The following is a 55818-nucleotide window of genomic DNA, read 5'->3' as shown; positions in this document are numbered from 1 at the left end:
CGATGATCAGCCGCGGCTCCACCGCCAGCGCCCGCGCAATGCCGACGCGCTGGCATTGCCCACCACTCAGGGAGCCGGGCTTGCGGCTGGCAAGCTCGGGGCGCAGGCCTACCAGGTCGAGTAATTCATTGACCCGGCGCGAGATATTGTCTGGCGGCACCTTGCGCTGCACACGCAGGACTTCAGCGATGGTCTCGCCGACCGTCAGGCGCGGGTTCAGGGCCGCGTAGGGATCCTGGAAGATCATCGCCGTCTCGTGCCGCAGACGCGCGATGTCGACCGGCCCGGCGTGAGCCATGTCGATACCGTCAAACACCACCTGCCCGGCGCTGATGGGGTTGAGGCGCAGGATCGCCCGGCCCAACGTGCTTTTGCCGCTGCCGGACTCGCCCACCAAACCGAGGGTTTCGCCGGCGGCCAGGGTCAGCGAAACACCATTGACTGCCCTCACCCACTGTTTATTCAGGCCCAGCAGGCCGCTGCCAGCGGCGGCAAACCGCACCTCAAGGTCATTCACCTGCAACAGCGTCATGGGCGAACTCCCAGGGGATAGTGGCAGGCAACTCGTGCGCCTTCCGGCAGCAGCTCGGTGCACAAGCTGCCGACCTGCGGGCAACGCGGGTTGAACCGGCAGCCCTTGGGCAATGCATCAAGCAACGGAGGCTGCCCGGCGATAGTGCGCAACAAGGCATGGCCGCTGCTGGTGGCGGGCTGGCACTCGATCAGGCCGGCGGTGTAAGGGTGTTGCGGGTGCGCCAACAGCTCGTATTTGCTGCCGTGCTCACACAGGCGACCGGCGTACATCACGGCGATGGAATCACAGGTTTGCGCCACCACGCCCAGGTCGTGGGTGATCATGATGATCGACAGGCCGCGCTGGTCTCGCAGGTCCAGCAGCAGGCGAAGGATCTGCGCCTGCACGGTGACGTCGAGGGCGGTGGTCGGCTCGTCGGCGATCAGCACGCTGGGATTGCAGCCCAGGGCCACGGCGATCATTGCCCGCTGGCGCATGCCGCCGGAAAACTCGTGAGGGTAATTGTCGATACGCGCCTGCGGATCAGGAATCCCGACCTGGCGCAGCACCTCGATGGCCTGCAAGCGCGCCTCCTTCTTCGACGCGCCCTGATGCAGGCGGATACCTTCGGCGATCTGCTCGCCGATGCGCATCAGCGGGTCGAGGTGACTGCTGGGGTTCTGGAAAATCATTCCCAGTTTTCCGCCGCGTACTGCGCGCATGCCGGCATCATTCAGTGCGAGCAAATCCTGGCCGGCGAGGCGCACCGAGCCGCCCTGCACCCGCAGGCTGGGGGACGGCAGCAAACGCATCAACCCGCGACAGGCCATGGTCTTGCCCGAACCGCTTTCGCCCACCAGGCCGAGGATTTCACCTTCGGCCAGGTCGAAGGACACCCGGTCCACCAACGTCACGTCGCGCCCGGTGTTATTGGCGATCACGCTCAGGTCGCGCACTTGTAGAAGACTCATGAGCGGTCCCCCAACACTTGCGCCACACCATCGGCCAGCAGGCTGAAGCCCATGGCCAATGTCACGATGGCCAGGCCCGGGAAAGTGCAAATCCACCAGGCGGTGGTGATAAACGCCTGGCCTTCGGCAACCATGGTGCCCCACTCGGCCGTCGGTGGTTGCACGCCCAAACCGAGGTAGCTGACCGCCGCACCGTTGAGCAGCACCAGCACCGCGTCAGACATCGAGAACACAATCGAGCCGAACATCGCGTTAGGCAACAAATGCCGGAACAGAATGCGCCCATGACCAAAACCCAGGCTCTTGGCGGCCAGGGCGAAGTCGCTTTCCTTGAGCACCAGGATCTGCGAGCGAATCAGCCGCGCGTAAGACACCCAGCCCACCAGCGCCATGGCGATATAAAAGCTCTTCAACCCCGGACCGAGGATCGCCATGATCGCCAGCATCAGCACCAGGAAGGGAAACGCGAGGATCACGTCGATCACCCGCATGCAGAAGCTGTCGAACCGCCCGCCGATATAACCGGACACCGCGCCGACAAACGTGCCGATCAGGAATGGAAAGATCACCCCGACCACCGCCAGTTGCAGGTCGATTCGCGCGCCCCAGATCACCCTCGAAAGAATATCTCGACCGTAGTTATCCGTACCAAATGGATGGGCCAGGCTGGGGCCCAGCAAACTGATGTCGGTGTTTTGCGCAATCGGATCGAAGGGTGCGATCCACGGTGCGAAAACGGCCAGCGCCAACCATGTCAGCAAAATCAACAGGCCCCAGGCCGCGGTCAGGCGGCCATTGCGAAAACCAAAGCGCAGGCGCAAGCGCCACGGGGCAATCAACGGGCGGCTGCTCATTGCATTTTCACTCGAGGGTCGAGCGCGACCGTCACCACGTCGGCGACAAAGTTGACCAGCACGGTCGCGCAGGCCAGCACCATCGCCACGCCCTGCACCACCATGTAGTCGCGGGTGAAGATCCCGCGCACCAGCAACTGGCCAATGCCGGGAATCGCGAACAGGCTTTCGATCACCACCGTGCCGCTGATCAACCAGCCGATGTTCACGGCCAGCAGGTTGACCGCCGGCACCAGGGAATTGGGCAGTACATGGCGACGAAACACCGCCGCCTCCGACAACCCTCGCGCCCGGGCGGCGGTGACGTGGTCGGCCTGCAGCTCCATCAACATGCTCGCCCGCAGGTTGCGCACCAGCACCGCCGACAACGCCAGGGCGATGGTCAGGCACGGCAGCACCATGTGGTGCGCCTTGTCCAGCCAGGTACGCCCATAACCGGAGACCGGGAACAATCCCCATTGCACGCTGAGCAACAGGATCAGCATCAAGCCCAGCCAGAACGCCGGCATGCCCAGGCCGACCGTGGTGAACAGCCGGATCAGGTTATCCGCCCAACCGCCTTTATTCCGTGCGGCCACGGTGGCCAGCGGCACGGCGATCAACAGCGCCAGCAGCACACTGCCGAGCACCAGGAACAGGGTCGGCTCGATGCGGGTGACGATCAGTTTCAGCGCGTCGACCTTGTACAGCAGCGACTGGCCAAGGTCGCCCTTGAGCAGGTTTTTCAGGAAGTAGAAATATTGCAGCCACAAGGGCTGGTCGAGGCCGTACTGGGCGCGAATCTTCAGCAAGGCGTCCGGCGTGCTGCGTGACCCCAGCAGGGCCCGCGCCGGGTCGCCGGGAATCGAGCGCACCAGCACAAAGGTGATCAGGCTGATGCCAAACAGCACCGGCAGCAATTGCAGCGGCCGGGACAGCACAAAACGGTAACGCGCCAGGTTCATCCGTCAGCCTCGGTGACGAGCAAGGAAGTCCAGCAGCACCGGGAAGTAAGCCTGGGGCTCTTCGTAAAACGGCATATGGCTGCTGTTGGGGAACACGTGCAGCTCGGCGTGCCTGGCCGCGCTTTTCATGCGCATGGCGCAGGCCGGGGTCAGCTCGTCGTGCTGGCCGGTGGTGATCAGTATCGGCATCTTGAATTCGGCCATCTCGGGGATGCGGTTCCAGTCCTTGAGGTTGCCGATGTAGAGGAATTCGTTGGGGCCCTGCATGGTTTCGTAGGGGCCCATGTTCCAGTCGCCAAGGGAGCGCTGGACCGGCGCCGGCCACTCGTCCAGCCGGCAGACGTGGCGGTAGTTGAGCAAGGTGATGGCAGCCTGGTACTGCGGGTGGTCAAGGGTGCCCATGGCTTCATGGCGTTGCATCATGGCCACGGTTTCGCTGCCCAGGGCTCCGCGCAAGCGTTCCAGTTCCAGAGACAGGTGCGGAATGTCGCCGACGGTGTTTTCCAGGATCAGGCTTTTCAGCGCGTCGGGGTAGTGAATGGCGTACTCGATGCCCAGCCATCCGCCCCAGGAATGCCCCAGCAAGTGAACGCGGCCCAGGCCGAGGGCCTGGCGCACGGTTTCAACTTCTTCGACATAACGGCCGATTTCCCACAGCGAAACATCGGTCGGTCTGGCTGAAGCGCCTGTGCCAAGCTGGTCGAATGCAATCACTCGCAGGCCGTTGTCCTTGAGCCAGCCATGAGCGTCGCGCAAGTAGTCGCAAGGCAGCCCCGGGCCGCCATTGAGACACAGCAACACCTCATCGCCTTCGCCAAAGCCATAGGCCACGAGGTTGTGGCCGTCGACTTGCACGTTGTACCGCTGGTCGGGGGCAATTTCACGCCACATGCATACATTCCTTGTTGTGTGTCGGCCCTGGGAATAGTGGCCGCTTAAAGGCCAACACTACCGAGGATGCCGCGCGTCCATAACCTGGTAATTCTTATAGGTTTGGTCTGGCAGTCCTTCGCCGGGGCGTGGCATTCTACTTGCAGCAAGACGAGATTCAAACGAATTCGGGAGCAGAACGGATGCTGGCCAGGCTAACCGCATTTAATGACCGTCTCATCCCCGGCAGGAGCCTGGATGAACAGATGGACAACACCCTCGTATTGGCCCAGAACCTGGGTTTTGATGCGCTGGTCTACGACTACACCCCCGTGCCCATTGACCATAATGGTGCACTGATCACCCCTTCTGTGCTGCAACTGCGCAATACGCCGCCCGACTGGTACAGCTTGTGGTGCAGCGCCGGCTTTTATCAGATCGATCCGGTGCAGCATCTGGCACTGTCGACGGTTTCACCGTTTGTCTGGTCCTACGAAGCCAAGGCCGACACTGCACTGCAAAAGATCATCGACCCGTGCCACGCCCCCGTATCCAGCTACCTGCACGACCGGCAGATGACCTGCGGCGTCAGCGTGCCGATCCACCTGCCCCGTGGCGGCTTCGCCTCACTGACCGGCCTGCGCACCGGCAAGGCCAGTACCGTGCTGCAGGATGCCCGCCAGACCCTGTCGGAATTCAGCCTGATTACCCACGCCTTGCAGGAAGCGGCCTACCCGCTATTCAGCAAGGAGCTGCGTTCATACCCGCATATCCGCCTGACCAAGCGTGAACGCGAATGCCTGAAATGGGCCGCCGACGGCCTGACCGCCGCCGAAATCGCCACGCAACTGAGCCGTTCGCTGGCCGTCGTCACCCTGCACCTGGCTTCGGCCATGCACAAGCTCGGGGCCAAGAACCGGGTGCAAGCGGTGGTACGGGCCACCCACTACCGGTTGCTGGAAGATTGATCCGAAGGAAAAACCTAGCTGTTTTGCTAGTTACTTAAACTTTCTGTGCCGACTATCGTGTACCTGATCACTTTTTCTCAGGGCAGGGCACGAAATGGAATTCATCGAAACAATCCGCGAAGGCTATGCGGCCTTTCGCGACTACCAAACCTGGTATCGGATCACCGGCGACCTGGACAGCGGCCTCACGCCGCTGGTCATCCTGCATGGTGGCCCGGGTTGTACCCATGATTATGTCGACGCCTACAAGGACGTGGCTGCCAGCGGCCACGCGGTCATTCACTACGACCAACTGGGCAACGGCCGCTCCACCCACCTGCCTGACAAAGACCCTTCGTTCTGGACCGTGAGTTTGTTCCTGGAAGAACTGGACAACCTGCTGGACCACCTGCAAATCAGCAACAACTACGCGATATTGGGGCAATCCTGGGGTGGCATGCTCGGCAGCGAACACGCCATCCTGCAACCCAAGGGCCTGCGGGCGTTCATCCCGGCCAACTCGCCGACCTGCATGCGTACCTGGGTCAGCGAAGCCAACCGCCTGCGCAAATTACTGCCTGAAGGCGTACACGAGACCCTGCTCAAGCACGAACAGGCCGGTACCTACCAAGACCCTGAATACCTCGCGGCTTCGCGGATTTTCTATGACCAGCATGTGTGCCGGGTCAATCCATGGCCGGAAGAAGTCGCCCGCACCTTCGCCCAGGTGGACGCCGACCCGACGGTGTATCACGCCATGAGCGGCCCGACGGAATTCCATGTGATTGGCAGTTTGAAAGACTGGAACGTGATTGGCCGGCTGTCGAAGGTCAATGTGCCGACCCTGGTGATTTCCGGTCGCCATGACGAGGCCACACCGTTGGTGGTCAAGCCGTTCCTGGATGAGATCGCCGATGTGCGCTGGGCGTTGTTTGAAGACTCCAGCCACATGCCGCATGTTGAAGAGCGGCAGGCGTGCATGGGGACGGTGGTGCAGTTTTTGGATGAGGCGTGCGCGGTGCCCCACAGAAAAGTCAGCTGATAACACCGTGTATGTGGCGAGGGAGCTTGCTCCCGCTCGACTGCGAAGCAGTCGCAAAAGCTGGGGCCGCTTCGCAGCCCAACGGGAGCAAGCGCCCTCGCCACAATGATTGGCTGTTACACCTCACTCGTCTGCGCCCTGCCGTGCACCGCCGCTTTCTTCGGCACTTCCTCCAGCAACGGAATCTCCTTGCCCTCGGCATCAAACAGCTTGCCGCCGCTGAAGTAATCCCCGTCCCGCAACGCCGCCACATCCTGGAAGCACAGGCTGCGCTCAGTCCCGGCGACAAACACCGACTGCTGGTCCGAGTTGCCGGCAGTGAAGTGGTTGAACGCCAGGTTCAACAGGATCGCCATGATCGCCGACGAGCTGATGCCCGAATGGAAAATGGTCGCGAACCAGCTCGGGAAGTGATCATAGAAGCTCGGTGCCGCAATCGGGATCATGCCAAAACCGATGGAAGTGGCGACGATGATCAGGTTCATGTTGTTGCGGTAATCGACCTTGGACAGGGTGCGAATCCCACTGGCGGCCACGGTGCCGAACAGCACAATCCCGGCCCCGCCCAGCACCGAAGTCGGCACCGCCGCAATCACCCGCCCCATGAACGGCAGCAGCCCGAGGATCACCAGGAATATCCCGCCGGTGGCGACCACGTAGCGACTCTTGACCCCGGTCACCGCCACCAGCCCGACGTTCTGGGCGAACGCACTTTGGGTGAATGAACCGAAGATCGGCGCAAACATGCTCGACAGCATATCGGCACGCAGGCCATTACCCAGGCGTTTGGAGTCGACCTTGGTGTCGATGATTTCGCCCACTGCGAGAATGTCCGCCGAGGTTTCCACCAGTGTCACCATCACCACGATGCACATGGAAATGATCGCCGCGAGGTGGAAGGTTGGCATGCCGAAATGGAAGGGTGTGGGAAAGCCGAACATCGGGCCCTGGGTCACGCTGGAGAAGTCCGCCATGCCGAGGAACACCGCGATGACCGTGCCGATCACCATCGCCAGCAGAATCGACAGCCGGGAGATGGTCGCGCTGCCGATTTTGCTCAGCAACAACACCAGCACCAGGGTCAGCGCCGCCAGGCCGATGTTGGGCATGCTGCCGAAATCGGCGGCGCGGCTGTTGCCGCCCATGGCCCAGCGGGCGGCGACGGGCATCAGGGTCAGGCCGATGGTGGTGATCACGATGCCGGTCACCAGCGGCGGGAAGAATTTGGTTATTCGCGAGAACACCGGGGTGATCAACAACCCGATCAACGACGCGGCCATCACCGCCCCGAGAATCGCCGGGATGCCGCCCGCGCCGTCGCTGCCGACAATCGCCACCATGGTCGCCACCCCGGCAAAGGACACCCCTTGCACCAGCGGCAACTGGCAGCCGAAGAACGGCAACCCGAGTGTTTGCAGCAGTGTGGCCAGGCCACCGGCAAACAGCGAAGCGGCGATCAGCAGGCCGATATCGGCCGGCGACAACCCGGCCGCCTGGCCGACGATCAACGGTACGGCCACGATGCCGCCGTACATGGTGAGCACATGCTGCAGGCCGTAAGCCATGTTGGCCGCGACGCCGAGATTCTCGTCTTCTGGCCGCTGCGGTGACGCCTTCGGGATAGTCATGGTGAGGGGTTCTCTGTTTTTGTTGTGCACTCACTGTATGCAATAGAAAGATTGGATGTCCATAGAGTTGTATACAATCATTTTCACAAAACCATCACCAACGGCGTTACAAAAATCCATTCAGCCGCCCTGCCCCGTGGCTCGAAGCGCTGCGCACAAGGACTCGAAAAAAATGCTCAACCGCAAGCTGCGCATTCACGCCCCGGCGATTTACTACTTCGACATGGTTCGCCGCTGCCACTCGATCCGCGAAGCCGCGCGGCGCCTGAACGTGGCGTCGTCGGCGGTGAACCGGCAGATCCTCAAGCTGGAAGACGAAGTAGGCGCGGCGCTGTTCGAACGGCTGCCCGGCGGGCTGCGCCTGACCGCAGCCGGCGAGATCCTCACGCGCCACGTGAGTTTTGTGCTGCAGGATGTGGAGCGCGTGCGGGGCGAGTTGGAGGGTTTGAACGAGGTACAGACCGGCCACGTGGAAATCGCCACGGTGGAAGGCGCCACCGTGGAACTGCTGCCCGCCGCCCTCAAGCGCATGCGGGAGCGCTATCCGAAAGTGACCATTGGCGTCACGGTGCAAGGTTCACAGTCGATTCCCGGCGCGGTGGTCAATGGCCAGGCTGATCTGGGGCTGGCTTTTGCATTACCGCGCAGCAGCGAAACCATCCAGGTGTGTGTCGGCCATTTCCGTCTCGGTGCGCTGATGGCCCCGGGGCATCCGCTGGCCGGCGAGGCCAGCGTGAGTTACGCCGTCTGCTGCGAGCACGGGGTGATCCAGGCCAAGAGCGAGCTGTCGGTTCATCACCTGATCGCACCGCTGCACAAGCGTTCGGCGGCAGCGAACAAGCCGTTGCTGCACAGTAACTCCATGGAACTGGCCCGGCAGTTGGCCCGCCAGCAATTGGGCATCGCGTTCCAGACGCGCATCGGCGTGGAAGTTGATTTGGCCCGGGGCGAACTCCTGCACATCCCACTGAGCGACCAGGGCGGGATCTTCAGCGACCTGGGCTTGTACGCCCGCAAAGACCGGGACTTGCCGATCGCGGTGCAAGCCATGGCCCATCTGCTCAGTGAAGAAATCAGCCTGCGCGAACATCAGGAAACGCCCTGGATGCCGCGCATTTCCTGACTCTCAGGCCAGCTTCAGTGCTGCCGTTTCGGCATCGGCCCAGGCGAGATTCTGTTCTTTGGAACCCACAACGGATGTGCGGATACTGCGCCCGGCGACCCTTGCACGGTTGCCATGAGCCAAAACGCCAAAGGAATTAAAACAATGAAAAAGGCACTGCACGGCGCAACCGTATTGCTCACACTGTTCGGCGGCGGGGAGGCTGTCGCGCTGGAATGGATGAACAACAGCCTGGGATTTCGCTACGGTCAGCAGTTCACCAACCCGAACAACCCGGATGAATTCAGCAAGCGTATTTACAGCTTCACCCACGCCAGCGGTTACCAGTACGGCAGCAATTACCTGAACCTCGACGTGTTCCTGTCCGACAGCCGCGACCCACGCAAGGGCACCGATCACGGCGGCAGCGAAGTGTATGCCGTGTACCGGCACCAGTTGTACGCCTCACGGGTGTTCGATGTGCCGCTGGGTACCGGGGTGATCAAGGATTACGCGCTGACCTTCGGCTTTGATGCCAACCGCAACAACAACCTGGCGTCGGCGAAAAAGCGCGCGCTGGTGATCGGCCCGACCTTGAAGTTCAACACCGTCGGCGTGCTGGACCTGAGCCTGATGTACTACAAGGAAAGGAACCATTCCGGCATCCCCGGCGCGAAAGAACCCGACCACACCTTCGACGATACCTACATGCTCAACCTGACCTGGATGCGACCTTTCGAGATCGGCAACCATGGGGCGAAGTTTCAGGGGTTTATCAATCACGTCGGGGAAAAGGGCGAAGACTTCCATGGCCGCGACACCGCGCCGGAAACCCTGATGCGCACCGCGCTGATGGTGGCGGTGCGCCCGGGTAAAAGCGTCAAGCCCAACCTGTACCTGGGCGTCGGGTATGAGTATTGGCATAACAAGTTCGGCGTGGACGGCGGCCGGGGCAGTCGCACCTCCACGCCGACGGTGAACCTGGAAGTGACGTTTTAAGGCGCACTCACCAGGTCGGCATCGGCATCATCAACCTTCGGCCGCGCCAGCCAGTAACCCAACACGGCCAATGGCGCGGTGGCCAGCATCACAATCGCGGTGATCAACAGCGGTTGATCAATCATCGACGACACGATCAGGCTCGCGAGGAAACACAGGCCCAACTGCAACGTGTTCTGCAAGGCGGCCGCCTTGCCGGAATTTTCTGCAAATGGCATCAGCGCATTCGCCACCACGATTGGGTAGCTGGCGCCGTTGACCAGCGCCATCAGGCAGAACGGAATCAGCAAGGTGCTGAGCGTCGGCACAGTCAAGGTGGCCACCAGGTACAGCGCGCCCATGCTGATGCAGTACGCCAGCAGCAACCACGGCAACAAGGTCTTGCCCTGGAAGCGCTGCAACGCACTGCGGCAACTGTAGCCACCGATCAAAAACGACAGCGTGGGCAATACGTAGCTCAAGCCGATGTCATTGGGGCTATAGCCCATGCCGCCGAGGATGAACGGCGAGGCGGTGAGCCAGGCGAAGAAACTGGCGGAGCACGCGGCGAAGATCATCACGTTGCCGGTGAATACCCGCGACTTGAGCAACTGCCCATAACCCAGCCGGGAAGGTTCGCCATCGGTTGTCAGGCGTTTCGGCAATGGTTTGAGAAACAGTGTCGGTAACAGCAGTAGCAGCGATACCACCAACAGCACGCCGAAGATCGCCTGCCAGCCCCAGTGATTCAGCATCAACGCCCCCAGCAGCGGCGCCAGGGCCGGTGACAGAGACATCAGCGGCATGATGCCAGCGAATACCCGATGGGCCTTGTCCGCCGGGTAGCGATCAATCACCAGCGCTTGCCAACTGACGGCGGCGGAACACACGCCAATCGCCTGCACAAAGCGCAGGGCCAACAACTGCGGTGCAGTCTCGACCCAGAACATGCCCAGGCAACCGAGCACAAACAGGGAAAGGCCGCTGAGCAACACCGGTTTGCGTCCCAGCCGGTCGGACAGCGGCCCCCACAACAACTGCCCGACGGCAAAGCCCGCGAGGAAGATGCTCAGGCTCGCGCCCACCGCGCCGGGGGAAATCTGCAGTTGCTCGCCCATGGCGCCAAACGCCGGCAAGTACATATCCATGGCCAGATAGCCGAGCATGCTCAGCCCCGCCAGGTACCAGGTGAATCCAAAAGAGTTTTTCATTGAAGCCTTGTATAACCTGCCATCAAACTATTTGCTGACTGGCGCCTATTATGAAGCTGGATGCTTCCCTGTGAAGCGATAATAATTGGACTCCCTTATCAATATTTTTGAAGGCAGCCTGCATGTGGTCTGAATATTCCCTGGATGTCGTGGATGCGGTGGCCCGCCACGGCAGCTTCAGCGCCGCCGCCCAGGAACTGCACCGGGTGCCGTCGGCCATCAGCTACACGGTGCGGCAAATCGAAGAATGGCTGGCGGTGCCGCTGTTTGTCCGACGTCATCGGGACGTGGAGCTGACGCCTGCCGGTAAATTGTTCGTCGACGAAGCCCGCGGCGTGATGAAAAAAATGCTTGGCACCCGAAGGCTGTGCCAGCAAGTGGCCAATGGCTGGAGCGGCCAGCTGAAAGTCGCGGTGGATTCCATCGTCAAACAGCAGCGCTGCCGGCAACTGGTGCTGGATTTCTATCGCCAGTTCCCGGAGGTGGAATTGCTGCTGGACTACGAGGTGTACAACGGCGTGTGGGATGCCCTGGCCGATGACCGCACCGACATCGTGATCGGCGCCACCAGCGCGGTGCCGGTGGCCAGCCAGTTCACCTTTCGCGACATGGGCCTGTTGAACTGGCTGTGCGTGGTCAGCAGTCGGCATCCGCTGGCGGCGGCAGAAGGCTTGCTCAGCGATGATCAATTGCGGCCCTTCGCCTCCCTGTGCATGACCGATACCTCACGCAACCTGCCCAAGCGCGATACCTGGACCCTGGACAACCAGCGCCGACTGGTGGTGCCGCACTGGGCGTCGGCGATTGATTGCCTGCGGGACGGCCTGTGCGTCGGCATGGCGCCGGCGCACCTGGTGCAACCGTGGATCGAGCGCGGCGAGCTGAGCGCCCTGCAACTGTCCCGGCCCTTCCCAGCCAGCCCGTCGTGCGTGGCGTGGGCGCAGAACAAACTGTCGCCGGCCATGGCCTGGTTGCTCGACTATCTGGGGGACACCGAAACCCTGAATCAGGAGTGGTTGAACGGGGTGCAGGTGGGCTCCGGCTACCCCGTTTGATCAATCCAATAACCGGGAAAGCGCCCGCACGATCATTTCCACTTCCTTACCGTCAATGGTCAACGGCGGCAGCAGGCGGATGATCTTGCCCCGTGTCACGTTGATCAGCAGGCCATGCTCGTGCGCCGCGCGCTGGGCCAGGTCGCGCTGAGGTGTCGCCAGTTCGATACCGATCATCAGCCCCTGCCCGCGAATCGCCAGCACCTGGGGATGTTCGCTCAATTCCACCCGCAGGCGCGCCAGCAACCGCTCGCCCTGTTGCGCCGCATTGTCGAGCAGACCTTGCTCTTCGATGATCTCCAACACCGTACAACCCACCCGACAGGCCAGCGGGTTGCCGCCGAAGGTGCTGCCGTGGCTGCCGGGGGTAAACAGTTGCGCCACGGCGGCCCGGGCCAGGCACGCGCCAATCGGCACGCCGTTGCCCAGGCCTTTGGCCAGCGTCATCACGTCGGGCACGATGCCCTCATGCTGGAAGGCAAACCAGCGACCGGTGCGGCCGATTCCGGTCTGGATCTCATCAAGCATCAGCAACCAGCCTTGCCGGGTGCAGTGCTCGCGCAAGGCTTTCAGATAACCCGGCGGCGCGACTTGCACGCCGCTCTCACCCTGGATCGGCTCCAGCAGCACCGCGACAATCCGCGGGCCGAATGCCTCGGTCACGGCCTCCAGCGCCTTCAAGTCGCCGAAGCCGACCTTGATAAAGTCCCCCGGCAGCTTTTGAAACCCCAGACGCACCGAAGGCCCGTCGCTGGCGGACAGGGTGCCCAGGGTGCGCCCGTGAAAGGCGTTCTCCATCACCACCACCAGCGGCTGTTCGATGCCCTTTTTCCAGCCATGCAGCCGGGCCAGCTTCAGCGCCGTCTCGTTGGCTTCGGCACCGGAGTTATTAAAGAAGGCCTGGTCCAGCCCGGAAAGCCGGGTGAGCCGCAGGGCCAGACGCTGTTGCCAGTCGATGCTGTAGAGGTTGGAGGTGTGCAGCAGCAAACCCGCCTGCTCACTGATGGCCGTCACCAACCGTGGGTGGGAATGGCCGACGTTGGTCACCGCCACACCCGCCACGGCATCCAGGTATTCGCGGCCCTGCTGGTCCCACAGGCGCGTGCCAAGGCCACGGGTAAAGCTCAGGGGCGACGGTTGATAAGTGGTCATCAGGCAGGCGGCGGTCATGGCGTCAGGCTCCAGTGCATCGTGGTGATGGCACCAGTATCGTTAGCCACCCGAGCTGGATAAACTGCACAACACTGCGATCACTTTAAATCAGGGCTTTACAATGGATCTGTTCCAGGCGATGACGGTGTACGTGAAAGTGGTGGAAGCTGGCAGCATGACGGCGGCGGCGCAGGCGTGCGGCATGTCCACCACCATGGTCGGCAATCACCTGCGCGCGCTGGAGCAACGCCTGGGGGTCAGCCTGCTCAAGCGCACCACGCGCAAGCAAAGCCTGACCGAGTTTGGCGGGATTTATTACCAGCGTTGCCTGGAGGTGCTGGGCCTGGTGGCCGACTCCGAGCAGATGGCCGAGCAAGCCAACAGCGACGTGCCCAAGGGGCTGCTGCGGATCACCGCACCGCCGGCCTTTGGCACCGAACGCCTGGCCCCGGCGCTCAGTGAATTTTCCCGGCGTTACCCACAGATCAAGCTGTACGTGGTGCTGAGCAACCAGCGGATGGACATGGTCGACAGCGGCTTCGACGTGGCCATCCGCCTGGGCGAACTGGACGCGCCAAGCCTGATTGCCCGACCGATGCAGGATTACACCATCACCCTCTGCGCCTCTGCGGCGTACCTGGCGCGCCGTGGCACGCCTCAATGTCCCGATGATCTACAGCAGCATGACTGCCTGGCGTTCGCTTACCCGGCGACCGACGATTGGCGCAACGCCGACAAGTTGTGGCGAATGCGCGGCGCCGAGGGCGAGGTGGAAATTCCCGTTTCCGGCTCGTTGACCATCAACAGTTCGCAGGCCTTGCGCCAGGCGGCGCTGGAAGGCATGGGCATCGTGATGCTGCCTGACGCACTGGTCGAGCCCGACCTGCGGGCCGGGAAACTGGTGGCATTGCTGACGTCCTACCAACTGCCCAGCCGGCCCATGCATTTGCTCTACGCCCAGGACCGCTATCGCCTGCCCAAACTCCGGGCGTTTGTGGATTTCGTCATGGAGAAGTGGGCGCGCTAGAGGTTCACCCCCAGCTCAATCAAGCGCTGACGTGTCTGCCCCGCAGACACGTGATGAATCCCCTGCCAACCCAGGGCAATGGCTGCCTCGATATTCCCGGCCACATCATCAATAAACACCACCTCAGCCGGTTTGATATCCGGCAGATAGGCGCGTACTTGCGCCAGGCTGGCGTGGTAGATCGCGGGATCGGGCTTGATCAGCTTGATTTCGCCGGACACGACGATGTCGCGAAAATACTGCAGGAAGGGATAGTGGGCGCGGGCATAGGGAAAGGTCTCGGCGGACCAGTTGGTCAGGCCGAACAGCGGCATTTTTGCTTCATGCAACGCTTCCAGAATCGCCACGCCCTCAGGCAATGAGCCACGCAACATCTCGTGCCAGCGGTCGTAGTACGCCTGGATCAAGGGCTCGTGCTGCGGGTGTTCGGCAATCAGCGTACGGGTCGCCTCGACCAGGCTGCGGCCGGCGTCCTGTTCGGTGTTCCAGGCCTGGGTGCAGACCGTGTCCAGGAACCGCTGGCGTTCCTGGTCGTCGGCAATCAACTGGCGGTAAAGATGGTGCGGGTTCCAGTCGAACAGAACACCGCCGAAATCAAAAACGACTGCACGAATCGTCATGAAGATCCTCCGTTAGTGGGCGTGATAACTGCCGCAGTCTGGCATGACGCGCATAAAAAAGCGGCCCCTGGAGGCCGCTTCTTCGTTACCCGAACCGCTTAGGCCTGAATCAGGCCCTGGATCTTCACGGTCGGATTGACGTCAGCGTCGTAGTCCACGCCGTCGATCTCGAAACCGAACAGGCGCAGGAACTCCGCCTTGTAGCCGGCAAAATCGCTGATCTCATTGACGTTGTCGTCAGAGACCTGATTCCACAGCGCCGCTACGGCGTCCTGAACCTTCGGCTCAAGTTCCGCGAGGTCGGCGCGCAGGCGGCCGTCGGCGTCGAGCTTGGGCTCTTTGCCATACAGGCTGTCCTTGAACAGGCCGTAGACCTGCTCGATGCAACCTTCGTGGGTGCCCTGCTCTTTCATCACTTTGAACAGCAGCGACAGGTACAGCGGCATGATCGGGATCGCCGAGCTGGCCTGGGTCACCACGGCCTTGAGCACCGACACACGGGCATCGCCCTTCAGTGCAGCGAGGTTTTCGCGCAGGGTCAGGACTTTCTTGTCCAGGTCCTTCTTGGCCTCGCCGATGGAACCGTTCCAGTAGATGTCCTGGGTCAGCTTCTCGCCAAGGTAGGTGAACGCAGTGGTCTTGGCGCCTTCAGCCAATACGTCGGCGTCACGCAGGGCGTCGATCCACAGCTGCCAGTCTTCGCCGCCCATGACTTTCACGGTGCCGTCGATTTCTTCCTGGGTGGCCGGCTCAAGGGTGGTGTCGACCACGACGCCCTTGTCGGTGTTGATACCGCGCAGGGTCACGGCCTTGCCGATCGGCTTCAGGGTGGAGTTGTGCACCACGCCTTGCGGGTCGGTACGGCGTGGCGCGGCCAGGCTGTAGACCACCAGGTCGATCTTGCCCAGGTCTTTCTTGATGGTTTCGATGGTCAGGCGCTTGATCTCGTCGGAGAACGCATCGCCGTTGATGCTCTTGGCGTACAGGCCTTTTTCCAGTGCAAACTTCTCGAAGGCGGCGCTGTTGTACCAGCCGGCAGAGCTCAGCTTGCCTTCTTCGCCTTCTTTCTCAAAAAACACGCCCAGGGTGTCGGCGCCGCAGCCGAAGGCGGCGCTGATGCGCGCGGCCAGACCGTAGCCGGTGGAAGCCCCGAGGACCAGCACCTTTTTCGGGCCGCCTTCAATGGCACCGTGTTCGGTCACGTAGTCGATCTGCTCTTTGACGTTCGCTTCACAGCCAACCGGGTGAGCGGTCACACAGATAAAGCCACGAACCCGCGGTTTGATGATCATAAAATTTCTGCCTCTTCCAAGGTGCCGAAGGCCAATGGTGGCCATTACAGCGTCAATCGTACGGTTCATAGACGTCCGGAAAACCGAAGCGTCACGATAGTCGCAAATCTTCTGTTCACAAAATGCTATCCGCAACACTGCTGATCCGGCTATTAGCCGAGGTGTTTTAAAGGGACAACGGTAAAAAACTGTGCAGTGACTTCACAAATTTCCAGCATTTAAAACGCCACCTCAGCGCGATAACACCCTATCATGACCATATTATTTCGATATGTTTCAGCTCGGGCATGATGCCCTGCGGGTTGACTGACTCCTTTGCCTGGCCTGCCAGTCGATCGCGGACGGTTTTGAAGCAATCGAAAACCGTCCGATGGAGCCCAGTTTCATGAGTAAGAGTGTCATCCGCAAACGCCTGGCGTCCGCCGCCTGGGTCCTTGGCGTATTGCTGTTCATCTATTGCTTCCCGAAAACCACCCTGGTGTTTCTGCTGCTGGTAGTGTTCTGCGGGCTGTATGACTTCCTGCGTAATGGCCTGTACGACGGCCCGACCATCAAGAAGTATTTCATCGGCAACGGCCGCAATACCTGGCTGCTGGCCCCCTTCAACACGCTGTTTGACCTGTTGAGCCAGCGCAATCGCCACGTGTACAAGATGAACGACTTGCCTGCGGCCTGGCGCGAAGACCTGCAAAAGGTGATAGACGACGCCATGGCCAACAAGGACGAAATCATCCAGTACCTGGATGAGCGCATGGCCGAGAAGAAGCGCGGCATGCTGTTCTTCCAGTGGTACGGTCGCCCGATCGAAACCACCCTGGATATCCCGCAACTGCGGGAAAAACTGCCCTATGTGAAAACCATCGGCGTGTCGGTATTCAATGAAAACCGCTCCACCTCGTTTCACTTCGGCCCGCTGCGCATGATGTTCCGGGTGCTCTACAACATGGCGCCGGCGCCGCACCACGACGGTGTCTACATTCAGGTCGGCAAGCACAAGCACTACTGGCACGATGACCCGCTGTTTATCTTCGATGACACGCTGATGCACGCCTCCTTCAACAAGAACGACGCCAAGCGCTACTGCCTGTTCATCGATATCGTGCGGCCAACCCTGGTGCCGTCCGTGCTGAACGGCCTGATCGCCGGCTTTGCCGCAGCGGTCTTTACCTTGCGGCGGTTTTTCTACAAAAACTGGAAGCTGATTCAGTAACTTCTGCGGCATGATGGTGCGCGACGGTGTTTGCGCTCGGCTCCAGTGCCGGGGAAAATGCCAGTCCAATGCGACCGAAAACGGCGCGCACTATCCTCAAGCCACTGGCCTTCCATGGTCCGGTGGCTGTGCTTTCAGGGAATCAGAATGCCCCAAAGACAAGTCATCAATGCCTCCGTAAGCCCTAAAGGCAGCCTTGAAACGCTGTCGCAACGTGAAGTCCAGCAACTGAGCGAAGCCGGTACCGGCAGCATCTACACCCTCTTCCGTCAATGCGCCCTGGCCATCCTCAACACCGGCGCGCATATCGACAACGCCAAGACCATCCTCGACGCCTACAAAGATTTCGAAGTACGCATCCACCAGCAGGACCGCGGCGTGCGCCTCGAACTGCTGAATGCCCCGGCCGACGCCTTCGTCGATGGCGAAATGATCGCCAGCACCCGGGAAATGCTGTTCAGCGCCCTGCGCGACATCGTCTACACCGAAAACGAACTGGACAGCCAGCGCATCGACCTGAGCAGCTCCCAGGGCATCACCGACTACGTGTTCCACCTGCTGCGCAACGCCCGCACCCTGCGCCCGGGCGTGGAGCCGAAGATCGTGGTGTGCTGGGGCGGGCACTCGATCAATACCGAAGAATACAAATACACCAAGAAAGTCGGCCACGAACTGGGCCTGCGCAGCCTCGACGTGTGCACCGGCTGCGGCCCCGGCGTGATGAAAGGCCCGATGAAGGGCGCGACCATTTCCCACGCCAAGCAACGCATTACCGGCGGGCGCTACCTGGGCCTGACCGAGCCGGGGATCATCGCCGCCGAGGCACCGAACCCGATCGTCAATGAGCTGGTGATTTTGCCGGACATCGAAAAACGCCTCGAAGCCTTCGTGCGTGTCGGCCACGGCATCATCATCTTCCCGGGCGGCGCTGGCACGGCTGAAGAGTTCCTGTACCTGCTGGGCATCCTGATGCACCCGGACAACCGCGACGTACCGTTCCCGGTGATCCTCACCGGGCCGAAACACGCCGCGCCGTACCTGCAACAGCTGCACGCGTTTGTCGGCGCCACCCTCGGCGAAGCGGCTCAAGCCCACTACCAGATCATCATCGACGACCCGGCTGAAGTGGCACGGCAGATGACCGTCGGCTTGAAAGCGGTCAAACAGTTCCGCCGCGAGCGCAACGACGCGTTCCACTTCAACTGGCTGCTGAAGATCGACGAAGGCTTCCAGCGTCCGTTCGACCCGACCCACGCCAACATGGCCAGCCTGCAACTGAGCCACGCCCTGCCGCCCCATGAACTGGCGGCCAACCTGCGCCGTGCGTTCTCCGGGATCGTGGCGGGCAACGTCAAGGACAAGGGCATCCGCCTGATCGAGCAAAACGGGCCGTATGAGATTCATGGCGACCCGGCGATCATGAAACCGCTGGATGAGTTGCTGAAAGCGTTTGTGGAGCAGCACCGGATGAAACTGCCGGGCGGCGCTGCCTACGTGCCGTGCTACCGCGTGGTGCAGTGAGTCAGCGCTGAACCGCGACGCACTTGATCTCCAGCAGCAAGCCTGGATTGGCCAGTTCTGATACGCCAATGACCGTCCAGGCGCACAACCCTCGGGGGAACAGGCGGTTTTTCACCTCACGGAAAACCGCCATGTGCTCGCTCAGGTTCACGTGGTAAGTGGTCATGTCGACCACGTCTTCGAAGGTACATCCACCCTCCTCCAATACCAGCCGCAGGCTCTCCCAGGCGGCGATGAATTGCGCCTCGGGGTCGGTGATGACTTCCAGGTTTTCCGTGCGGCCGACCTGGCCTGCGCAGTACAACGTCTTGCCGACTTTTACGGCCGGCACGTAGCCGGCGCGCTCGACGATGGGCTGCATGGAGGTGGGGATGATGAGGTGGCGGTCGGTCATATGTTGTATCTCTTTGAGCAGCAGTATTCGATGCCGGGAAGAACGCGGTTGGGCTATCTTTTTACCGCCTAGCGCCACTCAGCGCATCCAAAAATTTGCCCAAGGGACCTGACTCATGAACAACAAACCTGAGCCTCAACTAACAACAGTCAGCGTTCAAGCGCTGAAAGGTCTGATTCGTTGCCCCGACAAACCGATCAGCATTGATCAGATGACACAAGCCTGCGCCAAGCAGGCATCAAAATCCTCCTGGCTGGCTGGAACTCTCTTTCACGGTTCGCGTAACCTTTGGCCTATCCACGTCATAGGCATGACTACTGACCCAAATCTGGAAGAACCAAAATGCGCGAACTTCCGCTACTTTTCCTGACGCTGATGCCCTCCCTCGCCCTTGCCGAAGCCATCACCTGGCCCGACCTGCCCTCCACCTGCTTCGTCAGCGGCCGCTCCGCCACCAGCCAGGATGTGGATACCGGTTGTGCGGCGTTTCTGATCAATGTGAAAGGCCAGGCGGCAGGTACGCCGATCAAGCTGGATATCCCGCAATACGCGATGCATGTCGACGAAGGCACAGGCAAGGAAACACCGGTGATCCTCATCCAGGCGGAAGAGAACGGCGATGTAAAAGCGGTCGGTTACAAGGAGCTGGGCACCGGCCAGTTGGGCGCGGCGCTGCTCAGGGAAGTTCGGCTTCTGGGTACGAAGAAGCCGATTTAAGCCACGCAAATACGGTCAGCGAACCCAACCACCGCCCTGCCAGTGATAGCCATCACTGCGCTGTACCCAATGCGGGTGCACGTAGCGATAGCCTGGACGCTCCGGCTCCCAGTGACCATGCACCGCCACATAACGCCCGCCTTCCCAACGCCAGTAACCGCGCGACCACAGGTAGCCTGGCCGCCCTTCAGGCTCGACCTCGATGACCTGCACCGGTGGCGGTTGCGGCGCCACGACTTCTACATATTCACGCTGCACCGGTCGTCGATCATGCACGACCCGCTCCTCTACACACCCGGAAGCCGCGACGACCAGGGCCGCCAATGCCGCATAACGTAACAACATACAGAATCCTCGGGCGTCACCGCCCAGCGTTTACACCAGTAAAAAATGCCCCCTTGTTCCAGCCGCGCTCCTGCTTGGCTATAAGACTTTTTAACAGGTGCCAACTGTCAGGTTGCTGAACCCGCGGGCAGACGGCAGGTAAAGAAAAACTGACCTTTTCAAGAAGTACACGCTGCGGCCGGTTGTTTCAGACGCACCAGAATCAGCCCTGCCACCACCACGGCAATCCCTATATACGTGGATGCATAAATCACGTCGCCAAACATCAGCGCGGCCCATACCAATGTCACGGGTGGCTCCAGGTACACCAGCGCCGCCACGTGGGTGGCCGTCATCACCCGCAACAACATCCACAGGCTCAGGTATGCCAGGAAGGTAGAAAACACCGTCAGCCAAATGATGGAGATCAACACGTCGGGAGCCCGGGGAATGCTCAGCGTATCGGTGTATAGCACTGCGGCGGCAAAGCCGATCAAGGTCAATAACGACTGGATAAACAACGCCAGGGCAAGGTCGCCGGACTGGGCCTGGGCAGACCGTCGTTCATACAGCGTGGCCACAGTCAGCCCCAGCGCCGACACCAGGGGCAATAAGTACATGACCCACCCGACGTCGGCCCCGCTGTTGCGGTATTGCCCCGAGATCACAATCGATACGCCGGCAAAACCGATCATCAACCCCAGCCACTGCCAACCGCCACTGCGCTCGTTCACGCTGCCCGATGACAAAGCCGCCGTCATCAACGGTTGCAAGGCCGCGATGATCGCCGCAATCCCCGGCGGCAATCCGTTCTGGATCGCCACATAGACACAGGTCAAATAGAGAAACTGCGAGAGAAAACCGACCACCGCGTGATGGCGGATCCGGGCCCGGGAAACCTTCAGCAGCCGCACGTTCAAAAACAGCGCCAGGCACACAGACACCAGCAAAAAACGCCAGAACAGCACGTTGAACACCCCATCACTCCGGGCCGCCAATTTCGCGCCGATAAAGCCCGAACTCCACGACAGCACGAAGACTGTCTGTAACAGCAGCAGCCCTAAGGTCGATCGCTTCATTGAGCCTCCGGTTCGCGTGATTGACCGAAAGGCTAAGTGCCGCGCATGATTCTGTATATTTGAATAAGCTGCACTACTAATCCATAAAAGTGGAATTATGAGCAAGCAACTGAACATCGACCTGTTGCGCACCTTCCACGCGGTGGCCCGCTTCCAGCGATTCAACGAAGCCGCCAACCACGTACACCGCAGTGCCTCGACCGTGACCACCCAGATTCAAAAACTCGAAGACCAGGTCGGCCAACGCCTGTTCAACCGCAGCAACCAAGGGGTTGAGTTGACCATGTACGGCAGGAAACTCCTGGGTGAAACCACCGAATTCCTCAAGAGCCATGACCGCTTGCTGGCATCCCTCACGCCGCAACGCATGCAGGGCAAAATCCGCCTGGGTCTGCCTGACTCGTACGCGCCGGATTTCATGCAGGATTTCCTGCCCCGCCTGGTCGCCGACAACCCACTGCTGGAATTGGAGGTGGAAGCACGCTCCAGCGGCGAACTGTTGACCTTGTTCGGCAGCCAGCAGCTGGATCTGGCCCTGATTGTCAGCGCCCAGCCGTTGGAACAAGGCGAACGCCTGGGAGAGATCCAGCCGTTGTGGGTCGCCGCCGAACACTTCAGCTCTCCACCGCAGGCGCCTCTGCCGATTGCCGTGCAACTCACCGGCTGCCCTTATCGCGCCGCGGCGATTCGGGCGCTGAAGGAGCACGGCACTTACTATCGCGTGCTGTTGGAAAGCGCGAGCTCACCCGCCGTTGAAGCGTGCATCCGCAGTGGCATGGCGGTGGGGTTGGTAGAAGAAAGCCGGATGGGCAAGGGATTGACGCGGGAGATTGCGGGGGTTGAATTGCCGCCATTGCCGGTGCATCACCTCTACCTCCTTTGCGACAGCAGCAACCTTTTGGCGTTGCATGTGTATGAGCAGGTCAAAACCGGCTTCAGCGTCTAGGCCGGGCCGAAACGCAGCAGTACCGCCTCGATGAATTGCCGCAGCTTGGCGGTGCGCTGGCGGTTCGCGGTGTAAAGCAAATGCATCTGTCGGCTTGGCGCTTCAAATTCCGGCAGCACCCGCACCAGTTCGCCGCGTTTCAGGGCCGAGCGTAAAAAATCCTCAGGCCCCAGCACAATGCCAAAACCATCCAGCGCCGCAGTCATCAAGGCCCGACTCTCATTCACGTGCAGGCGGCTGGTGACCTGCGCCTTGTGCAAGACGGCGCCCTGGTAGAACGACCATTCGCGATCGACCGGGCGCGACCAGTAGGCGTATCCCAGGCATTCGTGGTGTTCAAGGTCTGCGGGAATCAGCGGCGTGCCGCGCTCGGCCAGGTATTTCGGTGCCGCGCAGACCACCAGGCGGTAGGGCTGCAGCGGCCGTGCGGTGAGGCTGCTGCTCGCCAGAGGGCCGATGCGGAACGCCACTTCGTAGCCCTCCTCCACCAGGTCGACAAACCGGTCGGTCAGGTGCAGGTCGATTTCCACCTCGGGGTTGTCCCGTAAAAACCCGGTCACCAGTGGCATCAGGCTGTAGGAGCCAAAGGTCACCGGGGCGCTGATCTTGAGCGTGCCCCGCGGCGTGTCATGCATGATCTGGGCGAGGGAGTCCGCCGCCTCAGCCTCTGTGAGGATGTGTTTGCAGCGCTCGTAGTACGCGCTTCCCAGCTCCGTCAGGCTTTGCCGACGGGTGGTGCGGTTGAGCAAGCGGGCACCCAGCCGCTGCTCCAGGGCCGTCACATGCTTGGCCACCATCTGCGGCGACATGCTCAAGCGCTCCGCCGCACGGGCGTAAGAACCCAGCTCGGCAGCCATCACAAAGGCACTCATGCTTGAAAGGCGGTCCATCATTCACCACTCCCAGTAACAACACCAAGCCCAGAACGGCCATTTATCCTCATCCAGTAGCCAATCATCATAACCACTCTCTCAATCCAGGAGCACCGACATGAACATTGGCATCATCGGAGCAGGCTTTATCGGACGTGCCGTTGCGCAATTGGCATTGGCAGCCGGCCATGAAGTGATGTTGAGCAACTCCCGTGGCCCCCAGACGATGAGCAGCGTGGTGAGCGGCATTCGTGGCGTTCAAGTGGGCACGGCGCAGGATGCGGCTGAATTTGGCGAGCTGGTGCTGCTGGCCATTCCGTTCGAGCATTACCCCAACGTGCCGGCGCAGTGGCTGGAAGGCAAAATCGTGATGGATGCCAACAACTACTACCCGGATCGCGATGGCCGCATTCCTGTGCTCGACCGTTTTGAAACCACCACCAGCCGGCTGGTGGCCGAGCATCTGTCGCAGTCGACAGTGGTGAAGGCGTTCAACGCCATCCGTGCGCCAGAGTTGACCCAGGATGCCCGCAGCCGCGGCGCACCCGACCGGCGTGCGCTCCCGGTGGCGGCGGATGATCCGGCCGCCAAGGCGCACGTGATCGCGTTGCTGGACGAGTTTGGCTTCGACGCGGTGGACGCCGGCGGGCTGGATGAAAGCTGGCGGTTTGAACGCGCCAAGCCTGCGTACTGTGTTGCGCTGGATAAAGAGGGGCTGAAAGCGGCCTTGGCGGCAGCAGAGCGGGAGGTCGAGTTGCCACCCGTGGCAACGCCCAAACGCTAAACCCTGGAAAAAGGCCGCCGGCCGTTCTCGGTTCGGCGGGCCTCCACGCACTCCTGGCCCCGCAAATACGACCTATAGTCACACGACGAGCAATTTCGAAGGGTTGCTGCAAAATGCCATCTCGTCGCGTTCCCCTTTACGTGCATATTTCCTACCTGTTCGTCGGGTTGCTGCTGCTCTTTGCACTGATCAACCTCAGCTATCAATTCCTCCAGACCAAGCGGTTCATGGCCGATGAAGCGCGCTCGCGCTTTGAGATCGCCGGGCAACTCACCCTCAAAGAGCTGCAAAGCCTGTATGGGCCCGCCGAACTCACCGTTGGCCTGCTGTCACAGCAACGGCTGATGAGCGCCACCACACTGGATGCACGCCTCGACAGCCTCCCGTTTCTGGTGACGATGCTGAAGGCGCAGCCGGCGGTCCGGGGTGTTTACATGGGGTATGGCAATGGCGACTTTTTCATGTTGTTCCGCGGGAACGAAAACCCGACACAGGACCCCACGCTTGCGCCGCCACCGGGTACCGCCTGGACCCTGCAGAACATACAGGCACAGGGTGGCAGACCCGTCGGCGAGTACCTGTATCTGAATGCCGACCTGTCCGTCATGGAGCGCCGGCCCGACCCCACCACTCAGTTCGATCCCCGTACACGCAGCTGGTACACAGGCGCGAAATCCGCAGGAACCTTATTTGTCACAGCACCCTACCCGTTTTTTGGAACCGAGGAGGTGGGCGTCAGTTTTGCTCAGCCTACGCAAAATGGTGCCGGGGTGGCTGGCATCGATATCAGCCTGCACTCGATCGACCAACTGTTGCTGTCGACCAAAATAACCCCGGGTTCACACCTGACCGTACTCAATACAAAAAACGAGGTGATCAGTTCTGAAAAAGGCTCGCGGCTGATCGCCACCGGGAAGGGTGAAAATCGCCTGGCGCATCTTGATGAGTTGAGCCTGCCAGTGACTCGACAATTTGTGGCAGCGGCCACCGCACAGCACAACGACCAATTGAGCCTCAGTACTGCCGATGGCGAATGGCAAGGCATGCGTGTTGAACTGCCGTTGGCGGGTACGCAAAACCTTTCGTTATGGATGACCACGCCGTATCGGGAGCTGATGGCCAGTGCCATTGCCACCCGCAATCACGGCTTGTTCATCTCCCTGGCGTTTCTGGCCGTGAGCATCCTTGTGGCCCTGGCAATGTCCCGGGCGGCATCCCGGCCGTTGGCGGCGTTGACCCGCCAAGCCACACAGATAGAACAATTCAACTTCGAGGCCTCGACCCCGGTTAAATCGAACATCGCCGAAGTCATCGACCTGGCGCACGCCATGGACAGTATGAAATCCACCATTCAGCACTTTCTGGAGCTCTCGAGAGTGCTGTCCAGCGAGACTAACTTCCAGAACCTGCTGGCGCGTTTGTTGATGGAAATGCAAGGGACCACCGGGGCTGAAGGCGGCCTGATCTATCTGGCTGATGCCAATGCCAGCCACTTGAAAGTGGCGCGAGTGCGTTGGGGCAATGAGTTACAGGAAACAGCCGGGGATAAGCCGATTGAACTGGACGATAACCCGAGCCACCCACTGGTACGGGCGCTCAATACGCCACAGGCGAAGCCTGAGCGGTTAAGCCGCGAACAACTGCAGACTCACTTTGGTTTTCTGGGGGATATCCAGACGTCACTGACGCTTTGGGCTTTACCGCTGCGGGACCGAAGCGGCCTGTTACTGGGCGCCCTCGTGTTGCTGGTAGACGAGAACGAACGCCGACTGACGCCCTCGCTCATGGCCTTCGTCGAAGCACTGTCGAGCACCGCCGCCATTGCCCTTAACACCCAACACCTGATCGACGAGCAGAAGACTTTACTGGAGTCGTTTATCCAACTGATTGCCGGCGCGATCGATGCCAAGAGTCCCTACACCGGCGGCCACTGCCAGCGCGTACCCGAGCTGACCAAGATGCTTGCGCACGCGGCCTGCAATGAAAAAGACGGGCCACTCAAGGATTTCGCACTCAATGAAGAGCAATGGGAGGCGTTGCATATCGCGGCGTGGCTGCACGACTGCGGCAAAGTCACCACGCCCGAATACGTGGTGGATAAAGCCACCAAACTTGAAACGCTGTACGACCGCATCCATGAAGTGCGGATGCGCTTCGAGGTGCTCAAGCGCGACGCCGAACTCGATTACTGGAAGGGTATCGCTGCCGGCGGCGCTGCCGAAACACTGCACACCGAACTGACTGAAAAACTCGCGCAACTGGATGACGATTTCGCCTTTGTTGCCCAATCCAATATCGGCGGAGAGTTCATGGCGCCGGACCGCGTCGAACGCATGCAGAAACTGGCCACCTGCACGTGGCGGCGGACACTGTCGGATCGTATCGGCATTTCCAACGATGAAACTGCCCGCAAACAACGCTCGGCCGAGGCAGCGCTTCCCGTGATGGAGCCCTTGCTGGCAGACCGTCCCGACCACTTGTTCCCGCGCAGCAGCCGCGACACCCTGGGTGACGACAATCCCTACGGCTTCAAGGTCAAGGTCCCGGAACACCTCTACAACCGCGGGGAGCTTTACAACCTGTGTATCGGCCGCGGCACCCTGACCGAAGAAGAGCGCTACAAGATCAACGAACACATCATCCAGACCATCAGCATGCTGGAAAAACTGCCGTTCCCGCGCCACCTCCAGGACGTCCCGGAAATAGCCGGCGGCCATCATGAAAAAATGGACGGCAACGGCTACCCGAAACGCCTCACCCGCGAGCAAATGAGCTGGCCGGCACGCATGATGGGGATCGCGGACATCTTCGAGGCATTGACCGCCGCCGACCGTCCCTACAAAAAGGGCAAGACGTTATCCGAGGCGATCAAGATCATGGTGGGCATGAAAAAAGACCAGCACATCGACCCGGAGATTTTCGACCTGTTCCTGCGCTCGGGCATCTACCTTGAGTACGCCAGGCGTTACTTGCCCGACGAGTTGATTGATGCCGTGGATATCCAGCCCTACCTCGACGTGAACCGGACTGAAGACGCTTGATCCGCAGCCAACAAAAAGCCCGCTGACCGTTACCGGTTCAGCGGGCTTTTCACATCGGCGGGGTCCTGAGTCAGGACCTCACCCACGTCTTACAGTGCGAGGTCAGAAGCGGGCTTGCTTGGCTCAGCCGCAGGCTTGGCAGCCTCGGTGGCTTTAGGCGCAGTCAGCTGCGGAATCGCTGGTGGAGGCGTCAGCTGCAGAATGTTGGCGGTGTAGGCCCATTCTTTAGCCACAGCTTCAGGGCTGTCGTTCAGCTTGGTGCCGTAGCTCGGCACGATCTGGTGCAGCTTTTCCTGCCAGGCCGGGGACGCAACCTGTTCCTTGAACACTTTCTGCAGCACGGTCAGCATGATCGGAGCCGCGGTGGACGCGCCTGGCGATGCACCCAACAGGCCTGCAATGGTGTTGTCGGCGGAGCTGACCACTTCGGTACCGAGTTTCAGTACGCCGCCCTGCTCTTCGTCACGCTTGATGATCTGCACGCGCTGACCGGCTTGCCACAGGCGCCAGTCTTCTTTCTTGGCGTTCGGGAAGTACTCTTGCAGTGCCTTGAAGCGGTCGTCATCCGACAGCATCAGTTGGCCGGCGAGGTACTCGACCAGTGGGTATTCGCGGATACCGACTTTGGTCATTGGCCAGATGTTGTGGGTGGTGGTGCTGGTCAGCAGGTCCAGGTACGAGCCTTCTTTCAGGAACTTGGTCGAGAAGGTGGCGAATGGGCCAAACAGAATCACGCGCTTGCCATCCAGCACGCGGGTGTCCAGGTGCGGAACCGACATCGGTGGTGCGCCAACGGAAGCTTTACCGTAGGCCTTGGCCAGGTGCTGCTCGGCAATCGTTGGGTTATCGGTGACCAGGAACGAACCGCCCACAGGGAAACCGGCGTATTCCTTGGCTTCAGGAATGCCCGACTTCTGCAGCAGGTGCAGTGCACCGCCGCCGGCGCCGATGAACACGAACTTGGCGTCGGTTTCAGTCTTGGTGCCGTCTTTCAGGTTTTTGTAGCTGACACGCCAGGTGCCATCGGCGTTCTTGGTGATGTCCTGCACTTCGCTCGACAGTTTCAGGTCGAACTTCGGCGTAGTTTGCAGGTGAGCGACGAACTGGCGGGTGATCTCGCCGAAGTTCACGTCGGTACCGATCGGGGTCCAGGTGGCCGCGATTTTCTGGTTCGGGTCACGCCCTTCCATCATCAGCGGGACCCATTTCTTGATCTGCACCGGGTCTTCGGAGTATTGCATGCCGGCGAACAGCGGGCTCGCCTGCAGCGCTTCATAACGCTTCTTCAGGAACTTGATGTTGTCATCGCCCCACACAAAGCTCATGTGCGGTGTGGAGTTGATGAACGAACGCGGGTTCTTCAAGACGCCCTGCTGAACCTGCCAGGACCAGAACTGACGGGAGATCTGGAACGCTTCGTTGATCTCGACCGCTTTCGGGATTTCAACGTTGCCGTTCTTGTCTTCCGGGGTGTAGTTCAGCTCAGCCAGGGCCGAGTGACCGGTACCGGCGTTGTTCCAGCCGTTGGAGCTTTCTTCGGCCACGCCATCCAGGCGCTCGACCATCTCCATCGACCAGTCCGGTTGGAGCTCGTTGAGCCACACACCCAGGGTCGCACTCATGATGCCGCCGCCGATCAGCAGCACATCGACTTTCTTTGCCTCTTCCGCGTGAACGGAGGTGATCCCCATCGACAAAGCCAGCCCCAGCAGGGCAGTGTTTACTTTTTTAAACATCAGTAGCACCTATGATAGAACGCCATCCGCCCCACTGCCCCTGATCATGGGCAACCCTCAATCACGCTGCGCCAGGCAACGCACCGCGGGGTTTGCACATTCATTCGGGGACCGCAGGGTGGGCACACAAGGCCGACGTATCGACCTCACTTTTATGTCCCTTCTGCGCTGACTTCTTATCATTATTGGCTTCAGCTACCTGGGCGACAGCCAACCGCCGGGACGTATACGGGTGTACGCACCGGAGAAAGACTAGACCAAGACGGCGCGCAGAATATCACGGCAAACCGCCGATATGCGCTGTTTGGCCAATTGACAGCTCTAAATCGCGGGTTTTAACGCGACAGTGTCAAGCCTGACAGGCGCGACGTGGCGTCACAGGCCGTTTGATGAAACTGAACTCTGCGGCAAAAGGCTGTTCTAGACACCTTCGCCGCTGCTTGCGTAGCATCGGCGACTGTCCTTCGTGCACTTCATCCAAACAGAGTTACCCATGACTATCCAGCAAACACCCGGGCACGTGCTGCCCGCGCGCAGCGCCGCCAAAATGGAAGCTGCCATGGCCGTGGGCGCCTTCGCGATCGGCACCGGCGAATTCGCCATCATGGGCCTGATGCCCGACATCGCCCACAATTTGAACTTGAGTGAACCCCAGGTCGGCCACGCCATCAGCGCCTACGCGTTGGGCGTGATGGTCGGCGCCCCGCTGCTGGCCATCCTCGGCGCCAAACTGCTGCGCAAACACATGCTGCTGTTGCTGATGGGCCTATATGCCCTGGGCAACCTCGCCACCGCCTTCACCCCGACTTTCGGTTCGCTGGTGGCCTTCCGCTTCATCAGCGGGCTGCCCCATGGCGCCTACTTCGGTATTGCCGCCGTGGTCGCCTCCAGCATGGTGCCCAACGACAAACGCGCCGGCGCCGTGGCCCGCGTGATGATGGGCCTGACCCTGGCCATGCTGCTCGGCAACCCCATCGCCACCTTCCTCGGCCAACACCTGGGCTGGCGCTCGGCGTTCGCGCTGGTCAGCGCCATCGCCGTGTGCACCATCGCGCTGGTCTGGCAATTCGTACCGGATCGCCACGACGAACCCCGCAGCGACCCGCGCAAAGAACTGCGCGCCTTCACCAAACCCCAGGTGTGGATGGCGCTGTCCATTGGCGCTATTGGTTTTGCCGGGATGTTCTGCGTGTTCAGCTACCTGGCGCCGACCATGCTCGAAGTGACCAAAGTCTCGCCGCAGTGGATTCCATTCGGTCTGGCCGCGTTTGGCGTAGGCGGCATCATCGGCAACATCGCCGGCGGCAAGCTGTTTGATCGCCTGCAATTTCGCGCCGTGGGCTGGATTATGGTGTGGTCGATGGCCGTGCTGATTTTCTTCACCTTCGCCGCCAGCTCGCTGTGGAGCGTCCTGCTGGGCATCGGCCTGGTCGGGACCATGATCGCCATGGCCGCGCCGCTGCAAATCCGCTTGATGGACATTGCTCATGAAGCGCCGAGCCTGGCGGCGGCGTCCAACCACGCGGCGTTCAACCTGGCGAATGCGCTAGGCCCGTGGTTGGGTGGGATGGCGATTACAGCGGGGTATGGGTGGACAAGCACGGGCTATATTGGCGCGGCTACGGCGCTGGTTGGGTTGGGTATTTACCTGATCGCACGGCGTATGAAGGGCGGGCACTAACGCCACACCTCTATAGCCCCTCCCACGATCCAATGTGGGAGCGGGCCCCTCGAAAGCAGGCGTCAGCCTCCAAATAAACCAACTGGCACCCAAATCACCGCCCCTCCAACAACTCCCCGGCCTTATCCAGCAACGCCAGCGGATCAGTGGCCTTATGAATATCCACCGACAGCAACTGCCGAAACTTCCGCGCCCCCGGGAAACCCGTCCCCAAGCCCAGTACGTGGCGCGTGATGTGATGCATCGATCCACCCGTTGCCAGGTGCTCTGCTATATAAGGACGCAACTGCGCCAATGCCTCTGCACGAGTGATCACAGACGCAGTGCTGCCGAACAACTGTTGATCCACCTCAGCCAACAGATATGGATTGTGATAAGCCTCGCGACCCAGCATCACGCCGTCGAACGTCTGTAGATGTTCTTGGCACTGTTCGAGCGTCTTGATCCCGCCATTGAGAATGATCTCAAGTTCAGGGAAATCCTGCTTCAACTGGGCGGCGACGTCGTAGCGCAATGGCGGGATATCCCGATTTTCCTTCGGTGACAGCCCCTCCAGAATCGCAATCCGCGCGTGCACGGTGAAACTGGTGCAGCCTGCGTCTTTCACCTGGCCGACGAAATCGCATAGCTCGGCATAACTGTCCCGGCCGTTGATGCCTATGCGGTGCTTTACCGTTACCGGGATCGAGACCACGTCCTGCATGGCCTTCACACAATCTGCCACCAGAGCAGGGTGGGCCATGAGGCACGCGCCGATCATGTTGTTCTGCACCCGGTCGCTGGGGCAGCCGACGTTGAGGTTCACCTCGTCATAGCCGGCGTCCTGGGCCATTCGGGCGCAGGCGGCCAGATCTGCCGGGACGCTACCGCCCAACTGCAAGGCAAGCGGGTGCTCGGCCTCGTTATGGCGCAGGAAGCGTTCGTGGTCGCCATGGAGGATTGCGCCGGTGGTGACCATTTCGGTGTAGAGGAGGGAGTTTTTGGAGAGCAGGCGCAGGAAGTACCTGCAGTGCCTATCAGTCCAATCCATCATGGGTGCAACGGAGAAGCGACGGGAAATTGAAGCTGTTTGCAGGAGCATGGGGGTCTGAATTTGAGAGGTGTAGGGTCGCAGTTTATCAGGGATGGAGTGGCTGTGTTGAGAGACAAGGTTGCCCCCCGAACATTCTTGCGGTTACTTGTCTGGGCCCTGTACCCGCAAAGGATCTATCCCGCTACTTGGGGGAGGCCGGGCGTTGAGCAACGACGATATGCTAGCATCACGACTCATGCTTTTAGGTCACTATTGATTCATTGTTAAACCTCGAGGGATTACGATGTTTTTTAAGAAGCGAAGCGCTGCTATTGACGCAGGCGAGAATTCGACGCACACACTTGACTCATTTCCTCTCAGGCCACCGCTTCCTCTTCCTGAGGGGGTATCGCGGCAAGAACTCTTCGATTGGCTAAAAACCGTACGGGTTTCCGATGCGCCTGAATCAATCGCCGGTTACTGCGTTCAGGATTTTGAACGTTTCGTCCAGACGTTTGGATTGGCTCAACGGGCCGCTGCAAATTACACCGGTGAGCTGACTGGCCTGGAGCTCGGTGGAAATCCGTATTTCGCAACGATGTTGCTGAAGAACTTCACCTCTATTGACTGGCGTTTGGGAAATTACTTTGGCGACCAAGTTCCTAAGGGCGAAGCACATCAGCGTGTATATATGAGTGAATTCCGGGCACTGAATAATAAGACACACGTTGATCTTACCTACTCACATTTCAATATTGAAGAGGATGTTTTCCCTTTCGAGTCGGGGTCGCTCGATATTGTCCTGTTTTGTGAAATAATCGAACACTTGTTGAACGATCCATGTGCAGTGCTTCGGCAGATAAAAAGGGTTCTCCGTGATAATGGTACGTTGGTTTTGACCACACCCAATGTAAACCGCTTAGAGAACGTTGCACGAATGATTGTAGGTACCAATATATACGATCCGTACAGTGGTCATGGTCCGTATGGACGTCATAATCGCGAGTACAACAAGCATGAACTCCATGAACTTTTGACTTATCTCGGATTTACAGTTGATGAGATTTTCAGTGCTGATGTACACCATAATGCAACTTCTACGTATCTCGATCCGAAAGAGTTCGGGCAGTTGATCAAATACCGCGAACATGATCTCGGGCAATATATTTTTATTCGAGCCAGGAAGACGGGTGTGGATAAAGGTAAAAAACCTGCGTGGTTGTACAGGTCTTACGACCCTGCTGAACTCGAGTAAGTTCTCGATTAGGGTTGAGTGAAGCAGGGGAACAGCCTTGTTTATTTCGAATCCCCCTTGATGCGCCTGTCAGTAACGCGTGCACCCTGTTGTGGTCAGTGCCAGGGCTTCAGCCACCCTGGCACCATTCTCGGACTATTTCTTCGTTTTGTCAGGGGCTTTGGTCAGTGCAGATCCCGCAACAGACTTCACTGGTTCTTCGTCTTTAGCCATCAGTTGAACTTTCCTGTACGTAGATCGCAGGATCATCTGAATTGATGCCTGGTCGGCTTTAATATCTAGGGGCTGACTGTTGGTATCGCCAATCAGAATATGTGCCGGGATAATTCGTCGCCAAAACGACATCTACCTGAACCAATCCTGTCGTCCGGTAAAATTTCATAATTCCTACTGACATTGAGGTCTACGCTCGCTCCATCAGCGTGTATGCCTACGCCTCCAGCCCAAGGGAACTGAAAAATGATCTCCACCCTCGTCAAAGTCGTGATGGTCGTTGGCGCGTTACTGTTGAGCGCTTGTTCCACGGGGTCGTCGGACGTGAGCAGCGACCCTTGTTTCACCGGGGGATGCCAGGCCTTTGGGGACCATAGCCCTGGCAGAGCCGCCAAGATGAATTTTGGAGGCAATGCGCTAGGGAATAGTTATGGGGAGTATGGTTCGGGGTTGTTGCATGATGACTGACTGATCGGGGTGGTCATCGGGCAGTCGGGTTGAACCTGCCGGCTGTTTTGGCCTCCTATTCAGCAGTGGCCGGTGATTCAAACGGCTGTTTTCAGGTTGTTGCCCTCGCAAACGATCGAATGCATTTGCGCCCTTGAGCGGCTGTCAGCGCTCGGGTAATGTCATCAGACCCACAGGACAGAGCACGCCCATGACTTCCAAGCTGGAACAACTCAAGCAATTCACCACTGTAGTAGCCGATACCGGCGATTTTTCTACCCTCGCCAAGCTCAAGCCGCAAGACGCCACTACCAACCCTTCCCTGCTGCTCAAGGCCGCGTCGATCCCAGGCTACGCCAAGCTGCTGGACGAGGCTGTTGCCGACTGCAACGGTGACGTAGGCCTGGCCAGCGACCGTTTCGCGGTCGCCGTCGGCCAGGAAATCCTCAAAGTGGTGCCCGGCCGTATTTCCACCGAGGTGGATGCCCGCCTGTCGTTCGACACCGACGCCGTACTCAAGCGCGCGCACCGTCTGATCGACCTGTACGACAAGGCCGGCATTGGCCGCGACCGTGTGCTGATCAAGATCGCTTCCACCTGGGAAGGCATCCGCGCTGCCGAGCAACTGGAAAAGGAAGGCATCCAGACCAACCTGACCCTGCTGTTCTCCTTCGCCCAGGCCGTGGCTTGCGCTGAAGCCGGCGTGTTCCTGATTTCGCCGTTCGTGGGCCGTATCTACGACTGGTACAAGAAGGCCAACGGCAACGACTACACCGGTTCCGATGATCCGGGCGTGCAGTCGGTGACGCGCATCTACAACTACTACAAGGCCAATGGCTACAAGACTGTGGTGATGGGTGCGAGCTTCCGTAACCTGAGCCAGATCGAGGAGCTGGCCGGTTGCGACCGCCTGACCATCAGCCCGGACTTGCTGGAAAAACTGGCCGCCGACGACGGCAAGCTGGAGCGCAAGCTGGCGCCGGGCCACGCGGGCGAAGCTCGTGTGCACTTGACCGAAGCGCAGTTCCGTTGGGAATCCAACGAAGATGCGATGGCCACCGAGAAACTGGCCGAGGGCATTCGTCAGTTCGCCCGCGACCAGGAAAAACTCGAAGCGCTGTTGACCGCCAAGCTCTAAAAACGGGCGACGGCAAAAAGGGCGGTACCCTCGCGGGTACCGCCCTTTTTCGTGCCTGGCTCTTTTTTAAAAGAGGCAGCTATAAACTCAATGCCGTTCCAGCGCATTCACCAGGTCGTGGAACGCCTCGCGGTTGGAGTCGTTCAAGCCCATCAGGATCTTGTGGGCTTCCAGCACCTTGACCCGTACCACTTCCTCGGACTGGTCCTGGGACGGCAGGTCGGTCAGGCATTCCGGGCACGGGATCGGGCGGTCAACGATGTTGAACACCTGATCGAAGCCCATGGACTGCAACAGACGGGTGATGTCTTCGTGGGTGGTGACGACGGTCGGCAGCAGTCCGACCTTCTGCCGAGACAGAATGGACAACTTGGCCAACAGTCCAAGGGTGGTGCTATCGATGCTGCGGGTTTCGGTCAGATCGATCACGATCGCCGAGAAATTCAAGGCTGTGAAAATCCGCTCAATCGTCGCATCCAGCGCCGAACACAAGGTCAGGCGCACTTCACCGACAAACTTCAGGACAAAAGTCCCGTCTTGCTCGGCGAACTGGATTCTTCCGGTACTCATCAAAGATTCCTGCTCAACACCAATAGGGCGATATCATCCGGCATCTCCCCTAGCGTGGCCAATCCAAAAACCTGCCGCAGGCCATCCAGGCTGCCGCCCGCCGACCTGACCCGTTGGGGTAAGGCGGCTTCTTTCTCTTTGAGTGTAGGCTCTGGCAAAAGGTCCAGGATACCGTCAGACATCAGCGTCAGGCTGAACGTCGGCGGCAGTTCCAGGATGTGGTCTTCGTAGGTGGCTTCATTGAACAAGCCCACTGGCAAACCACGCCCTTCCAGGTAGCGCACACTGTCTGGAGTGTATAAAACCGGCAATGGCAGGTGACCGCCAATGCTGTAGGTCAAAAGACCCGTTTCTTCATCAATCACGCCGCCGACCATCGTCACGTGCTTGCCCAGCTTGCAGCTGATCAGGCCCCGGTTGATGTGGCCCAGCACTTGCGAAGGGGTGAACTCCGGCAAGGTGCCATTGCGCTTGGATTCGAACAACAGCCGTGTGGTCATGAATTTCAACAACACGGTCACAAATGCCGAGGAGGCGCCGTGGCCGGAAACGTCGGCCAGGTAGAACGCGACACGCCGCTCGTCAACGCGGAAGTAGTCGACAAAATCACCCGACAGGTACAACGACGGGATGATCTGGTGGGCAAACTTGAATTCGTCGATGCTCCACGGGCTCACCGGCAACATGTTCATCTGCACCTGGCGACCGGCGTTCTGGTCTTCCTGGAGCAGGTTCAGGCTGGCTTCGAGCTCGCGGTTGGCGGTTTCGAGCTTTTCACGGTAACGCTGGTTTTCCAGCAGCAACCGTGCACGATCCAGGGCGCGGCGCACCGAGTGCTCCAGCACGGCCAGGTCTTCCAGGGGCTTGATCAGGTAGTCGGCAGCGCCCAGGCGCAAGGCCTCGACGGCATCGTTCATCACGCCGGCACCGGACACGACGATCACCGGCGTCTGCGGGGCAATGTCGGTCACCTGGCGGATCAGCTCAAGACCGCCGACCTGAGGCATGCGCAGGTCGCAGATAACCAGGTCGGGCTTGTCGCGCTCGAACACCTGGAGACCCTGGAGGCCGTTGCTGGCCTGCAGGACGCTGAAGCCACTGTCTTCCAAATAGGCCGCGAGACTCGCGCGCACTACTTCGTCGTCATCGATTATCAGCAGCGTGGCACTGGTTTTTTGCATGTGGGCAAACGGCGCCAGAATTAGGTTGGCGTAGGCAGCTCGACAATGGCCGGGCTTACTACTGGATTCGCTTTCTAGCCTCTCTGTCCTACAAAGTACCGGGATATTGCCCATGCACAAAGGTAAAGCAGAGGTGCCCTTCTAAGGCGCAGACGGTACTCCCATCCGCCAGGGGTTTCAAGCTCATGCCGATGGTCGCCGGGCGTCTTTACATCGCAAATCACCGGTAGTTATAAGAACGTATAAAACCGCGACTTAAAGTAAGGACGTAACCCACGGATAAACCTCGAATCCTGCCCACGAAAAAGGCGACCCGAGGGCCGCCTTTTTCATTTAAGCCCGAGGCTTAAAAGTCGTCTACAACCTTGCCATCCTTGACCTTGAACTCGCGATTCTGCAAGTAGGCGTTACGGATAAAGGTGTATTTGTCGCCGCTGATCAGCTTCTCGGAGGACAGCAGGCTGGCACGGGTGTCGACGATATTCAGGCCGAAGGTGCTGTTGCGCCAGCCGATGTCGTTCATGTAGCGGTAGGGCTGGGTGTAGCTGTCCACGTACTTGGACGGCGCATCACGCAGGGTGCTTGGGCCCAGCAGCGGCAGCATCACGTAAGGACCGCTGCCAACGCCCCAGTGGCCGAGGGTCTGGCCGAAATCTTCGTCATTGCGTTGCAGCCCCATTTTGGTGCCGACATCAATGAAGCCCAGCACGCCGAACGTGGTGTTCACCAGCAAGCGGGCAGTGTCGACACCGGCAGCGTGCGGCTTGAGTTGCAACACGTCGTTGGCAAAGTTGCCGACGTCGCCGATGTTGCGGAAGAAGTTGTGGACGCCGTCCTGCACAAATTGCGGGGTCACGAACTGATAGCCTTGAGCCAACGGCTTGAGGGCGTAGGTGTCAACGGTGTCGTTGAAGGTGAAGATCGGGCGGTTGACGCTTTCCCATGGATCATCTTCCGAGGCCGCCTGGGCCGCGAAAGGAACCAGCAATAAGCTGGCACATACGGATAGCTGAGCTAGACATTGGCTCCAGCGCATAGCTTGAACTCCTTGAATGGTCTGTCATGGGCGCTATGCCCTGAATGTGGCCGTCAGTATATGACGGAAGTGTCAGATTAGGCAGCCTTGCAGAAATGTCATTCCGGTAAATGCACAAAATTCCTACAAATAGAACCGATGTAACCTGCTTGTCATCGGCGTCCGCTAGCGTGACTGCTATTTCAGGGACGTCGAAATGCCCCACGCCGAAGTTGTTGTTGCCAGCGCCCCGTCCTTGACGGCCGTACTGTTCGGGCTGAGTGGCTGCCTGGTGGACTTTGGTTCCCAGGCCCGTGCCGACTCCGCCCCCTCAACCGACACACACGCCACTGTCGGCGCGCTGAAGATCCTGCGCAGCCTCGAAGAACAGCGCGTCCCGTGCGCCTGGCTGGACGAACTCCCCGTGGCGGTTTCCACGCCCCTGGCCGCCGGGCTGCCCCGCTGGGTCAAGGCCACCCAGCCCTCCTCCACCCGCTGGCCCGCGCCCCATGCGTGCTGGCAGGCATTGATGGAACTGAATATCGAACGCCTGGAGGGCTGCGTTCTGGTCAGTGGCGAGCCGCGCCTGCTGCAATCAGGGCTCAACGCCGGGCTGTGGACCATCGGCCTGGCTTCCTGCGGCTCGCTGTGCGGGCTTTCGCCGGCGCACTGGCAGGCACTCACCGAGAAGGAACGCGAACAGAAGCGCGCCAAGGCCACTGTCGCGCTCTATGGCCTGGGCGTGCATTCGGTAATTGACCACCTCGGCGAACTGCCCACCTGCCTGGCAGACATCAGCCTGCGCCAGCTCAAGGGCGAGAAGCCCTGATCGAGATCATGCACAGTCGGCGCCAGTGGATTAATCTACAGGTCAGCCCGTAGACCTTTCACGGCGTGCCGCGGTCTATGCCAGTGCCTATCGATAAAAGGAAGAACGCCATGCCTGCCCGCGAACAACTGCAAGAACAGGTCAAAATTTTGCGCGAGCAATTGGATCAGAATCCAGAAATGCCACTCGAAAAGCGCGAAGAGCTGCAAACATTGATTGCTGAACTGGAAGTTCAGGAGCCGTTGGAAGGCGCCATTCAGGATCCGAGTATCGCCGACGGTGTGAACCTGGCGGTGGAACGCTTTGAGTTGGACCACCCGGGGATTGCCGGGACCTTGCGCAATATTGTGGTGACCCTGGGTAACATCGGGATCTAATAGCCGGACACCTATCAAATGTGGGAGCGGGCTTGCTCGCGAATGCGGTCCGTCAGCTGATACATAGGCTGGCTGATACACCGCTTTCGCGAGCAAGCCCGCTCCCACATTTGTTTTGGGTTAAGGCTACTGACGCGCCAGACGCACGTTCTGGAACTGCACAGCTTCCGTACTGCGGTACGGGTTGATATCCAGCCCGCCCCGACGCACATACCGCGCATATACCGTCAATTTCTCCGGCTTGAGCAGGCGTTGCAGGTCGAGAAAGATCCGCTCCACGCATTGTTCATGGAAGTCCGAGTGCTGGCGGAAGCTCACCAGGTACTCCAGCAGACTGGCATGATCCAGTGCCGCACCGCGGTACTCCACCGCCACACTGCCCCAGTCGGGCTGGCTGGTCACCGGGCAGTTGGACTTGAGCAGATGGCTGTGGACGCTCTCCTCCACCACACGCGAATCGTCGCAACGCAGCAATTCCGGACGCGGGTGCTCGTAGTTGCTGACGGTGATGTCCAGGTCATCAATGCACACACCCGGCAACGCAGCTACGCCTTCGGCTTCAACCTCGCCCAGGCTGCGGATGCGCACGCCAACAGGCTTGCCGGCGGCGGCACTCAGGTCGGTGCGCAAGGTCGCCTCAAGGCTCTGCACATCGGCAAACGCGGTCTGGTTCAGCGAGTTGAGGTACAGCTTGAACGACTTCGACTCGATGATGTTCGGCGAGTCGGCCGGAATGCTGAATTCACCGATGGCCACCACCGGCTTGCCGGATGGCAGCAGCCAGGACAGTTCGAAGCAGTTCCAGAAATCCACGCCTGTATACGGCAGGGTCTCGGCGCTCAGGCCCAGCTCGGCCCACTTGGCGGCGCGAGGGATCGGGAACAGCAACGAAGGGGTGTATGTGGAGATATATTCACTGGACTTGCCCAGCGGCGAATGTTCGGCTGCGGGATGCATGGCGGAAACCTGGCTAAATAAACGCGGCCATTCTACCCGCCTTTGCACCCCAGTTGCTTACTGGCTGACCGTCAGCTTGCCCACCATGCCCGCCTGGTAGTGGCCGGGAATGTTGCAGGCGAACTCCAGGCCGGTAGCCTTGGCAAAGGTCCAGGTCAGTTCGGCGGTCTTGCCCGGCTCTACCAGCACGCTGTTGGGGTCGTCGTGTTTCATGCCGCCCATGTCGCCATGGCCCATGGCACTGTGGTCCATTTTGCCCATGCCTGTGGCCGTCAGCATGCCGCTGGCCTGCATTTGGAGCATTTCTTTCTGATGGGCCGCGTGCATGGCGGCGTCGCCAAGGTTGAACTCATGCAGCAACTGGCCTTTGTTGACCAACACAAAGCGCACGGTCTCACCGGCTTTTACATCGATGGCCTTGGGCGAAAAGGAAATGTCCTGCAGCACCACTTCCACAGTACGCGTGGCCTTGGCCGCCGGTGCAGCCTCACCGAAGGCGAAGGTTTCAGCCGGGGATGCCAGCACTGGAAAACTCAGCGCCATCAAGCAGCCAGCCAACAGCCAGGATTTACGCAAAAACATGCTCACACTCCAAGGGTTCGGAATCAGTCTGTGGGACACTTTACGAACGCACGGCTGCCAGGCACCTGTCTGTCAGATTACAACTTTGTCAGCTTGAGCCTACCGCCGGGTGTGCGCTGTATAAAGTCTGTGTTTACGTAACGCCATGAGCCGCCCATGAAACTGCTGATCGTCGAAGACCAACCGAAAACCGGCCACTACCTGCGCCAGGGCCTGGCCGAGGCCGGGTTCAACACCGAACTGGTGGCCGATGGCACCAGCGGTCAGCACCTTGCGCTGACCGGCGACTACGACCTGCTGATCCTCGACGTGATGCTGCCGGGCCGCGATGGCTGGCAAATCCTTCAGGCCGTGCGCGGGGCCGGGCTGGACATGCCGGTGCTGTTCCTCACCGCGCGGGACGCCGTGGAAGACCGGGTGCATGGCCTGGAACTGGGCGCCGACGACTATCTGGTCAAGCCCTTCGCGTTTTCCGAATTGCTGGCCCGGGTGCGCAGCCTGTTGCGCCGTGGCAGCAGCACACCCCAGGAAACCAGCCTGCAACTGGCCGACCTGCGCCTGGACCTCATCCGCCGCAGGGTAGAGCGCGACGGCCAGCGCCTCGACCTCACGGCCAAGGAGTTTTCCCTGCTGGAACTGCTGCTGCGCCGCCAGGGCGAAGTGTTGCCCAAGTCGCTGATTGCCTCCCAGGTATGGGACATGAACTTCGACAGCGACACCAACATCATCGAGGTCGCGATCCGCCGCTTGCGCTTGAAAGTCGACGATAACTTTCCCAACAAGTTGATCCACACGGTGCGCGGCATGGGCTACGTGCTTGAGGAGCGGTTCAGTTGATGAAACGGATTTCCCTGGCCAGCCGCCTGGCGCTGCTGTTTGCCGGCTGTACCGCCGTGGTTTCATTGCTGGCCGGCGTGCTGTTCAACCACGCCAGCGAGGCGCACTTTATCGAGCTGGACCAACAGTTGCTCGACGGCAAGCTGCTGGCACTGCGCAGTACGCTAAAGGGTGCCGACACGCCCGCCTTGTTTGCGCGGCAAGAACCAAAGCTGCGGGAAGAACTCAATCGTCAGCCCGATCTCGCGCTACGCATTACTGCAGGCGATCAGCGCTGGTTCGACAGCGCACCGGGCGTCACCCTGCCCCGGACACCTGGCCTGCACAGTGTGCAGAACGCCGGAACCCAGTACCGCGTGTACAACGCGCCGCTCGTTCCCGGGAACGCGGACGCCCCCCAACTGACGCTGATGCTCGACATCACCCACCACCAACACTTCCTGCAACGCATGCAGCATCTGATCTGGTTGACCGTCGGCCTATCCGCCCTGGCCACCGCCCTGCTCGGTGCCTGGGCCGCTCGCAGCGGGTTGCGACCACTGAGGCGCATGAGCGAAGTCGCCGGCAACGTGTCCGCCCATTCCCTGACCCAGCGCCTGCCCCAGGGCCAAATGCCCGCCGAGCTGGCAGAGCTGGCCCAATCCTTCAACGCGATGCTCGGCCGCCTGGACGATGCCTTTCAGCGCCTCTCGGCGTTCTCTGCCGACATCGCCCATGAACTGCGCACGCCACTGTCGAATCTGCTGACACAGACCCAGGTCATCCTCACGCAGCCACGGGCGCTGGAGGACTACCGCGAAGCCCTGCACAGCAATCTGGAAGAACTGCAATGGATGGCGCAGTTGGTCAATGACATGTTGTACCTGGCCAAGGCGGACCATGGGCTGCTGGTGCCCAAGCGTGAAACCCTGGCGCTGGCGGACGAAGTGGATGCCTTACTGGAGTTTTTTGCGCCGTTGGCGGAAGACGTCCAGGTGCGGCTGGTTCAGGAAGGCGGCGCCAATACCTCAGGTGACCGCAGCATGTTGCGCCGGGCGATTTCCAATCTGCTGGATAACGCATTGCGCTTCACCCCGCCGGGTGGCGAAGTCAGCGTGCGGATTGTCGAGGGTGTGCAAGGCGTGAGATTGAGCGTGGAAAACACCGGGGAAGGCATTCCAGAAGCGTTGTTGCCAAGGTTGTTTGACCGGTTTTACCGGGCAGATCCGGCGCGGCATGAAGGGAGTAGCGAGCATGCGGGGCTGGGGCTGGCGATTACCCAGTCAATTGTTCGGGCCCATGGCGGGCGGATTTTCTGTGAGTCGGCGGCGGGTTGGACGCGGTTTGTGATTGAGTTGCCGCAGGGGTATTGATGCAAGCTGTTCCGACCTCATCGCGGGCAAGCCCGGCTCCCACATTTCGATCGCATTCGTCCTGAATGCACTCGGTCAAAATGTGGGAGCGGGCTTGCTCGCGAAGGCGGCCTTAAGAACTACGAATACCTGAGGGCATGCGCCGGCTCGATCTTCGCCGCCCGATACGCCGGATAGATCGTCGCCAAAAAGCTCAACACAAACCCTGCCGAGCAAATCAGCAACACATCCCCGCCCTGCAATTCCGAAGGCAGGTTGCTGACGAAATACACGTCCGAACTGAAGATATGCTGCCCGGTCACCCGCTCCAGCCACCCCACCAGTTCACTGACGTTCAGCGCCGCGATCACGCCGAGGATGCCGCCGATCAACGTACCGACAATGCCGATCACCGTGCCCTGCACCATGAAGATCGCCATGATCTGCCGCGGCGTGGCGCCGATGGTGCGCAGGATCGCAATGTCCGCGCCCTTGTCGTTCACCACCATGATCAAGGTCGCGATGATGTTGAACGCCGCCACGGCAACGATCATCAGCAACAGCAGGCCGATCATGGTTTTTTCCATCTTCATCGCGCTGAACAGGCTGCCCTGGGTGTGAGTCCAGTCGTCCGCCTTGTAATCGGCGCCAAGGCTGGCGGCGATGTCCGCCGACACCTTGGGCGCCGCGTACAGGTCTTTCACCGCCAGGCGCACGCTTTGCACCTGGTTCGGCTCCCAATGCTGAATTTCTGCGGCGTCGGCCATGTGGATCAGGGCCATGGAGCCGTCCAGCTCAGCCCCCACCTTGAACACACCCACCACATTCAAGCGCTGCATGCGTGGGGTGATGCCACCGGGGGCGCTGCTGATTTCCGGCACGATCAGGGTCAGCTTGTCGCCCACGTTCAAGCGGAAACGCCGGGCCGTGATCTCGCCGATTACCACACCGAACTCGCCCGGTTTCAGGTCCTCCAGATGGCCCTGGACAATATGCTGGGCCACGATCGACACCTTGCCTTCCTGGGCCGGATCAACACCACTGATCTCGATCGGCTGCATCGCGCCCTTGTAGGAGAGCATGCCGTCCATCTGTGTGAACGGTACCGCAGCGGTGACTTCCGGATTCTTCATCGCCGCATCCGCCACCGGCTGCCAGTCGCTGATGGGCTTCACGCCAACGATGGTCGCGTGGGGCACCATGCCGAGGATGCGTGAGCTCATTTCCCGCTGGAAACCGTTCATCACCGACAACACCACGATCATCGCCAGCACGCCCAGGGCGAGGCCGATCATCGAGGTCATCGAGATAAACGAAACAAAACGGTTGCGGCGCTTGGCGCGGGTATAGCGCGTGCCGATGAAAATCGATAACGGTCTGAACATTCGCGGGCACCGTTGAAAAAATAGAAAACCCGGCGTCAGGCACCGGGCTTGAAACAGGTCAGATGGCGACCAGATGACCTTCCTGCAGGTGCAGCACGCGGTCCATCTGGCGGGCCATGCTCATGTCATGGGTCACCACCAGGAACGCGGTGCGCATCTGGGTGCTCAGCTCCAGCATCAAGTCCTTGATGCCCTGGGCGGTGTGGGAGTCGAGGTTGCCGGTAGGCTCGTCGAGCATCACCAGGCCCGGGTTGTTGACCAGGGCGCGGGCAATCGCCACACGCTGGCGCTCGCCGCCGGACAATTCAGCCGGTTTGTGCTCCAGGCGATGGCCCAGGCCGACCCGTTCCAGCAACGCCTTGGCACGTTGGCGTGCTTCCGGGATCGCCGTCTTGCCGATCAACAGAGGCATGCAGACGTTTTCCAGGGCGGTGAACTCGGGCAGCAAGTGGTGGAACTGGTACACAAAGCCCAACGAACGGTTGCGCAACTGGCCGCGGGCTTTCTCGCCCAGGGCCGACAGTTCTTCGCCGGCCAGCCAGACGCTGCCCTGGGACGGCGTATCAAGGCCGCCCAACAGGTTGAGCAAGGTACTTTTACCGGAACCGGAACTGCCGACGATCGCCACGCGCTCGCCCGGGTGCAGTTCCAGCTGCAGGTTGGACAGCACCACCACGGATTCCGGGCCTTCCTCGTAGGATTTGCCCAGGTTGCGGCAGCTCAGGATTGCTTTTTCACTCATGCCCGATTCACTCATAACGTAAAGCCTGCGCCGGCTGGGTACGTGCCGCGCGCCAGGCTGGATACAGGGTGGCAAGGAAACTCAGGACCAGCGCGGCGGCGCCGACCATCAACACGTCCTGGCTCTGCACCTGGGACGGCAAGTAGTCGATGAAGTAGACGTCGGAGTTCAGGAATTTGTGGCCGATCAACACTTCCAGCCCGGCGATGGCGGCGCTGACGTTCAGCGCGGCGAGAATCCCCACCACGGTGCCGATCAAGGTACCGACGACGCCGATCACCGTGCCCTGCACCATGAAGATCGCCATGATCTGCCCCGGCGTGGCGCCGAGGGTGCGCAGGATCGCGATATCGCCCTTCTTGTCGTTCACCACCATCACCAGCGTGGAGATGATGTTGAAGGCGGCCACGGCGACGATCAGCAGCAACAGCAGGCCGATCATGGCTTTTTCCATGCGGATGGCCTGGTACAGGTTGCCGTGGGTCCGGGTCCAGTCGCGGGCGTAGTACTGGTTTTCACCCAGGTGCTGGGCAATTTCCCACGAGGTACGCGGCGCGTCGAACAGGTCGTTGAACTTGAGGCGCAGGCCCTGGACCTGGTCCGGCTTCCAGCGATGCAGGCGGGCCAGGTCGGTCAGGTTGGTCAACCCCAGGTAGCCGTCGATCTCACCGGCGCCGACATGAAAGATGCCGACCACGGTAAAACGCTTCATGCGCGGGAACATGCCGGCCGGGGTCACGGTGACTTCCGGCGCAACGAAGGTTAGCTTGTCGCCGATGCCCACGCCGAGCTTGGCCGCGGCCTTGTCGCCGATAGCAATGCCAAAGCTGCCGGGCGACAAGTCGTCCAGTTTGCCCTGTTGCATGAAGTTATCGATGATCGAGACGTTGCGTTCCTGCGCCGGATCGATGGCATTGAGCAGGACTTTCTGCACCTTGCCGTCGTTGGTCAACAGGCCCTGCATCTGGGTGAAAGGCGCAACCGCCAGCACTTTGGGGTTCTGCTTGACCTTGGCGGCCAGGCTTTGCCAGTCGCTGATGGGCTCACCCGACTCGATGGTCGCGTGGGGCACCATGCCCAGCACGCGCGTGCGCATCTCATGATCGAAGCCGTTCATCACCGACAGCACCACGATCATCACGACAACGCCAAGGGCGAGCCCGATAATCGAGGTCAAGGAAATGAACGACACAAAATGATTGCGACGTTTTGCACGGGTATAACGCGTGCCAATAAATACGAAGAGAGGTCTGAACATGTCGGGGCTTGTTCGGAGGAAAAGAAGACGTCCTTGTGGCGGGGTCAGGTAAGCAGCTTTACACTCAGACCATCACCGCTGCCTTGGGTTCGCCATGTCGACATTAGATGAAGAAGATCGCCGCGAATACTACCGTATCGAGGACATGATCGCACTGGAAATTACCCCGCTGTCGGGCCCGGAAGCGCTGAGCAAGGAAGTGTTGCTGGATGATTCCCCGCTGTTCAATCTGCTCAGCGAATTGCACCTGAGTGAATTCGAATCCCAGCACCTGCTGCGTCAGATCGGCGAGCGGGACCGCACCCTCGCCGCCTTCCTCAAAGTGCAGAACAAACGCATCGACCTGCTCAGCCAGATCATGGCGCAAAGCCTGCTGGGCGAGATCGGCACCCCGCAGCCCGTGGTCATCTCCGAAGGCGGCATCGAGTTCCTGAACCCAACGGCAATCCAGCCCGACAGCCACCTGGCGGTCAAGCTGGTGCTGATGCCACAAGCCCTCGGCCTGCTGCTGCGGGCCAAGGTTACGCATTGCGATGCCAAGACGGGCGGCTTTGAAGTCGGCACTGAATTCGAAGCCATGACCGATGCCCAACGCCAGTTGCTGGCGCGCTATATCCTGCAGAAACAGGCTCAGGAACGGCGCCTGGCACGGGAAAAAAGCGAAGAGTCCGACACCTGAATACGAACACTGAATGGCGCGTCGCGCCATCCATCCAGCCAGGAACCCTGGCGTAAAGGAGCAACTGTGACCCTGATTTATGGCCACCGCGGTGCCAAAGGCGAAGCACCGGAAAACACCCTGACCAGCTTCCAGGAATGCCTCAAGCACGGCGTGCGCCGTTGCGAACTGGATTTGCACCTGTCCATGGACGGCGAGTTGATGGTCATTCACGACCCGACCCTCAAGCGCACCACCGACCGGCGCGGCAAGGTCGTCGAGTATTCGGCCGCCGACCTGGTGAAGATGGACGCACGCAAAGGCGGCCCGGGCTGGGTCAACCCCTGCCCGATCCCACGCCTGGAAGAGCTGTTCGAACAGTGCGACTTCGACCACTGGCAACTGGAAGTCAAAAGCGCATCGCGCACTCGTGCGGCAACCACCGTACTGGCCATCCGTGAAATGGCTCAGCGTTTCGGGCTGATGGACAAGGTCACCGTGACCTCAAGCTCGCGGGAAGTATTGAAAGCCGCGCTGGACCTCACTCCGGACCTGTCCCGTGGACTGGTAGCCGAATACGCCTGGCTCGACCCGTTGAAGGTGGCGGCCAACTATGGCTGTGAGATTCTGGCGTTGAACTGGACGTTGTGCACCCCTGAACGTCTGGAAAAAGCCCAGCGCCAGGGTTTGCACGTGTCCGTGTGGACAGTCAACGAACCCGCGCTGATGCGCAGGCTCGCCGACTTCGGCGTAGATAGCCTGATCACAGACTTTCCCGGTTTGGCCACTGCCACCCTCGGGAATTACTGAAATCGGTCTCCCCGGCCGGCTCAGGCCACCGGCCGGAGCCGCTCAAAAAAGCCGGTTGAGGCCGTCGTAGGCCGCTACCCGATAGGCTTCAGCCATGGTCGGGTAGTTGAAGGTGGTGTTGACGAAATACTTGAGGGTATTCAGCTCACCCGGCTGGTTCATGATCGCCTGGCCGATGTGCACGATCTCCGACGCCTGGTAACCGAAGCAATGCACGCCGAGGACTTCCAGGGTCTCACGGTGGAACAGGATCTTCAGCATGCCTTGCGGCTCGCCGGCGATCTGCGCACGCGCCATGCTCTTGAAGAACGCCTTGCCGACTTCGTAAGGCACCTTGGCCTTGGTCAGTTCGTGCTCGTTCTTGCCGATCGAACTGATCTCGGGAATGGTGTAGATCCCGGTCGGCACGTCGTTGACGTAGCGCCAGCTGCCGTTGTCGACAATGCTGCCGGCCGCCGAGCGGCCCTGGTCGTGGGCGGCACTGGCCAGGCTCGGCCAGCCGATCACGTCACCGGCACCGTAGATGTTGGTCACGCAGGTACGGTAGTTCTCGTCCACTTCGATCTGGCCACGGCTATTCACCTTGACCCCGATGTTTTCCATGCCCAGCTTGTCGGTGTTGCCGGTACGGCCGTTGCACCAGAGCAAGGCGTCGGCCTTGATTTTCTTGCCGGACTTGAGGTGCAGGATCACACCGTTGTCCAGGCCTTCGACCCGCTCGTACTCTTCGTTGTGGCGCACAGTGATGTTGTTGTTGCTGAAGTGGTAACTCAACGCCTGGGAAATTTCCGAGTCGAGGAAGCTCAGCAACTGGTCGCGGTTATCCACCAGCTCAACCAATACACCCAGGCCGCTGAAGATCGAGGCATATTCACAGCCGATCACACCGGCGCCGTAGATGATCAGTTTGCGCGGGGTGTGGCCCAGGCTGAGGATGGTGTCGCTATCGTAGATACGCGGGTGATGGAAATCGATATCCGCCGGGCGATACGGACGCGAGCCGGTGGCGATGATGATGTGCTTGGCCACCAGTTTCTCGACCACGCCGTTGGCGCAGACCACTTCGACGGTTTGCTCGTCGGCGAAGCTGCCGGTGCCGAAGAACAGGTCGACGCGGTTACGGGCATAGAAGCCGGTACGCGAGGCAACCTGTTTGGAAATGACTTTTTCAGCGCTCTTGAGCACGTCCGGGAACGAGAACCAGCGCGGCTCACCAATGGCCCGGAACATCGGGTTGGTGTTGAACTGCATGATCTGGCGCACCGAGTGACGCAAGGCCTTGGACGGGATGGTACCCAGGTGGGTGCAGTTACCGCCGACCTGGCGACGGCTATCGACCATCGCCACCTTGCGCCCTGCTTTGGCGGCATTCATCGCCGCACCTTCTCCAGCAGGGCCGGAACCCAGTACTACCACGTCGTAGTTGTAGACAGCCATGCGTACTCCTCAGAACAGGCCATGGCGCACGGTTGGGCGCCAGGCTAAATCATGCCGCGGCCAGCGGTCATGAAGGATCAAATAGGCTCAGTGTGTGAGCCGGGGCACAGTCTATAGAAGGCTTAACGCCGCGCACATTAACCCTTGGTCGCGTCGTAGGCCAGTTTTGCCTTTACTACACGGCGTTCGTTACGGCTTCACTGCCGTCAGTTGCTCGAATGCCTTGTTGCTCCGTGTGACGAAACCAGCGCCCTCACGCATCACAAAAAACGCGGCGACCTGGTGTTTTTCGGCGTATTCCCAACCCTGTTCGGGTCCGAGGATCAGCAGCAGCGTCGATAATCCATCGGCCATCAATGCCGAAGGGTGCAACACCGTCACCGATGCCAGTTGATGGGTGATCGGCGCGCCGGTCCGGGCATCCAGGGTGTGGGAATAACGCCGACCATCCTGCTGGAAATAATTGCGATAGTCACCCGATGTCGATACACCAACGCCATCCACGGCGATGATTTTTTCGGCCACCTGCTGATCGTCGCGCGGTTCTTCCAGGGCGATGCGCCAGGGCGAGCCGTCGGGCTTGACGCCAGCGGCCTTGAGTTCGCCGGTGGCTTCGGCGAGGTAGCGATGAATGCCAAGCTGAGTGAGTTGCGCGGCAATGCGGTCGACCGCGTAACCGGCGGCGATGCTGTTGAAGTCGACTGCGACGGCAGCGTCCTTGCACAGCTGGTTACCGTCGATGTGCAAATACTGATGGCCGACGCGCTGGCGGACCTGCTCAAGGGCTCTCGCGTCCGGGACTTTTATCTCACGGGCCTGCGGGCCGAAGCCCCACAGGTTCATCAGCGGTTCGACCGTCAGGTCAAAAGCGCCGCCACTGGCCTGGGACAACTGCTCGCCGGTACGCACCAGGTGCAGGATGGGCTCCGGCATCGGCTGGCAACTGCGGGCCGGCAGGTCGTTGAAACGTTCGATGTCAGAGTCGCTGCGGTAGGTCGACATCTGCCGGTCGACCTCGGCCAGAATGCCCTCCACCAAGCGCTGGACCTCGGCGGGGCCGGGCACGCCAGGCGCACGCACATACTGGATCGAATAGGTGCTGCCCATGGTCGGGCCACCGAAGCGCTCCAGCGAATCGCCGCCACATCCGGCCAGCGCTGCAAGTCCGCATAAAACCAAGATGTGCCGCACGCAGCCCATAAAACCTTTCGCTGTCGAAAATTGAATTAACCTGTAGGCAAGCACCTTTTCAGGACGGGGCATTATGCGGCATGTCGTTATCTGTTTATTGCTGATGTTTTCGGTGCCGGTGCTGGCGAATGAGGCGGATCGGCTCAAACAAGCCGGTTTTCCCGCGCAATCTCATCAGTTGCTGCTGAAAAACCAGGCTGTCCTGACCTACCTGTGGGCAGACGTATATGCGGCGGCGCTGTTCGCCCAGGCAAACCTGAACGCGAAACAGGCCCTGGATCAGCAAAAAGACCTGCGCCTGGAGCTGTATTACTTTCGCGACATCGACCGCAACGATGTGATCAAGGCCGCCACCGCCACCCTTGAACGCCAGCAAACACCCGCAGCCCTCGCCCGCCTGAAGCCTGAACTGGATCAACTGCACAAAAGTTTTCGCGATATCCGCAGTGGTGACCGTTATGCGCTGGATTTTCGGCCTCAGCGCGGCCTGAGCCTGGAAATCAACGGCACAGTGGTGTTCAGCAGTCGCAATGACGAGCTGGCCAAGGCGTATCTCGGCATCTGGCTGGCACCGAAAGGCCTGTCCGACAGCCTGCGCAATACCCTCCTGAATTAATCCCCGCACCCTGCGGCAATTCGCCAGCTTGCTATCGGTTTTTTGTTGCCTGTGGTGGCTTATACACATATGGTTACAAAACTGTTCAGCGCCAGCTTCGTGCCGAGGCTTTAACAGCAGGGACGGTTGCGACCAGGGATTACTAATAAGATAGCCAAAATGAGTGCATGACATGTCCACTACAACGGGCAAGGGCAAGGCGATCTTTCGCGTTGTCAGCGGTAACTTCCTCGAGATGTTCGACTTCATGGTCTACGGCTTCTACGCCACGGCCATTGCCAAGACTTTTTTCCCCACCGACAGCGCTTTTGCCTCCCTGATGCTGTCCCTGGCGACCTTTGGCGCCGGGTTCCTGATGCGTCCTTTGGGCGCGATTTTCCTCGGTGCCTACATCGACCGTCACGGCCGTAAAAAGGGCCTGGTGATCACCCTGGCGCTGATGGCTGCCGGCACCATCCTGATTGCCTGCGTTCCCGGGTATGCCACCCTGGGCGTCGCGGCACCGTTGCTGGTGCTGTTTGGCCGCTTGCTGCAAGGCTTCTCCGCCGGCGTGGAATTGGGCGGCGTGTCGGTGTACCTGGCGGAAATCGCCACCCCGGGCCGCAAAGGCTTCTTCGTCAGCTGGCAGTCCGCCAGCCAGCAAGCTGCGGTGGTATTCGCAGGATTGCTGGGTGTGGGCCTGAACCACTGGCTCAGCCCGGAAGAAATGGGTGACTGGGGCTGGCGCGTGCCGTTCCTGATCGGCTGCCTGATCGTGCCGGTGATCTTCGTGATTCGTCGCTCCCTGGAAGAAACCCCTGAATTCCAGGCGCGCAAACATCGCCCTACGCTGCAGGAAATCGTGCGCTCCATCGGTCAGAACTTCGGCATCGTGATCGCCGGCATGGCGCTGGTGGTGATGACCACTGTGTCGTTCTACCTGATCACCGCCTACACCCCGACTTTCGGCAAGGCCGAACTGCACCTGTCGGACTTCGACGCATTGCTGGTAACCGTATGCGTGGGCATCTCCAACTTCATCTGGCTGCCGGTGATGGGCGCAGTGTCCGACAAGATCGGCCGTAAACCCCTGCTGCTGGGGGCGACGATTCTGGCAATCCTCACGGCTTATCCGGCGCTGTCCTGGCTGGTGGCCAACCCGAGTTTCAGCCATCTGTTGATCGTGTTGCTCTGGCTGTCGTTCCTGTACGGCTCGTACAACGGTGCGATGGTGGTGGCGCTGACCGAAATCATGCCAGTAGAAGTGCGTACCACCGGTTTCTCCCTGGCCTACAGCCTGGCGACGGCGACCTTTGGTGGCTTTACTCCGGCGGCCTGTACCTACCTGATCCACGTGCTGGACAACAAGGCGGCGCCGGGGATCTGGCTTAGCGGTGCGGCGGTGTTGGGCCTGATTGCCACGTTGATTTTGTTTAAAGGCAACCGTCATGAGCTGCGGACTGCGCAGGCTTCGATAGTCGGCGGCGCTTGATGGATCGCTATCGCAGGCAAGCCAGCTCCCACATTTGAGTGGATTCACACATCAACATGTGGGAGCTGGCTTGCCTGCGATGAGGCCGGTACAAACAACATAAAACCCGCAGACATAAAAAAGCCCCGAACCAGTCGGGGCTTTTTTCATTTACCGCTGATGCTTAGCGCGGAAATGCTGGCGGGTTAACCCCGGCCATGTCTTCCATCACACGAACCACCTGGCAGCTGTAACCGAATTCGTTGTCGTACCAGACGTACAGAACAACGCGGTTATCCTGGGTGATGGTCGCTTCAGCGTCCACCACACCGGCGTGGCGCGAGCCAACGAAGTCGGTGGAAACCACTTCCTGGGAATTGACGAAGTCGATTTGCTTGTGCAGATCGGAGTGCAGCGCCATGTAGCGCAGGTACTCGTTCATCTCTTCACGGGTGGCGGCTTTCTCAAGGTTCAGGTTGAGAATGGCCATCGACACGTTCGGCGTCGGAACACGGATCGCGTTACCGGTCAGCTTGCCGGCCAGCTCAGGCAGGGCCTTGGCTGCAGCGGTGGCAGCACCGGTCTCGGTGATGACCATGTTCAGCGCGGCGCTACGGCCACGGCGATCGCCTTTGTGGAAGTTGTCGATCAGGTTCTGGTCGTTGGTGTACGAGTGAACCGTTTCAACGTGACCGTTAACGATGCCGAACTTGTCATTTACGGCTTTCAGCACCGGCACGATGGCGTTGGTGGTGCAGGAAGCGGCAGACACGATCTTGTCGTCAGCGGTGATTTCACCGTGGTTGATGCCGTGCACGATGTTCTTCAGCTTACCCTTGCCAGGCGCAGTCAGGACAACGCGGTCGATACCCGGGCACGCCAGGTGCTGGCCCAGGCCCTCGGCGTCACGCCACACACCGGTGTTGTCCACCAGCAGTGCGTCCTTGATGCCGTACTGGGTGTAGTCCACTTCAGCCGGGTTCTTCGCGTAGATCACCTGGATCAGGTTACCGTTGGCGGTGATGGTGTTGTTTTCTTCGTCGATGACGATGGTGCCGTTGAACGGACCGTGTACCGAGTCGCGGCGCAGCAGGCTGGCGCGTTTGGTCAGGTCGTTCTCGGCGCCCTTACGCACCACGATGGCACGCAGGCGCAGGCCGTCGCCACCACCGGTTTTTTCGATCAGGATGCGCGCCAGCAGGCGGCCGATACGACCGAAGCCGTAAAGCACAACGTCGGTGCCTTTGCGGGCTGCAGCGTTTTGCTGGCCAACCACATCGGCCATTTCTTCACGCACGAACTGCTCGGCGGTACGGCCAGCGCCTTCCTTGCGGAATTTGTAGGCCAGCTTGCCCAGGTCTACCGAGGCCGCGCCGAGCTTGAGCTCGCTCATGGCTTTAAGCAGAGGGAATGTTTCGTGGACGGAGAGTTCGCTGTCGTCGGCGGAACGATGGCGAGCAAAGCGATGAGCCTTGAGAATCGCGATGACTGATTGGTTGATCAGGCTGCGGCCATAGATCGAGCTCACCACGTTGTTATTGCGGTAGAGCTGACCGATAAGCGGAATCATCGCTTCAGCGAGTGCTTCACGGTCGATCCATTCACCAAGACACTGGTCGGGCTTCTGAGTCACGGGAACCTTCCACATGTAGGGGCAGAAAAAAGGGGCTACATTATGCCGCCCGACCGCCCTCGGAGCAATGCGCGGCCAGCAACAAAACTCCTTGCAAAAAAATAACGCCCCGCTGGAGCCCAGTAAACACGTGGCTTCCAGAGCACCCCCTTGTGGGCCGATGTGACAAAGTGTCCGTAACCCTCCGAAACATACGCCGATTTCGGCACTACATAATGAGTCAAAAGACGCCTTTGTTTGTCTTAGCCACTACATTTCCTACAAACCGTAATAGGCTCAGTCAGCAACTGACAGGCGGCACTCCGGGCCGTTACAATTACCGACTTTGTCGCAACGCTTGGAGCTCAACCTTCCGTGCCCGTTCTGCGTCTACCGCTTCTCCCTGCTGCGGCAGGTAAACAGCACTGGGGCAATCTGCCCGGTGCCGCCCTGAGCCTGGCCATCGCCGAGGCTGCCAGCGCTGCCAAGCGCTTTACCCTGCTGCTCACCGCCGACAGCCAAAGTGCCGAGCGGCTGGAACAGGAGCTGAGTTTCTTCGCCCCCGATTTGCCGGTGCTGCATTTCCCGGACTGGGAAACCCTGCCCTACGATCTGTTCTCGCCGCACCAGGACATCATTTCCCAGCGCATCGCGAGCCTGTACCGCTTGCCGGAACTGGCCCACGGCGTGCTGGTGGTGCCGATCACCACGGCCTTGCACCGCCTGGCACCGACCAAGTTCCTGCTGGGCAGCAGCCTGGTGCTGGATATCGGCCAGAAGCTCGACGTGGAGCAAATGCGCACCCGGCTTGAGGCCAGCGGCTATCGCTGCGTCGACACGGTGTACGAGCACGGCGAGTTCGCGGTACGCGGTGCGTTGATCGACCTGTTCCCGATGGGCAGCAAACTGCCGTACCGGATCGACCTGTTCGACGACGAAATCGAAACCCTGCGCACCTTCGACCCTGAGAATCAGCGCTCCATCGACAAGGTGGAATCGGTCAAGCTGCTGCCGGCCCGAGAATTCCCGCTGCAAAAAGATGCGGTCACGCGCTTCAAGGCACGTTTCCGCGAACGCTTTGACGTGGACTTCCGCCGCTGCCCGATCTTCCAGGACTTGAGCAGCGGGATTACCCCCGCCGGTATCGAGTACTACCTGCCGTTGTTCTTCGACGAAACCTCCACCCTCTTCGATTACCTGCCCCAGGACACCCAGGTGTTCTCGCTGCCGGGCATCGAACAAGCGGCAGAGAATTTCTGGAATGACGTGCGCAACCGTTATGAAGAGCGCCGCGTCGACCCGTCCCGTCCTTTATTGCCACCGGCCGAACTGTTCCTGCCGGTGGAAGACTGCTTCGCCCGCCTGAAAAACTGGCCGCGCGTGGTCGCCAGCCAACAGGACGTGGATGCAGGCGCCGGCCGCGAGCGCTTCCCGGCGCAAGCGCTGCCGAACCTGGCGATTGAAGCCAAGGCCAACCAGCCGCTGGAAGCGCTGTCGAATTTCCTCGGTGACTTCCCTGGCCGCGTGCTGTTTACCGCCGAGTCCGCCGGGCGCCGCGAGGTGCTGCTGGAGTTGCTGGAACGCCTGAAGCTGCGACCGAAAACCGTCGACAGCTGGCCGGATTTTGTCGCGAGCAAGGATCGCCTGGCGATCACCATCGCGCCGCTGGACGAAGGCCTGCTGCTGGACGACCCGGCCCTGGCATTGATTGCCGAAAGCCCGCTGTTCGGTCAGCGCGTGATGCAGCGTCGCCGCCGCGAAAAACGCGCCGATGCCAACAACGACGCGGTAATCAAGAACCTCACCGAGCTGCGCGAAGGCGCGCCGGTGGTGCATATCGACCACGGCGTGGGCCGTTACCTGGGCCTGCAAACTCTTGAGATCGATAACCAGGTCGCTGAATTCCTCACCATGGAATACGCCGAGGGCGCCAAGCTCTACGTGCCCGTGGCCAACCTGCACCTGATCGCCCGCTACACCGGCAGCGACGACGCCCTCGCGCCGTTGCACCGCCTGGGCTCCGAGACCTGGCAGAAAGCCAAGCGCAAGGCCGCCGAACAGGTGCGCGACGTGGCCGCTGAATTGCTCGACATTTATGCCCGCCGCGCCGCCCGCGAAGGTTATGCGTTTGCCGACCCAAAGGCCGACTACGCGACCTTCAGCGCCGGCTTTGCCTTCGAAGAAACCCCGGACCAGCAAACCACCATCGACGCCGTGCGCGCCGACATGCTGGCGCCCAAGCCAATGGACCGCCTGGTGTGCGGCGACGTGGGCTTCGGCAAGACCGAAGTCGCCATGCGCGCAGCCTTTATTGCGGTGCACGGCGGCCGCCAGGTGGCGATCCTCGTACCGACCACCCTGCTCGCCCAACAGCACTACAACAGCTTCCGCGACCGCTTTGCC

General features: G+C 60.3%; 52 protein-coding genes and 1 pseudogene (2 of these 53 only partly in view). 26 read left to right on the top strand and 27 right to left on the bottom strand.

Annotated elements, in window-relative coordinates:
- The 5 genes in view from P3C29_RS00730 to P3C29_RS00710 are tightly spaced (at most 3 nt apart) and all read right to left on the bottom strand, a layout consistent with a single transcriptional unit that may run on beyond the window.
- Positions 1–532, bottom strand: partial view of an ABC transporter ATP-binding protein gene (locus P3C29_RS00730; RefSeq protein WP_275963700.1) — the 5' portion only. Its footprint begins 470 nt before the window's first position; 532 of the gene's 1002 nt are visible here — the first part of the coding sequence; it begins with the start codon at positions 530–532; its stop codon lies off the left edge, out of view.
- Positions 529–1485, bottom strand: a complete 957-nt coding sequence (locus tag P3C29_RS00725; RefSeq protein ID WP_275963699.1) for an ABC transporter ATP-binding protein — start codon at positions 1483–1485, stop codon at positions 529–531. Before P3C29_RS00725 ends, P3C29_RS00730 begins: the two co-directional genes overlap by 4 nt.
- Positions 1482–2339, bottom strand: coding sequence for an ABC transporter permease (locus tag P3C29_RS00720; protein WP_010176242.1), 858 nt, complete (start codon positions 2337–2339; stop codon positions 1482–1484). Before P3C29_RS00720 ends, P3C29_RS00725 begins: the two co-directional genes overlap by 4 nt.
- The gene (locus P3C29_RS00715; RefSeq protein ID WP_010176243.1) at positions 2336–3283 is read right to left on the bottom strand and encodes an ABC transporter permease; all 948 of its coding nucleotides are present in this window, start codon (positions 3281–3283) and stop codon (positions 2336–2338) included. Before P3C29_RS00715 ends, P3C29_RS00720 begins: the two co-directional genes overlap by 4 nt.
- 3 nt (positions 3284–3286) lie before the next feature.
- Positions 3287–4174, bottom strand: coding sequence for a proline iminopeptidase-family hydrolase (locus tag P3C29_RS00710; protein WP_275963697.1), 888 nt, complete (start codon positions 4172–4174; stop codon positions 3287–3289).
- Positions 4175–4356: 182 nt separating this feature from the next.
- Here P3C29_RS00710 and P3C29_RS00705 point away from each other — a divergent pair, with 182 nt between their 5' ends.
- A complete protein-coding gene (locus P3C29_RS00705) occupies positions 4357–5121 on the top strand; it encodes a LuxR family transcriptional regulator (RefSeq protein ID WP_010176245.1) in 765 nt (254 codons plus the stop codon).
- A gap of 94 nt (positions 5122–5215) precedes the next feature.
- A complete protein-coding gene (locus P3C29_RS00700) occupies positions 5216–6142 on the top strand; it encodes a proline iminopeptidase-family hydrolase (protein ID WP_169387465.1) in 927 nt (308 codons plus the stop codon).
- Between the two features lie 116 nt (positions 6143–6258).
- On the opposite strand, the gene P3C29_RS00695 is transcribed toward P3C29_RS00700, so the two are convergent.
- Positions 6259–7770, bottom strand: a complete 1512-nt coding sequence (locus P3C29_RS00695; protein ID WP_010176247.1) for a nucleobase:cation symporter-2 family protein — start codon at positions 7768–7770, stop codon at positions 6259–6261.
- Between the two features lie 172 nt (positions 7771–7942).
- Between P3C29_RS00695 and P3C29_RS00690 the strand changes: the two genes are divergently transcribed.
- The gene (locus P3C29_RS00690; protein ID WP_010176249.1) at positions 7943–8893 is read left to right on the top strand and encodes a LysR substrate-binding domain-containing protein; all 951 of its coding nucleotides are present in this window, start codon (positions 7943–7945) and stop codon (positions 8891–8893) included.
- 144 nt (positions 8894–9037) lie between these two features.
- Positions 9038–9871: a hypothetical protein gene (locus tag P3C29_RS00685; protein WP_010176250.1), complete on the top strand. Its 834-nt coding sequence runs from the start codon at positions 9038–9040 to the stop codon at positions 9869–9871.
- Here the strand turns inward: P3C29_RS00685 and punC are convergent.
- Positions 9868–11061: a purine nucleoside transporter PunC gene (punC, locus tag P3C29_RS00680; RefSeq protein ID WP_201122368.1), complete on the bottom strand. Its 1194-nt coding sequence runs from the start codon at positions 11059–11061 to the stop codon at positions 9868–9870. The genes P3C29_RS00685 and punC overlap by 4 nt on opposite strands.
- A gap of 122 nt (positions 11062–11183) precedes the next feature.
- Here punC and punR point away from each other — a divergent pair, with 122 nt between their 5' ends.
- A complete protein-coding gene (gene punR / locus P3C29_RS00675) occupies positions 11184–12116 on the top strand; it encodes a DNA-binding transcriptional activator PunR (protein ID WP_010176252.1) in 933 nt (310 codons plus the stop codon).
- On the opposite strand, the gene P3C29_RS00670 is transcribed toward punR, so the two are convergent.
- Positions 12117–13286 (bottom strand): aspartate aminotransferase family protein, encoded by a 1170-nt coding sequence (locus P3C29_RS00670; protein ID WP_010176253.1) that lies wholly within the window; start codon positions 13284–13286, stop codon positions 12117–12119.
- Positions 13287–13389: 103 nt separating this feature from the next.
- Here P3C29_RS00670 and P3C29_RS00665 point away from each other — a divergent pair, with 103 nt between their 5' ends.
- On the top strand, positions 13390–14295 hold the full coding sequence (locus P3C29_RS00665) for a LysR family transcriptional regulator (protein WP_201122365.1): 906 nt from the start codon (positions 13390–13392) through the stop codon (positions 14293–14295).
- On the opposite strand, the gene P3C29_RS00660 is transcribed toward P3C29_RS00665, so the two are convergent.
- Both P3C29_RS00660 and fabV read right to left on the bottom strand, forming a co-directional pair.
- Positions 14292–14915, bottom strand: coding sequence for an HAD family phosphatase (locus tag P3C29_RS00660; RefSeq protein ID WP_275963696.1), 624 nt, complete (start codon positions 14913–14915; stop codon positions 14292–14294). The two genes, P3C29_RS00665 and P3C29_RS00660, sit on opposite strands and share 4 nt — an antisense overlap.
- Positions 14916–15013: 98 nt before the next feature.
- Positions 15014–16207 carry an enoyl-ACP reductase FabV gene (gene fabV, locus P3C29_RS00655; protein WP_010176257.1) on the bottom strand — a complete coding sequence of 398 codons (1194 nt, stop codon included), beginning with the start codon at positions 16205–16207 and terminating at the stop codon, positions 15014–15016.
- A 385-nt stretch (positions 16208–16592) separates the two neighbouring features.
- Between fabV and P3C29_RS00650 the strand changes: the two genes are divergently transcribed.
- Entirely contained in the window at positions 16593–17417 is an 825-nt protein-coding gene (locus P3C29_RS00650; RefSeq protein WP_201122361.1) for an aspartyl/asparaginyl beta-hydroxylase domain-containing protein, read from the top strand.
- Positions 17418–17564: 147 nt separating this feature from the next.
- Complete coding sequence (gene ppnN, locus P3C29_RS00645; protein WP_003218868.1) at positions 17565–18938, top strand: nucleotide 5'-monophosphate nucleosidase PpnN; 1374 nt, start codon at positions 17565–17567, stop codon at positions 18936–18938.
- A 1-nt stretch (position 18939) separates the two neighbouring features.
- On the opposite strand, the gene P3C29_RS00640 is transcribed toward ppnN, so the two are convergent.
- Complete coding sequence (locus P3C29_RS00640) at positions 18940–19332, bottom strand: RidA family protein (protein ID WP_010176260.1); 393 nt, start codon at positions 19330–19332, stop codon at positions 18940–18942.
- Positions 19333–19447: 115 nt separating this feature from the next.
- Between P3C29_RS00640 and P3C29_RS00635 the strand changes: the two genes are divergently transcribed.
- Together P3C29_RS00635 and P3C29_RS00630 are read left to right on the top strand one after the other, a co-directional pair.
- Entirely contained in the window at positions 19448–19702 is a 255-nt protein-coding gene (locus P3C29_RS00635; protein WP_201122358.1) for a hypothetical protein, read from the top strand.
- Positions 19675–20049, top strand: a complete 375-nt coding sequence (locus P3C29_RS00630) for a hypothetical protein (protein ID WP_201122356.1) — start codon at positions 19675–19677, stop codon at positions 20047–20049. The genes P3C29_RS00635 and P3C29_RS00630 overlap by 28 nt, the downstream gene beginning before the upstream one ends.
- Before the next feature lie 15 nt (positions 20050–20064).
- Here the strand turns inward: P3C29_RS00630 and P3C29_RS00625 are convergent, their stop codons facing one another.
- Both P3C29_RS00625 and P3C29_RS00620 read right to left on the bottom strand, forming a co-directional pair.
- Positions 20065–20394: a YXWGXW repeat-containing protein gene (locus tag P3C29_RS00625; RefSeq protein WP_169387457.1), complete on the bottom strand. Its 330-nt coding sequence runs from the start codon at positions 20392–20394 to the stop codon at positions 20065–20067.
- A 158-nt stretch (positions 20395–20552) separates the two neighbouring features.
- The gene (locus P3C29_RS00620; RefSeq protein ID WP_275963695.1) at positions 20553–21452 is read right to left on the bottom strand and encodes a DMT family transporter; all 900 of its coding nucleotides are present in this window, start codon (positions 21450–21452) and stop codon (positions 20553–20555) included.
- A 97-nt stretch (positions 21453–21549) separates the two neighbouring features.
- Between P3C29_RS00620 and P3C29_RS00615 the strand changes: the two genes are divergently transcribed.
- Entirely contained in the window at positions 21550–22398 is an 849-nt protein-coding gene (locus P3C29_RS00615; RefSeq protein ID WP_275963694.1) for a LysR family transcriptional regulator, read from the top strand.
- On the opposite strand, the gene P3C29_RS00610 is transcribed toward P3C29_RS00615, so the two are convergent.
- The gene (locus P3C29_RS00610) at positions 22395–23291 is read right to left on the bottom strand and encodes a LysR family transcriptional regulator (protein WP_275963693.1); all 897 of its coding nucleotides are present in this window, start codon (positions 23289–23291) and stop codon (positions 22395–22397) included. The genes P3C29_RS00615 and P3C29_RS00610 overlap by 4 nt on opposite strands.
- 85 nt (positions 23292–23376) lie before the next feature.
- On the opposite strand from P3C29_RS00610, the pseudogene P3C29_RS00605 reads away from it, so the two are divergent.
- Both P3C29_RS00605 and P3C29_RS00600 read left to right on the top strand, forming a co-directional pair.
- A pseudogene (locus tag P3C29_RS00605) lies at positions 23377–24054 on the top strand (NAD(P)-binding domain-containing protein); the annotation flags it as partial.
- 113 nt (positions 24055–24167) lie between these two features.
- Complete coding sequence (locus P3C29_RS00600) at positions 24168–27095, top strand: HD domain-containing phosphohydrolase (RefSeq protein WP_275963692.1); 2928 nt, start codon at positions 24168–24170, stop codon at positions 27093–27095.
- 89 nt (positions 27096–27184) lie between these two features.
- Here the strand turns inward: P3C29_RS00600 and mqo are convergent, their stop codons facing one another.
- On the bottom strand, positions 27185–28831 hold the full coding sequence (mqo, locus tag P3C29_RS00595; protein ID WP_201122345.1) for a malate dehydrogenase (quinone): 1647 nt from the start codon (positions 28829–28831) through the stop codon (positions 27185–27187).
- A 493-nt stretch (positions 28832–29324) separates the two neighbouring features.
- Here mqo and P3C29_RS00590 point away from each other — a divergent pair, with 493 nt between their 5' ends.
- Positions 29325–30512, top strand: a complete 1188-nt coding sequence (locus P3C29_RS00590) for an MFS transporter (RefSeq protein ID WP_201122343.1) — start codon at positions 29325–29327, stop codon at positions 30510–30512.
- Between the two features lie 94 nt (positions 30513–30606).
- On the opposite strand, the gene dusA is transcribed toward P3C29_RS00590, so the two are convergent.
- Positions 30607–31593: a tRNA dihydrouridine(20/20a) synthase DusA gene (gene dusA, locus P3C29_RS00585; RefSeq protein ID WP_275963691.1), complete on the bottom strand. Its 987-nt coding sequence runs from the start codon at positions 31591–31593 to the stop codon at positions 30607–30609.
- Between the two features lie 235 nt (positions 31594–31828).
- Here dusA and P3C29_RS00580 point away from each other — a divergent pair, with 235 nt between their 5' ends.
- From P3C29_RS00580 to tal, 3 genes are all read left to right on the top strand, one after another.
- Positions 31829–32779, top strand: coding sequence for a methyltransferase domain-containing protein (locus P3C29_RS00580; RefSeq protein WP_275963690.1), 951 nt, complete (start codon positions 31829–31831; stop codon positions 32777–32779).
- Between the two features lie 459 nt (positions 32780–33238).
- Entirely contained in the window at positions 33239–33460 is a 222-nt protein-coding gene (locus P3C29_RS00575) for a hypothetical protein (RefSeq protein ID WP_275963689.1), read from the top strand.
- Between the two features lie 190 nt (positions 33461–33650).
- Positions 33651–34577 carry a transaldolase gene (tal, locus tag P3C29_RS00570; RefSeq protein ID WP_201122332.1) on the top strand — a complete coding sequence of 309 codons (927 nt, stop codon included), beginning with the start codon at positions 33651–33653 and terminating at the stop codon, positions 34575–34577.
- Positions 34578–34664: 87 nt separating this feature from the next.
- On the opposite strand, the gene rssC is transcribed toward tal, so the two are convergent.
- The 3 genes from rssC to P3C29_RS00555 all read right to left on the bottom strand — a co-directional run bounded on the left by rssC (position 34665) and on the right by P3C29_RS00555 (position 37364).
- Positions 34665–35147, bottom strand: coding sequence for an anti-sigma factor antagonist RssC (rssC, locus tag P3C29_RS00565; RefSeq protein ID WP_003218919.1), 483 nt, complete (start codon positions 35145–35147; stop codon positions 34665–34667).
- Positions 35147–36328: a two-component system response regulator RssB gene (rssB, locus tag P3C29_RS00560; protein ID WP_003218921.1), complete on the bottom strand. Its 1182-nt coding sequence runs from the start codon at positions 36326–36328 to the stop codon at positions 35147–35149. Before rssB ends, rssC begins: the two co-directional genes overlap by 1 nt.
- 346 nt (positions 36329–36674) lie before the next feature.
- Positions 36675–37364, bottom strand: a complete 690-nt coding sequence (locus P3C29_RS00555; RefSeq protein ID WP_275963688.1) for a VacJ family lipoprotein — start codon at positions 37362–37364, stop codon at positions 36675–36677.
- A 196-nt stretch (positions 37365–37560) separates the two neighbouring features.
- On the opposite strand from P3C29_RS00555, the gene P3C29_RS00550 reads away from it, so the two are divergent.
- Together P3C29_RS00550 and P3C29_RS00545 are read left to right on the top strand one after the other, a co-directional pair.
- Positions 37561–38172, top strand: coding sequence for an HAD family phosphatase (locus P3C29_RS00550; protein ID WP_169387445.1), 612 nt, complete (start codon positions 37561–37563; stop codon positions 38170–38172).
- Positions 38173–38282: 110 nt separating this feature from the next.
- On the top strand, positions 38283–38549 hold the full coding sequence (locus P3C29_RS00545) for a DUF4404 family protein (RefSeq protein WP_003218929.1): 267 nt from the start codon (positions 38283–38285) through the stop codon (positions 38547–38549).
- 126 nt (positions 38550–38675) lie between these two features.
- Here the strand turns inward: P3C29_RS00545 and queF are convergent, their stop codons facing one another.
- The gene (gene queF, locus P3C29_RS00540; protein WP_275963687.1) at positions 38676–39506 is read right to left on the bottom strand and encodes an NADPH-dependent 7-cyano-7-deazaguanine reductase QueF; all 831 of its coding nucleotides are present in this window, start codon (positions 39504–39506) and stop codon (positions 38676–38678) included.
- Positions 39507–39563: 57 nt separating this feature from the next.
- Positions 39564–40088, bottom strand: a complete 525-nt coding sequence (locus P3C29_RS00535; RefSeq protein WP_275963686.1) for a cupredoxin family protein — start codon at positions 40086–40088, stop codon at positions 39564–39566.
- Between the two features lie 156 nt (positions 40089–40244).
- Here P3C29_RS00535 and P3C29_RS00530 point away from each other — a divergent pair, with 156 nt between their 5' ends.
- Both P3C29_RS00530 and P3C29_RS00525 read left to right on the top strand, forming a co-directional pair.
- Positions 40245–40925 (top strand): heavy metal response regulator transcription factor, encoded by a 681-nt coding sequence (locus P3C29_RS00530; protein ID WP_010176336.1) that lies wholly within the window; start codon positions 40245–40247, stop codon positions 40923–40925.
- Positions 40925–42277 (top strand): heavy metal sensor histidine kinase, encoded by a 1353-nt coding sequence (locus P3C29_RS00525; protein WP_275963685.1) that lies wholly within the window; start codon positions 40925–40927, stop codon positions 42275–42277. Before P3C29_RS00530 ends, P3C29_RS00525 begins: the two co-directional genes overlap by 1 nt.
- A 119-nt stretch (positions 42278–42396) precedes the next feature.
- On the opposite strand, the gene P3C29_RS00520 is transcribed toward P3C29_RS00525, so the two are convergent.
- The 3 genes from P3C29_RS00520 to P3C29_RS00510 are packed head-to-tail and all read right to left on the bottom strand — an operon-like array spanning position 42397 to position 45641.
- Positions 42397–43641, bottom strand: coding sequence for a lipoprotein-releasing ABC transporter permease subunit (locus P3C29_RS00520; RefSeq protein WP_010176339.1), 1245 nt, complete (start codon positions 43639–43641; stop codon positions 42397–42399).
- 58 nt (positions 43642–43699) lie between these two features.
- Positions 43700–44383 carry a lipoprotein-releasing ABC transporter ATP-binding protein LolD gene (lolD, locus tag P3C29_RS00515; protein ID WP_017477213.1) on the bottom strand — a complete coding sequence of 228 codons (684 nt, stop codon included), beginning with the start codon at positions 44381–44383 and terminating at the stop codon, positions 43700–43702.
- 7 nt (positions 44384–44390) lie between these two features.
- Complete coding sequence (locus tag P3C29_RS00510; protein WP_010176341.1) at positions 44391–45641, bottom strand: lipoprotein-releasing ABC transporter permease subunit; 1251 nt, start codon at positions 45639–45641, stop codon at positions 44391–44393.
- Positions 45642–45735: 94 nt separating this feature from the next.
- Between P3C29_RS00510 and P3C29_RS00505 the strand changes: the two genes are divergently transcribed.
- Both P3C29_RS00505 and P3C29_RS00500 read left to right on the top strand, forming a co-directional pair.
- On the top strand, positions 45736–46320 hold the full coding sequence (locus P3C29_RS00505) for a PilZ domain-containing protein (protein ID WP_010176342.1): 585 nt from the start codon (positions 45736–45738) through the stop codon (positions 46318–46320).
- Positions 46321–46386: 66 nt separating this feature from the next.
- Positions 46387–47109: a glycerophosphodiester phosphodiesterase family protein gene (locus tag P3C29_RS00500; RefSeq protein ID WP_003218946.1), complete on the top strand. Its 723-nt coding sequence runs from the start codon at positions 46387–46389 to the stop codon at positions 47107–47109.
- A 42-nt stretch (positions 47110–47151) separates the two neighbouring features.
- Here P3C29_RS00500 and sthA read toward each other — a convergent pair whose 3' ends face one another.
- Positions 47152–48546, bottom strand: a complete 1395-nt coding sequence (gene sthA / locus P3C29_RS00495) for a Si-specific NAD(P)(+) transhydrogenase (protein WP_010176344.1) — start codon at positions 48544–48546, stop codon at positions 47152–47154.
- A 189-nt stretch (positions 48547–48735) separates the two neighbouring features.
- Entirely contained in the window at positions 48736–49746 is a 1011-nt protein-coding gene (locus tag P3C29_RS00490) for an FAD:protein FMN transferase (RefSeq protein ID WP_275963684.1), read from the bottom strand.
- Between the two features lie 64 nt (positions 49747–49810).
- On the opposite strand from P3C29_RS00490, the gene P3C29_RS00485 reads away from it, so the two are divergent.
- Together P3C29_RS00485 and P3C29_RS00480 are read left to right on the top strand one after the other, a co-directional pair.
- Positions 49811–50353: a chalcone isomerase family protein gene (locus tag P3C29_RS00485; protein WP_275963683.1), complete on the top strand. Its 543-nt coding sequence runs from the start codon at positions 49811–49813 to the stop codon at positions 50351–50353.
- A gap of 172 nt (positions 50354–50525) precedes the next feature.
- A complete protein-coding gene (locus tag P3C29_RS00480; protein WP_201122311.1) occupies positions 50526–51824 on the top strand; it encodes an MFS transporter in 1299 nt (432 codons plus the stop codon).
- A gap of 163 nt (positions 51825–51987) precedes the next feature.
- Here P3C29_RS00480 and P3C29_RS00475 read toward each other — a convergent pair whose 3' ends face one another.
- A complete protein-coding gene (locus P3C29_RS00475) occupies positions 51988–53451 on the bottom strand; it encodes a glyceraldehyde-3-phosphate dehydrogenase (RefSeq protein ID WP_029616136.1) in 1464 nt (487 codons plus the stop codon).
- 339 nt (positions 53452–53790) lie between these two features.
- Here P3C29_RS00475 and mfd point away from each other — a divergent pair, with 339 nt between their 5' ends.
- A protein-coding gene (gene mfd / locus P3C29_RS00470; RefSeq protein ID WP_010176349.1) for a transcription-repair coupling factor crosses the window boundary here: on the top strand, positions 53791–55818 show its 5' portion. The gene runs 1422 nt beyond the window's last position; only the first 2028 of its 3450 coding nucleotides appear in the window; its start codon is at positions 53791–53793; its stop codon lies beyond the right edge, outside the window.

It is taken from the genome of Pseudomonas sp. 1912-s (assembly GCF_029269205.1).
Taxonomy (GTDB): domain Bacteria; phylum Pseudomonadota; class Gammaproteobacteria; order Pseudomonadales; family Pseudomonadaceae; genus Aquipseudomonas.
This window is presented reverse-complemented; position numbering and strand designations above follow the sequence as displayed.

What these genes read in the sequence shown, in the direction of transcription:
- P3C29_RS00725 (WP_275963699.1), bottom strand. Translation starts at nt 1,485, where the DNA reads ATGAGTCTTCTACAAGTGCGCGACCTGAGCGTGATCGCCAATAACACC.
- P3C29_RS00720 (WP_010176242.1), bottom strand. Translation starts at nt 2,339, where the DNA reads ATGAGCAGCCGCCCGTTGATTGCCCCGTGGCGCTTGCGCCTGCGCTTT.
- P3C29_RS00715 (WP_010176243.1), bottom strand. Translation starts at nt 3,283, where the DNA reads ATGAACCTGGCGCGTTACCGTTTTGTGCTGTCCCGGCCGCTGCAATTG.
- P3C29_RS00710 (WP_275963697.1), bottom strand. Translation starts at nt 4,174, where the DNA reads ATGTGGCGTGAAATTGCCCCCGACCAGCGGTACAACGTGCAAGTCGAC.
- P3C29_RS00705 (WP_010176245.1), top strand. Translation starts at nt 4,357, where the DNA reads ATGCTGGCCAGGCTAACCGCATTTAATGACCGTCTCATCCCCGGCAGG.
- P3C29_RS00700 (WP_169387465.1), top strand. Translation starts at nt 5,216, where the DNA reads ATGGAATTCATCGAAACAATCCGCGAAGGCTATGCGGCCTTTCGCGAC.
- P3C29_RS00695 (WP_010176247.1), bottom strand. Translation starts at nt 7,770, where the DNA reads ATGACTATCCCGAAGGCGTCACCGCAGCGGCCAGAAGACGAGAATCTC.
- P3C29_RS00690 (WP_010176249.1), top strand. Translation starts at nt 7,943, where the DNA reads ATGCTCAACCGCAAGCTGCGCATTCACGCCCCGGCGATTTACTACTTC.
- P3C29_RS00685 (WP_010176250.1), top strand. Translation starts at nt 9,038, where the DNA reads ATGAAAAAGGCACTGCACGGCGCAACCGTATTGCTCACACTGTTCGGC.
- punC (WP_201122368.1), bottom strand. Translation starts at nt 11,061, where the DNA reads ATGAAAAACTCTTTTGGATTCACCTGGTACCTGGCGGGGCTGAGCATG.
- punR (WP_010176252.1), top strand. Translation starts at nt 11,184, where the DNA reads ATGTGGTCTGAATATTCCCTGGATGTCGTGGATGCGGTGGCCCGCCAC.
- P3C29_RS00670 (WP_010176253.1), bottom strand. Translation starts at nt 13,286, where the DNA reads ATGACCGCCGCCTGCCTGATGACCACTTATCAACCGTCGCCCCTGAGC.
- P3C29_RS00665 (WP_201122365.1), top strand. Translation starts at nt 13,390, where the DNA reads ATGGATCTGTTCCAGGCGATGACGGTGTACGTGAAAGTGGTGGAAGCT.
- P3C29_RS00660 (WP_275963696.1), bottom strand. Translation starts at nt 14,915, where the DNA reads ATGACGATTCGTGCAGTCGTTTTTGATTTCGGCGGTGTTCTGTTCGAC.
- fabV (WP_010176257.1), bottom strand. Translation starts at nt 16,207, where the DNA reads ATGATCATCAAACCGCGGGTTCGTGGCTTTATCTGTGTGACCGCTCAC.
- P3C29_RS00650 (WP_201122361.1), top strand. Translation starts at nt 16,593, where the DNA reads ATGAGTAAGAGTGTCATCCGCAAACGCCTGGCGTCCGCCGCCTGGGTC.
- ppnN (WP_003218868.1), top strand. Translation starts at nt 17,565, where the DNA reads ATGCCCCAAAGACAAGTCATCAATGCCTCCGTAAGCCCTAAAGGCAGC.
- P3C29_RS00640 (WP_010176260.1), bottom strand. Translation starts at nt 19,332, where the DNA reads ATGACCGACCGCCACCTCATCATCCCCACCTCCATGCAGCCCATCGTC.
- P3C29_RS00635 (WP_201122358.1), top strand. Translation starts at nt 19,448, where the DNA reads ATGAACAACAAACCTGAGCCTCAACTAACAACAGTCAGCGTTCAAGCG.
- P3C29_RS00630 (WP_201122356.1), top strand. Translation starts at nt 19,675, where the DNA reads ATGCGCGAACTTCCGCTACTTTTCCTGACGCTGATGCCCTCCCTCGCC.
- P3C29_RS00625 (WP_169387457.1), bottom strand. Translation starts at nt 20,394, where the DNA reads ATGTTGTTACGTTATGCGGCATTGGCGGCCCTGGTCGTCGCGGCTTCC.
- P3C29_RS00620 (WP_275963695.1), bottom strand. Translation starts at nt 21,452, where the DNA reads ATGAAGCGATCGACCTTAGGGCTGCTGCTGTTACAGACAGTCTTCGTG.
- P3C29_RS00615 (WP_275963694.1), top strand. Translation starts at nt 21,550, where the DNA reads ATGAGCAAGCAACTGAACATCGACCTGTTGCGCACCTTCCACGCGGTG.
- P3C29_RS00610 (WP_275963693.1), bottom strand. Translation starts at nt 23,291, where the DNA reads ATGATGGACCGCCTTTCAAGCATGAGTGCCTTTGTGATGGCTGCCGAG.
- P3C29_RS00600 (WP_275963692.1), top strand. Translation starts at nt 24,168, where the DNA reads ATGCCATCTCGTCGCGTTCCCCTTTACGTGCATATTTCCTACCTGTTC.
- mqo (WP_201122345.1), bottom strand. Translation starts at nt 28,831, where the DNA reads ATGTTTAAAAAAGTAAACACTGCCCTGCTGGGGCTGGCTTTGTCGATG.
- P3C29_RS00590 (WP_201122343.1), top strand. Translation starts at nt 29,325, where the DNA reads ATGACTATCCAGCAAACACCCGGGCACGTGCTGCCCGCGCGCAGCGCC.
- dusA (WP_275963691.1), bottom strand. Translation starts at nt 31,593, where the DNA reads ATGCTCCTGCAAACAGCTTCAATTTCCCGTCGCTTCTCCGTTGCACCC.
- P3C29_RS00580 (WP_275963690.1), top strand. Translation starts at nt 31,829, where the DNA reads ATGTTTTTTAAGAAGCGAAGCGCTGCTATTGACGCAGGCGAGAATTCG.
- P3C29_RS00575 (WP_275963689.1), top strand. Translation starts at nt 33,239, where the DNA reads ATGATCTCCACCCTCGTCAAAGTCGTGATGGTCGTTGGCGCGTTACTG.
- tal (WP_201122332.1), top strand. Translation starts at nt 33,651, where the DNA reads ATGACTTCCAAGCTGGAACAACTCAAGCAATTCACCACTGTAGTAGCC.
- rssC (WP_003218919.1), bottom strand. Translation starts at nt 35,147, where the DNA reads ATGAGTACCGGAAGAATCCAGTTCGCCGAGCAAGACGGGACTTTTGTC.
- rssB (WP_003218921.1), bottom strand. Translation starts at nt 36,328, where the DNA reads ATGCAAAAAACCAGTGCCACGCTGCTGATAATCGATGACGACGAAGTA.
- P3C29_RS00555 (WP_275963688.1), bottom strand. Translation starts at nt 37,364, where the DNA reads ATGCGCTGGAGCCAATGTCTAGCTCAGCTATCCGTATGTGCCAGCTTA.
- P3C29_RS00550 (WP_169387445.1), top strand. Translation starts at nt 37,561, where the DNA reads ATGCCCCACGCCGAAGTTGTTGTTGCCAGCGCCCCGTCCTTGACGGCC.
- P3C29_RS00545 (WP_003218929.1), top strand. Translation starts at nt 38,283, where the DNA reads ATGCCTGCCCGCGAACAACTGCAAGAACAGGTCAAAATTTTGCGCGAG.
- queF (WP_275963687.1), bottom strand. Translation starts at nt 39,506, where the DNA reads ATGCATCCCGCAGCCGAACATTCGCCGCTGGGCAAGTCCAGTGAATAT.
- P3C29_RS00535 (WP_275963686.1), bottom strand. Translation starts at nt 40,088, where the DNA reads ATGTTTTTGCGTAAATCCTGGCTGTTGGCTGGCTGCTTGATGGCGCTG.
- P3C29_RS00530 (WP_010176336.1), top strand. Translation starts at nt 40,245, where the DNA reads ATGAAACTGCTGATCGTCGAAGACCAACCGAAAACCGGCCACTACCTG.
- P3C29_RS00525 (WP_275963685.1), top strand. Translation starts at nt 40,925, where the DNA reads ATGAAACGGATTTCCCTGGCCAGCCGCCTGGCGCTGCTGTTTGCCGGC.
- P3C29_RS00520 (WP_010176339.1), bottom strand. Translation starts at nt 43,641, where the DNA reads ATGTTCAGACCGTTATCGATTTTCATCGGCACGCGCTATACCCGCGCC.
- lolD (WP_017477213.1), bottom strand. Translation starts at nt 44,383, where the DNA reads ATGAGTGAAAAAGCAATCCTGAGCTGCCGCAACCTGGGCAAATCCTAC.
- P3C29_RS00510 (WP_010176341.1), bottom strand. Translation starts at nt 45,641, where the DNA reads ATGTTCAGACCTCTCTTCGTATTTATTGGCACGCGTTATACCCGTGCA.
- P3C29_RS00505 (WP_010176342.1), top strand. Translation starts at nt 45,736, where the DNA reads ATGTCGACATTAGATGAAGAAGATCGCCGCGAATACTACCGTATCGAG.
- sthA (WP_010176344.1), bottom strand. Translation starts at nt 48,546, where the DNA reads ATGGCTGTCTACAACTACGACGTGGTAGTACTGGGTTCCGGCCCTGCT.
- P3C29_RS00490 (WP_275963684.1), bottom strand. Translation starts at nt 49,746, where the DNA reads ATGGGCTGCGTGCGGCACATCTTGGTTTTATGCGGACTTGCAGCGCTG.
- P3C29_RS00485 (WP_275963683.1), top strand. Translation starts at nt 49,811, where the DNA reads ATGCGGCATGTCGTTATCTGTTTATTGCTGATGTTTTCGGTGCCGGTG.
- P3C29_RS00480 (WP_201122311.1), top strand. Translation starts at nt 50,526, where the DNA reads ATGTCCACTACAACGGGCAAGGGCAAGGCGATCTTTCGCGTTGTCAGC.
- P3C29_RS00475 (WP_029616136.1), bottom strand. Translation starts at nt 53,451, where the DNA reads ATGTGGAAGGTTCCCGTGACTCAGAAGCCCGACCAGTGTCTTGGTGAA.